Raw genomic sequence first — 56,495 nt, forward strand, 5'->3', positions numbered from 1 at the left:
GTTCTACGCCTACGGCGACCCCGCCCCGCAAGGCAGCCTCAAGCACGTCGGCGGCGGGCGCCTGGTCGACTCGTCGCGCCGACTCCGGCCGTGGCGCCAGCTCGTCACCGCCGCCGCCCGCGAGGCGCTGCGGGTGTCCGGGCAGACCGAGCCCCACCTCGGGCCGGTGCAAGTCCTGGCCGTGCTCACGGTGCCCAAGCCCAAGAGCGCCCCCAAGCGCATCCAGACATGGCCGAGCAAGCGCCCCGACGTCGACAAGCTCGCCCGCGCCATCCTCGACGCCCTCACCGACGCCGGGGTGTGGCACGACGACGCCCAGGTCGTCGAGTTGACGGCCGTGAAGGTCTACCCCGACGAGCACCCGCTCGCGCTGCCGACGACCGGCGCCTACATCCAGATTTGGAGCGTGACCGAGTGAAGACCCTCCCCGCCGTACTGTGCTGCTCGCCGCGCTGCGCCCGCACCGAGGACAAGGCGGCGCTTGACCCGCGCCCGGCCGCCCCGGGCTACGTGCTGTGCTGGACGTGCCGCGACCGCGCCGAGGAATACCTCACCAGCCTCGCCCGGCTGTACCTGGACTGTGAGGCCGCGATGATCCGGGCGACGGGGCTGCACGACAAGGTGTCGGGCACGTCGTCGCCGGGGCTGCCGCTCAACCTGGTCGCCGCCGAGGCCCGGTCGCGGATCGTCGCGGTGCTCGCGGAGTGGGCCGGCATGGTGGTCGACGAGCGGGGGGTCGACGCACCGAAGCGGGAAGCGGGCGCCCTGGTCGACTTCCTGCTCGGTCAACTCCGGTGGCTGGGCGCGCACCCGGCCGCCGGGGACCTGTGCGACGAGCTGGCCGACCTGGTGCACGCCGCCGACCGCGCGGCCTATCCCAGCCCGCCCCGGCGGACCCAGCTCGGGCGGCGATGCCTGTTCACCGAGTGCGGCGGCGTGCTGGTCGGGGTGGTGCACGTCGACCGCCCGGAACGGTCCCGCATCGAGTGCGACCTCGACCCGGCCGCGCACCGCTGGGCACGTGATCAGTGGATGGCGGTACGCCGCGCCGCGAAGGTCACCCCCGTCGCCCGCCCGGTCGGGATGGCGGCGTGAGCCGGGTCGCGGCGCTGACCGCCGCCGACGTCTCCGCGTTGTCCGGCCGCCCGCTGGGCACGATCTACCGCCTCGCGTCCGAGCAGCGCTGGCGGCGTCACCGCGAGGCGGGCAAGGTGTTCTACCTGCTAGAAGACGTCGAACACCTGCTCGTAACGACCCCCACAGCCAAGATCCATTGACCAGCTGACCTGGACCGAAGAGGATAGGTACCAGGTTGGTGCACTGCACCCCAGAGAGCCCCGGAGCCCAGCAGGGCCCGGGGCTTTCGCATGCCGTCGCCCCGCCCGGCCGCACCGGGCAACACACAGCGCTTACCGCCTAGGCCGTCAGAGACGGCGGGAGGCGGGGCGACATGGCGAACGTTCGCAGCACCAGCCGCACACCTGACGGACAGCCCGCGCACCCGGTCACCGTGGTCGCCGAGCTGGTCACCGCCTCCCCGAACCTCGCCGGGTACCTCCCCGACGGGGCGATCGTGCACCGCGCCCAGGTCGACGCCGACCCGGCGGGCCGCTGGTCGCTCGACCTCACCCCGAACAGCCTGATCACCCCGGCGGGCACCCACTACGCGCTCACGGAGTACACCACCACCGGCACCTACCGGCACACGATCGTGGTGCCGACCGGCGGACCTCACGAGCTGCGCGACGTGCTCGCCGTGCCCCCGCCCCCGCCAGCGCCCCTCGTGCCCATCGGCGGGGGCGGGGCAGTGACCAGCGTGGACGACCGAACCGGGGCGGTCAGCCTGGCCGACCGGTACGCGCCCCTCGCGCACACCCACACCGGGTACGCTGCGACCGGACACGTTCACGACGAGCGGTACGCCCAGCTCGGGCACGCGCACCCCGGCTACGCCGACGCCGCGCACACCCACGACAGTCGGTACGCGGCCCTCGCCCACGATCACCCCGGCTACGCCCCGACGTCCCACCTGCACGACGAGCGGTACGCGCCCCTCGCGCACGACCACGACACCCGCTACGACGCGCGGTACGCCGCACTCGGGCACGCTCACGCCGGGTACGCCGTCGCCGGGCACCTGCACGACGACCGGTACCCGCTGCTCGACCACACCCACCCCGGCTACGCGCTCGCCGCCCACGACCACGACACCCGGTACGACGCGCGATACGCCCAGCTCGGGCACACCCACGCCGGGTACGCCGCCGCCGCGCACACCCACGACGCCGCCGCCCTGGTGTCCGGGGTACTCGACCCGGCCCGGTTGCCGCTGGTCAGCCTCGCACAGCGCCCGATCCCGGGCCGCTGGTCGATCGTCCCGCCCGTCGGGCCGGTCACCGCGTCGATGACGCTGACGCTCGGCGAGCTGTTCCTCGTGCCGTTCCTGGTGCACCCTGGCAGCATCGCCGATCAGTTCTCGGTGGACGTGTCGCCCAGCGCGGTTGGCGCGTCGATCCGTTTCCTGATCTACGGCGCGACCGCCGCAGGGCAGCCCGCCGCCCAGCTCGCCGACCTCGGGCTCGCCGACGCGAGCAGCACCGGGGCGAAACTGTGGGCGCCGTCCGGCGGTACGTACACGTTCACCGCTCCGGCCTACTGGTTCGGGCTGCTCGCCCAGGGCGCCGCCCCGGGTGTCCGGGCCGCCTCGACCTGGCACCCGCTGGTGGCCAGCGACGTAGCCCCGTCGGGCACCGGCACCGCCAGCGCCTACGGGCAAGCCGGAGTCGGCACCACGCCACCCCCGAACTTCACCGGCACCGCCCCGCGGTCCGCCCCGCGCGTCGCCGTGCGGTGGGCCCCGTGACCGGGCGTTGGGCAGGCTCTACCCGGGCCCAGCAGCTACCGCCGGACTGGCCGCGCCGCCGCGCCCGCGTGCTCGTCCGCGACGGGTACCGCTGCACCACGATCACCGAGTACGACGAGCGCTGTACCGAACCGGCCGACGAGGTTGACCACATCAGGCGCGGGTCGGACCACAGCCTTTCAAACCTCGCCTCAATCTGCTCGTGGCACCACGCCAAGAAGAGCGCGCGCGAGGGCGCGACCGCCGCGCGGTTCGCTCGACCATCCCGCTACCGCCCCGCCGAGCCACACCCCGGAGAGACCAGACCATGAGCGACACCGTCACCGTGAAGATCCTGCGCCGGGTCGGGCAGCACCAGCGCGGCGCGATCGTCGAGTATGACCGTGCGTCGGCCGAGTTCCTGATCGCCCGCGAGGTCGCCGAGCAGCTCGACGAGCAGCCCGCCCGAGCCAAGCGCCAGCCCGCCCGGACGCGCACCGCCACCGAGCCGACCGTCACAGAGGGTGGGGAGTGACCCCCTCGACCTCGAAAAGGTCCATCGGACAGTCATAGCTTCCCAGCGGCTGTACGGGTTTCCAGGCGTGACGCTAGACGCGCCGTGACCGGCGCTTCCCTACGCGCGATAGTCCGGTCGTGAGAGCCCTCGGCACCGTACCTTCATCAAGCACCGGCTTCGAGGTCACCTCGGCGCTGGTGTGCCGCAGGAAGGCCCGCAAGGCTGGTAGCCCGTGCTGGTCGCACAGGTACTGCGCAGTGCGCAGGTAAGCGCGGTGCCGCAGGTAGCTGAAGAGACCTACGATCGCGGAGGTCGAGAGGCCAGCCAGCAGGAGGAAGCCAACACTTGGCATGGAAGAACAACCCTTCGGGGTCGTTCCCGGTAGCCAGATCCGGGCGCTGCGGCGGGCAAACCAATCTCTTGCTGGTCGCACACTCACCTTGATGCAGACGGGCTCCAATATTCAGCCTCGAACGCTACCAGCTAGCCTCACCGCTTCGCGCGCCAGGTCTCAGCTGGTGGGTGGAAGGTTTGCCTTGCGACGCTATACCGCGTGGTAGGCGATTCGTCAGCGAATGCGGCTTTCAGGTCCTCAAGGTCTTCCGGTGGACAGTTCACCAGATTGACGGCCCATCTCATCCACATAAGATCCAATTTGGCTTGACCGTGCGGACAACCAGTCGCAACCCAGTGCATCGGCGGCCCGTCTGGATTCATCGACAAGGGCCAGTTGAGGAACCCGTATGAAGTACTTCGTCTCGTGTAGGCCAGAAAGATAAATCGAGAGCCGCCATCGTGGTCATCCCGGAGTGGAAGCCGGTACACCCCTGCCAGCTCGCACCCTCGTACTGGGCACCGGATGGCTACCTCCCACATCTTGTTTGAGACGGGTAGCGGGGCGTCATGCAGCCACTGCGCTGCCGCATAGGCGCGTTCCCAGTAGTGCTCGCGTTCGGCGTCGGTGTCGCCCCAGATCGAATGGTCGCGCTCGCCCACCTCATGCATGGTTCTCAGAATGCCCGATCCGCGTGTGCACTTGCGAATGTCGCTGAACCTTGCCCGCACATGACCGTTGGGGGTGAGCGATGCCCGCCACCCGTGGCCCAGTGCCCAAGCGTTCCGACCAGCGCCGCCGTCGTAACGCTGGCGAGCCGGTCACCAGCATCACCCCGGCGGCCGAGCCGGTTGACGCCCCGCCGCTGGGTTTCCCGGCGCACGAGCTGGCCGCCGACTGGTACTCGTCCCTCGCCGAGTCCGGCCAGTCGCAGTACTTCGAGCCGTCCGACTGGCAGGCGGCCCGGCTGCTCGCCTACGACCTGACCCGCCATCTCAACTCGGGGCGGGTGTCCGCGCAGATGCTCGCCGCGGTCTGGTCGGCGATGGGTGACCTCCTGACCACCGAGGCCGCCCGGCGGCGTGTGCGCATGGAGATCGAGCGCGACCAGGGCGACGAGGACCTCGCGGGGGTGACGGCGCTTGATGAGTACCGCCGTGCACTCGGCGCCGGCTGACCCGCCGCGCGTCGAGCCTGTCAGGATCGGCCCCGTTGGGCTGCCGCGCTGGTCGCTGGGCTGGGACATGCTCGCCTGGTCGGCCCGCTACCTGCTCCAGCCGGACGGGCCCGACGCCGGTCGCCCGTGGCGCTTCACCCCGGAACAGGCCCGTTTCCTGGTCTGGTTCTACGCGATCGACGAGCGCGGCAAGTTCACGAACCGGTACGCCGTGTATCGCCGCCTCAAGGGCGCCGGGAAAGATCCCCTCGCCTCGGCAGTGTCCAGCCTGGAATTCGTCGGCCCGTGCCGGTTCGGCGGGTGGCGCGCGGACGGCACTCCGATCGTGGTCCCGCACCCCGCGCCGTGGGTGCAGATCGCCGCCGTGTCCCGGGATCAGACCCGTAACACCATGACCCTGTTCGGGCCGATGCTGTCGCGTAAGGCGATCGAAGAGTTCGGCATCGACCTCGGCAAAGAGATCATCCACAGCCGCCGGGGCGGGCGTATCGAGGCCGTGACCAGCTCGCCCCGCGCGCTGGAAGGTGGCCGCGCGACCCTGGTCATCAAGAACGAAAACCACCACTGGATCGGGTCGAACTCTGGGCACGAGATGTCCGAGGTCATCGCCCGAAACGCCGCTAAGTCCAGGGACGGGGCGTCCAGGGCGCTCGCCATCACCAACGCGCATGAGCCCGGCGAGGACAGCGACGCCGAGCGCGACTACGACGCGTGGTTGTCGATCCAGGCTGGTCGCAGCATCGCCGATGGGCTGTTGTACGACTCGATCGAGGCGCCGCCCGACACCGACCTCGCCGACCCTGCCTCGCTGCGGGCCGGGCTGATCGCGGCCCGGGGCGACTCGATCTGGTTGGACGTCGACCGCCTGGTCGCCGAGATCCAGGACCCGCGCACGCCGCCGAGCATGTCGCGCCGCTTCTACCTCAACCAGGTCGTTTCGGCCCCCGATGGGTGGTTGACCGCGCCGGAGTGGGACGCGTGCGCCGACCCGGGCCGCGTGGTCGAGGACGGCGAGACGGTCGTCATGTTCTTCGACGGCTCCAAGTCCAACGACGCGAGCGGCCTGGTCGGCTGCTGCGTGTCGGACGGGCATACGTTCGTCATCGACGCGTGGGAGAAGCCCGCCGGCCCCGCTGGCGAGGGCTGGGAAGTCAACCGCGACGCCGTGAATCTGGCCGTGCGTAAGGCTTTCGGCCGCTGGGACGTCGTCGCCTTCTACTGCGACGTGCGCGAGTTCGAGCAGCACGTCGACCTCTGGCGCGACGAGTACGGCGACCGGCTGCTCATCCAGGCCACCACCGGCCAGCGGGCGCACGCGACCGCCTGGGACATGCGCACCCGAGTGCGGGAGTTCACCGCCGCCGCCGAGCGCACCCTCGTCGACCTGGCCGACCGGGCCCTGTCCCACGACGGCGACCCCCGGCTACGCCGGCACGCCCTCAACGCCCGCCGCCGGCCGAACCGGTACGGGGTGGGGCTGGGCAAGGAATCCCGAAATTCCGACCGCAAGGTCGATCTCATCGTCTGCGCCGTCGGCGCCCGCCAGGCCCGCCGCGACCTGATCGCTTCCGGGGCGCTGCTCAAGCGCCGCAGCAACCGAACCGGCCGTGTCTGGTCGTTCTGACCCGAGGGGGTGACTGTGCCCCTGGTCCCCGCCCTCGACCCGGCCGCAGTAGTCGAGCTGGCCGCCGAGCTGCTGCCGCGGTTTCGCACCGAGCGCCAGCGCCTCGACCGGATCGACAAGTACATGCGCGGCCAGCACGCCGGCCCGTACACGCCCAAGTCTGCGTCGAAGGAGTACAAGCTACTCGCCGAGCGCGCCCGGACGAACCTGCTCCCGCTGGTCGTGTCGGGCGTGGCTCAGGCGTTGTACGTGTCGAACTTCCAGCGCAGCGACGGCACCCCGGGCCGGGGCTGGGCGCACTGGCAGGCCAACCGCATGGACGCGCGACAGACCGCGATCCACCGGGCGGCGCTGACCTACGGCACGGCCTACGTCCTGGTGCTGCCGGGCGTCGACCCGCTGACCAAGGTGTCGATGCCCGTCATCCGGGGCGTGTCCCCGCGCCGCATGATCGCCGCGTGGGACGACCCGGCCGACGACGACTGGCCGCGCTACGTGCTGCGCGTCGACCCCGCCCCGGGCGGCGGGTGGGCGCTGCGCCTGTACGACGCCACCCACGTCTACTACCTCAGCGCCGACCGGGGCGACGGCATCACGTTCGTGCGGGCCGAGTGGCACGGCGCGGGCGTGTGCCCCGTGATCGCGTTCCGGGCGCTGCCGGACCTTGAGGGCAGGGTGCTCGGCGAGGTCGAGCCGCTGATCGACTCTCAGGACCGGCTGAATCAAACCATCTTCGACCTGTTGGTTAGCCAGTCGTTCGGGTCGTTCGCCATCCGTTACGTGACCGGCATGGCCCCCGAGGTCGACGCGGACGGCAAGCCCCGGCCCCTGGCCGTGGACGCCCGCCGCCTGCTGATGGCAGCCGACCCCGACACCCGGTTCGGGCAGCTCGACGGCGCGAACCTCTCGCCCCTGCTGGAGTCGGCGGACGCGTCGATGCGGCACATGGCCGTCATCTCCCAGACCCCCGCCTCAGACCTGCTCGGCCAGCTCGCCAACCTCAGCGCCGAGGCGCTCGCCGCAGCGCGCGACGGCCAGACGCGTAAGCGCACCGAGTACGAGACCGGGTTCGGCGAGAACTGGGAACAGGTGCTACAGCTCGCCTCCGCCGTCGCGGGCGACGAGGAGGGCGCGCGCGAAACGGCGGCCGAGGTCCGTTGGCGCGATATGGAGGCCCGTTCCCTGTCGCAGATTGTCGACGCGCTCGGCAAGGCCGCGACGATGCTCGGCATTCCGCCGGAGGCTCTCTGGTCGCGGATTCCGGGCGTGACTCAGACCGAGGTCAACGAGTGGAAGGCGCTGCGCCGCGACTCCGACCCCCTCGCTGCCCTGGCCGACACCCTCGACCGGCAGGCCCGGCCGACCGGAACGGCGGGGGCACACGATGGCGGCGAGGCTGGCTGACCGTACCGCGCTCACCGAGCAGCACCGCCGCGCCCAGCTCGGCGTGCGTGCTCGGTTCGCCGCCGAGTTCCTCGACCTGTGGCCGGTGCTCGACCCGTTCCGGATCGCCGCGACCGCGCCGCGCTGGCTGCGCCTCGCGGTTCCGCTCGTGCACACCCACCGCGCCCGCTCGGCCGAGCTGTCGACGCGCTACGTCGGCGAGTACCGGCGCCTCGCACTACCCCGGGCGCTCGGTCCCGCCCCAGTTCCGGCCCCGGTTCCGGTGAGTTCCGACGCTGTTCGGACCTCGCTTCTCGTCACCGGCCCGGCCACGATCCGCCGCCGGACCCGTGACGGGCTGACGGTGGCCGAGGCCGCGCGGGTCGCCTCCGTTCGCGCGGTCGGCGCGGCGTCGCGGCACGTGCTCGACGGCGGGCGCGACCTGGTGCGCGAGACGGTCAAGGCCGACCGGCTGGCGCTGGGCTGGGCGCGTGTCTCTGACGGCTCACCCTGCGCGTTCTGCGCGATGCTGCTGAGTCGCGGCCCGGTGTACAAGTCGGCGCACGGGGCCACCGTTGCCGAGGACGGCGAGGCGTACCACGACGGGTGCGCCTGCCAGGTGGTGCCGGTCTACTCCCTCGACGACCCCTGGCCCGGCAACGGGCGGGAGTACGAGAAGCTCTGGCAGGACGTCGCCGCAGGCTCGCGCGACCCGCTGAACGCGTTCCGCCAGGCCCTCAAGGACCGCAACACCGCCGGGCCCGCGCCGGAACCGGGCGAGCAGCTGGTCGACGCAACCGCGCCGGAACCCGACCGGGAACCCGCCGACACCGAGCCGGACGCGCCCGCAACCGGTCAGCTCGACGACGCCGCCCTCACGGAACTCGACGACGACGCGCTCGCCGACGAGTTCGCCCGGTGGAGCTCGACGGCGGAACCCGACGAGGCGTACCTCGAACGCGTCCTCACCGAGATGGACCGCCGCGAGGCCGACCCGGAACCCGACCCGGACCCGCTCGACGGCGTGCCCCTCGACGAGCTGCTCGACTCCGAACTCGTCGACCTGTACGACGAACACGCGGGCAACCCGGCCGTGGTCGCCCGGATCGAGGCCGAACTCGCCCACCGCGACGCCGACCGCGAGGCCGGCGACCCGTGGCTCGACTACGACCACCACGACCCCGAGCAGCACCTCGACGCGCTGCTCGCCAAGGGCTGGGACTACAAGGACGCCTACGCCGAGGCGTACAACCTCGACCCGGCCGACCTCGACCGCCAGGAACGCGCCGCCGCCGTCGACGCCCAGCGCATCACGGGCGAGACCCGCGAGCAGACCGTACGGCGGCTGTACGACGAGTGGGTCGCGCTCCAGTACATCGAGGCCGAGAACCACACCCGGGGGCACCTGCTGTCCCGCGCGGGCGAGGCCGCCGGCATCGACCCCCTGTCGCTGTTCTCGGGCACCACCGCCAGGGCCCGGAAGTACGCTTCCGAGGACCTGCAACGCTTCTGGGCCGAGCAGGCGCCCCGGCAGACGCTCACGGAGTTTCGGGCCGCGCTGCTCAACCGTGACGCCGATGTCGTCGCCGCCGCCCGGACCCGGATGCAGGGCAACGGAAGGGACTTCCTGTGACCAGCCCCGAACCGGCCCCGTCCGGCCCGACGCGCGTCGAGCTGCTCGCCGCCCTGCGCGCCGGCCGTTTCGCGGGGCGTCGGGGGCTGGGCCTGAACAAGTGCCCGTACAACCCGGCTGGCGACGGGCGCGACCGCATCGTCGCCCGCCGCTGGGTCGGCGCCTACCTCGCCGAGCATCCCCACGACCCGGGCGTCGTCGACTACGACGCCTGACCCCAGCGCCACCAGCCCCCGGAGCCCCAGCGGCCCGGGGGTTTCTTTATGCCCACACACAGCCCCAGGAGGGCAACACCGTGTCTGATGACCCGACCGGCCAGGAGCCGACCAGCACCCCCACCGACCCGGCGCCGACCGGCACCGCGCCGCCGTGGGAGCGCGACGGTACCCCGTTCGACGCCGACCGCGCCTGGTCGCTGATCGAGGGACTCCGCACCGACCTCGCCAAGGCCAAGGCCACCCCGCCACCGGCCGCGCAGCCCGCCCCGGCCGCCGCGCCGGACCCCTCCGGAGAGGTCGCCGAGCTGCGCGCCGAGCTGCTCCGCGAGCGCCTCGCCCGCCGGCACGGACTCGACGACGACCTCGCCGCGCTGCTCGGTTCGGGCACCGAGGCCGAGATCTCCGCCCGCGCGGAGCTGCTCGCTGCGCGCCTCGCCGGGGCGACCCCCACCGCGCCACCGGTCGCCCGCCGCCCGGTCGCCGCCCTGCACGCCGGGGCCGACCCGACCGCGCCGCCGGAGGAGACCGACCCGGCCAAGCTCGCCGGCCAGGTCCGCCGGTCGCGTTTCTAACCCCCGCTTTCCCGTTCGGCCCCACCGCCACGGCGGCCGACCGGCCACCCCTCGACCCTCTGGAGGTACCCCGCCGTGGCTCACACCTTCCTCAAGCCCTCCGTCATCGCCAAGACTGCGTTGGGCCTGCTTCAGCGTGAGATCGTGCTGCCCGCGCTCGTGTGGCGTGACGCCGCGCCCGACTTCACGGGCGCGTTCAACGACACGGTGTCGCTGCGCGTTCCGGCGCGTGCCAAGGCCCGCCGGCTGGCGCTGCGCGACCGGACCAACCCGATCGTCACTGACGACCTGACCGAGACCAAGGTCGACGTCAGCCTCGACACGCACGTCTACCACGCCGCGAGCGTCACCGATGAAGAGCTGTCCCTCGACATCAGCTCGTTCGGCGAGCAGATCCTCGCCCCCCAGGTGCGCGCCATCGCCGAGGACATCGAGGATCAGGTCGCCGCCGAGATGACCGGCGCCACCTACGCGACGTCCCTGGTGCTCGACGCGAACAAGCCCGAGAACACGCTCGTGGACGCCCGCGCCGCGCTGAACAAGCAGAACGTGCCCATGTCCGAGCGGTTCGTCGTGGTCGGCACCGACATGGAGTCGCTGTTCCTCAAGGCCGACGCCCTCAAGCGCGTCAACGAGTCTGGCTCTGACTCGGTGCTCACCGAGGCCAAGCTCGGACGCCTGCGAGGCTTCGACATCTACGTGTCCAACGCGCTCCCGGCGGGCGTCGGGTTCGCCTTCCACCGCTCCGCCTACGTGCTGTCGATGCGCGCCCCGGCCGTCCCCGACGGTGCCACCTTCGGACAGTCGGAGTCCTACGCGTCGATGGCGATGCGCTGGCTCCGCGACTACGACGCCGCGTACCTGCGCGACCGCTCCGTCGTGTCCGTGTTCACCGGTACCAACGTGGTCGCCGACGGGCCGGACGGCCCCGACGCCGGCACGGCGCCCGACTTCGTGCGCGCGGTCAAGCTCACGCTTGTGTAGGGGGCGCCCTGATGCTGCCCCCGCTCGCCGAGCTGCCCGCCGTCGAGGCCCGCCTCGCCCGCACCCTGACCGGCCCGCAGCGCGCCCGCGCCCTGGCGCTGCTCGACGACGTGTCCGCCGAGATCCGCCACACCACCGGCCGCGCGTGGGTCGGCCCCGGCGGGGGACTCGACCCGGCGCGGCCCGACGTGCTGGGGGTGGTCGCCGCCGCCGCGACCGTCCGCGCGCTGACCAACCCCCAGGGGCTCAGCGCCGAGACGGTCGGGGAGTACTCCCGCCGGTTCGCCCGCGACGAGCCGGGCGGCGGGGTGTATCTCACCGAACCTGAGCGGCGCATGCTGCTCGCCGCCGTCAACGTCACGGGTTCGCTCGTGTCCGTGCCGACCGTCCGCGACGTGGACGTGTCCGACTCGACCCTGTGGAAGGGCGACGGGTACGGCGGCGACCTGCTGGCGTGGGAGAGCTGGGCCGACTGGTGATCCTCCCGCACACCCTCACCGTCCATTACTCCGAGGCGTCGCTCGACCCGGACGGCAACCCGGTCCGCCGGCCCGGCCCGGTCGGGGTCGACGTGGCCGCGTTCGTGCAGCCGCACCGCACCCGCGAGGCCGGCGACGGGCCAGGCAGCGACGAGCAGCTCGTCGCCTACCTCGACGGCGACGCCGCCCAGCTCGACGCGTGGTCGGCCGCGGTTTCTGATGGCGTCCGGTTCGAGCTGCTCGGCCCGGCCCAACGCCACGGCTCACCTGACCAGACCGTCGCCTACTGGCGGGTGATCCTGCGCCGAGCGAGGTGACCTGATGCCCCAGCCCCGCAAGGGCATCGAGCGCCGCCTCGCCCGCCTCCCGGTCGTCAAGGCCGAGGTTCGTGCCGTCGCCGAGCAGGTGCTCGCCGCCGCGAAAGCCCGCGCCGCCGAGCACTCCGACGACGGGACGTTCGCCGAGTCCCTCTACATCGGCAAAGGCAAGACCGACCTACGCGTCGAGTCCGACGACCCCGCCGCGCAATCCAAAGAGTTCGGGCACCTACAGAAGAAGTCCCGCCGCCCGGTGCCGGGCATGCACGCCCTCGGCGGCGCTGCCGCAGACGTCGCCGGGGGTGCCTGATGCTCCCCGACGCCGAGCGCCTCGCCCTCGCGTACCTGCGCGCCCGCCCCGCCCTGGCGGGGATTCGCTTCGGTACCGAGCGCCCCGTCGACCTCGCCGAGCGCGTGCCCCTGGTCGTCATCGAGCGCATCGGCGGCGTCTCCAGCGCGCCGAGCTGGCGCGGCGGGGCCCTGTCCGACCGGCCCGCGATCCACCTACAGGCATGGCACGGCCCGCACCGCGCCCACGCCCGGACCCTGCTGCTCGCCGTGCTGCACGAGCTGGCCCTCGCCCGGGGCGTCGTGCTCCCCGAGGGCGTCATCGTCCGCGCCGCCGTGCTCGCCGGCCCCACCGCCGTGCCCGACCCCGGCGCTCCCGAGCACCTGCACCGGCACACCGCGACCGTGCAGCTCACCACCCGATAAGCCCCTCACCGCCGCGCCGCCTGGCGCTTCCCTCGAAGGAGGTCGCGCCGATGGCGCTTTCTGACGACGCCCTGATCATCCCCGGAATCGGCTACGTGTACGACGCACCCGCCGGCACCGCCAAGCCCGCCAGCCTCACCAACCCCGCCGCTCCGTGGGCCGACACCGGCCACACGTCCGAGGACGGGCTCAAGATCTCCTTTGAGATCAGCAAGACCAAGCGCAAGACGTGGCGCGCGCGGGCCGGCGTGCGGGTGTCGGTCGACGAGATCTCGCTCAAGCTCGGGTGGACCGCGCTTCAGCTCGACAACGCCTCGCTGTCGATGTACTTCGGCGGCGGCGACATCAGCGCGCCCGGCGCGTTCGGTGTGCTCAAGTCCCCGGTCCCGGTAGAGCGGGCCCTGTTCATCCGGCTCGTGGACGGTTCGAAGGAAGCCGACATCTACGTCGCCAAGGTTGCCATCTCCGCCGCCGGAGAGGTCACCGCCAGCCCCGGGGACTTCGCCGGGTTCGAGCTGGAGGCCGAGGTACTCGACCACGCCGCCGCCGCGCACCTGATGCAGTGGCTCGCCCCGAACCTCGGCACCCCCGCCGGGGGCTAGCCACCCAGTCACCCCGGGGCGGACGCCGCCGCAGACCCGCCCGCCCCGGGGCACCCCTTTCGGTCTGCGCACAACTTCATAGGGAAGGTCTGCGATGAACGTTGACGCTCTGGCAGCCGAGGCGACCCGCGCCCCGGGCGACCCGCTGCTCGTGCGCACCATGCACGGGCGGGTGTGGCGGTTCGGACAGCTCGACATCCGCCCGGCGGCGCTGCGCCGGTATGCGACCCTGGCCGACCGCCTCGCCGGCCGCGCCGACCACCAGATCGCCGCCACCGAGGCGATCGAGGTCTCAGCGGTCGCCGAAGACATGCTCCGCTCGGCGCTGCCCACGGCCGACCGCGAGGCGTTCGACACCGCCCCGTTCTCCGGCACCGAGATCGGCGCCATGATCGCCGACTACTTCGGGGCGCTGGGCGTGGGCCCGGGGGAATCTGTGGCCTCGCGCGCCTCCTCGTCGAGCACGCGGGGCCGGTCGAGGCGGACCTCGCGCCGGTCGCGGCGCTAGGCGACCTGTGGACCGGGCGCCTGACGCTGCGCCGCCTGGCGGTGCTCGTATCGGCGCTAGGGCCGACGTCGCGCCTGGCGGTCGCGCTCCGCGGTTCCGAACATGACGGCTGGGGGCTGGCCGAGCACCTGCTCGCCTCCCTGGTCGACGCCACCCAGGCCACCACGCACGCCGTGATCCAGGTCAACTCCCGCAAGCGCGTCCGCCCGCCGGCCCCGTTGCCGCGCCCTGGTGCTCGCCCCACCCGCCGCGTTGTTCGGGTGGCTGATCTGCCCGGGGCCCGCCCCGTGTTCACCTGATCGGGCCGCCGGCCCCCGGACCGTTCGGGGGTGGCATAGGTGGCTCAGGGCCCCGGTGGTGTCGAGGCAAGCCGCGTGTTCGTGCGCGTGCTGCCCAACGTGGCGGACTTCGCCAAGTCCCTTGACCGCTACCTCAAGCGGGTCGAGGCCCGCACGGTGCTGCGGATTCGCACCGAGATCGACGGCGAGCAGCTCGTCGCCCAGGTCCGCGACGCCGCCCGCCGCGCCCAGGCCGTCACGATCGACGTGCCGACCAGCGTGCACACGGCCGGCATGGTCGGGGAGGTCCGCCGCGCCGCCGCCGTCGCCGAACGCTCGACGTCGATCGACGTGCCGGTCACCGCCGACACCCGCCGCCTGTCCGCCGCCCTCGCCGGGCTGGGGGCGCTGGCCGGCAAGGGCCGGGGCGCGCTCGGGTTCCTCGCCCAGGGGTCGAAGCTGGCCGTGGGCGCTGCCGCGCTGGCCGGGATGGTCACCCAGGCTGTGCACCTGGTCGCGGCCCTCGCCCCGGCCGCCGGGGCGCTCGGCGCGATTCCCGCCCTCGCCGTTACGGGCGCCGCCGCGCTGGTCACGCTCAAGCTCGCTTTCTCCGGCGTCGGCGACGCCCTGGCCGGTGACCCCGAGGCGCTCGCCAAGCTGGCGCCCAGCGCGCGGGCGTTCGTCGGCGAGCTGCTGCGCGCCCGCCCGGCGCTTGACGCCCTCAAGGCCGGAGTGCAGCAAGCCGTATTCGGGCCGCTGTCGGTTGAGGTCCAAGGGCTGGTGCGGACCTGGTTGCCGCTGCTGTCGCGGCACCTGGCCAGCATCGGCGGCGAGTTCGGGCTCGTCTTCGGCCAGTTCGCCAAGGGTGCGCAGACGCCCGAGTTCATCCGGGGCATCGTCGCCGCCCTGGACGCCGCGACCGTCGGCGTTCACGGCTGGGGCGCCGCCGCCATCCCGATCATGCAGGCCGTCGGCAACATCGTCGGCGCGTTTGCTCCCGCGATCGGCCGGGTCGGGTCCGGGCTCGCCGACGCCGCCCGCCAGGCCGCCGAGTTCGTCAATGCCGCCGCCGAGTCGGGCAAGCTCGCCGAGTTCGTCGGCCAGGTCGGCGCCACGCTGCGCCAGATCGGCGGGATTCTCCTTCAGGTCGGCGGCATCCTCGGCGCCGTGTTCTCCGCCGCGCAGGCATCCGGCGGCGGGCTGCTGAACAACCTTGAGCAGATCCTCACCGCCGTCAATCAGTTCTTGTCGGCCGGCGCCGGTCAAACCGCACTGATCGACTTCTTTGCCTCGGCGTCGGGGATCATCCGGACCCTGCTGCCGATCGTCACCACGCTCGCCGCCGGGTTCGGGTCGGTGCTCGCCCCGGCCCTGCTCAAGGTCGCCGGGCTGCTCGGCCCCGGGCTCCAGGCCGCCGCGTCGGCCATCGTCGGCATCGTCAAGTCCCTAGTGGACTCCGGCGCGCTCGACGCCCTGGCGTCCGGGCTGTCCGACGGGCTGGCCGCCCTCGGCCCCGCCTTGATCCCCCTTGCTGGCGCGCTGGGGTCGATCGTGCGGGCCGCCGCCCCCCTGCTCCCGCTGGTCGGCAAGATCGCCGCCGTGCTGGCCGGGGTGCTGGGCAGCGCCCTTCAGAGCCTAGAACCTCTGGTCACGGCCGTAGTCGACGCCCTGTCGGAATCCGGTTTGGCCGACGTCCTGGCCGAGATCGGCGCCGAGCTGGGCCCCCTGATTGCCGCCCTGGTCGCCGACCTGATGCCGACCGTGCGGGCGCTGCTCCCGCTGCTGGGTCCCCTGCTGATGGCCGCCGGCAAGATCATCGTCATGGTGCTTGCGGCGGCGACGTCGCTGCTGACGCTGCTTCGGCCCCTGCACGAGTTCATGGCCGCGAAAGTCCTGGTGCCGGTCGTCGAGGCGCTGGCCAAGGGGCTTGTGTGGCTGGCCGGCGCCGCCGACAAGGGCGCTCAGGGCTGGCGCCTGCTGACAGCGTGGCTCCAGGATCTTGACTGGTCGCTCGTCTGGGACGCCATCGTCACGGGCGGCAAGGCCGCGCTGTCGTGGCTGCTCGCGCTACCGGGGCGGGCACTCGCCGCCCTGGCCGGGCTGCCCTCGCAGTTGGCTGGGTGGGCGCTGGGGCTGTTCGTCGACTTCTCGTTGTGGGTCGCCGACGGCATCGCCTCGGTGCTGGTGTGGTGGTCGTCGCTGCCGGGCCGGGCCCTCGCCGCGGTTTCCTCGCTGCGCGACCGCGCGGCGGCGTTCCTGGCCGAGGTGTGGGTACGGGCGAACGCCGCCGTGTCCGCCGGAGTCGACCAGGCCGTCGCGTTCGTCCGGTCGCTGCCGGGCCGCGCCGCCGACGCCCTGTCGTCGCTGGGCTCGCGGGTGCTCGGTGTGTTCTCCGGCGCCGGTTCGTGGCTGGTCAACGCCGGACGCGACATCATCGCCGGCCTGATCAACGGCATCAATTCCATGGTGGAGCGGCTCAAGTCCAGGCTTCGCGCCATCACTGACCTGCTGCCCGACTGGAAGGGCCCGGCCGCCGTAGACCGGCGCATCCTGGCCCCGTCCGGGCGGCTGATCATGGCCGGTCTCATCGACGGCATCACCGGGCAGGTCCCGGCACTGCGGTCGGAACTGGCCGGCATCACCGCAGACATCGGCCGCGACTTCACCCTCGGGGTCAACGCCGCCGGCCCCTCGCTGGCGCTGCCCGAGCTGCCGGCGCCCCGCCCCGCCTACGGGCTGGGCACCGCCGGACCGGTCACGCCGATCGAGCCCACGGTCAACGTCGTCGCCGAGGTCCGCATCGGCGACGGGCCGGTCATCGACGCCGTAGAGACCGCCGTCCGCCGGGCGCCGGAACGGTTCGCCTCCCACGTCCGCGCTGGCGAGCGTGGCCTACAGCGGCGGGGGTAGCTCGTGACGGTATACCTGGGCAACGTCGGCGCGCTCGTCGCGCTGCCGGACCCCGACCCCGGCGTCGGTGCCACCCTCGCCCGCCCCCGCCAGGAACACGCCACCCTCGGCGGGGGCCGCACCGTCGACTACGCGGGGCCGGGCCGGCGCACGTACACGATGGCGTGGGAACGGCTCACGCCCGCCGAGTACGCCGTCTTGGAAGCGTTCCACACAGGCGGGTGGGGGCCCGGCCCGTTCCTGCTGCTGCCCACCGCCGCCGGCTGGAACTACCTCACCCCGCAGCAAGCCAGCGCGACCGACGTACTCGCCACCACCGACGGGTTCGGCGGACCGGCCGTCATGGCGTCGAGCACCGCCTACGCCGCAACGGGCCGGCGGTCACTGGCCTGGTCACTGCCCGCCAACCCGACCGCTGATCACGTGCTCGCACTGACCGTGCAGCACAACCTACCCGGGCTGCCCGTCATCCCCGGCGTGCCGCTCACCTGGACCGCGCAGGTCCGCGCCGCCGCCCCGATCACGGTGACCCTGATCGCGGAATTCGGCGACGCCGACGACCACACCTTGCCGGGCACCGCGACCAGCACCCCCGTCACCGCCGGCCCGGGGTGGCAGACGCTCACCCTGACCGCCACCCCGCCGACCGGCGCGGCGCTGACCTACCCCGGCGTGAACGTCGCGCCCGGATCGGTGACCGCGCCCACGGTGCTGTACGTCGATGCGCTGCGCGTCGACCTCGGCCCCACCGCCCCCGGATGGCTTCCGGGGCGCGGGGTGCCGCTGGTGTCGCTGGTCGAGCTGACCTGTTCCTACCCGTGGGCTGACGAGCTGTCAGCCGCCGCGACGTTCCTGGAGGTCGGTGCAGGATGATCCCCACAACGCCCGACCTGGCCGACGCTATCGACTCGCCGGAGCGGCAGCCCTACGTCACGGTGTCCGCCGACTGGACCGTACCGGGCACCAGCGACGACCTCACCGGGCACATCGGCGCCGTCACCATCGAGCGCACCCTCGCCGGGGAGCTACCCGACGAGGTGAGCCTCGTGGAGGGCAGCGCGGCGGCGTCCCTGTCGGTGGAGCTGGTGACCGGCGACCCGTTCGACGCCACCCGACACGCCGCCTGGTGGTTCTCGCCCACCGCCCCACACGCACCCCTTGCCGGCATGACCCGCCTCGCGCGCAACGTCACCGCCGACGTCGGGATGCTCACGGACGCCGGGCCGCAAGCGGTGCGCCGGTTCACCGGCACCACCCGGGCCCTGACCGTGGACTCCGCAGCGCGTACCGCCCGCCTCGACGCGCTGGACTACCGGGAGTACTTCCGCCAGGCGACTACCCCGCTCGCCGTTGACGAGAACTCCGGACTTAACGCGACGTGGCTGGTCGGGCGCACCTGCTGGCAGGCGTCGCGGATGGCGTACCGCTCCGGGCAAAGAGTGGCCCGGTTCGACGCCGCCCCGACCAACTACTCAGACGCCTACGTACCGATGTGGGGCAGCGCTACGGCGTTCTTCGTCAACTCCCCGTTTGCGATCGCAGAGGCGTCCGGGCTGCGCGCCGACCCCACCGTCGGGCAGGTGGCCCAACCGCCGACGTTCGTGCCGGGGCCGTTCGTCCTGGCCGCTGACGCCCGCCCCGGCACCGACTGGCGTGCCGTGAACGTGTTCATGCCGTTCATCGAGTACGGCACCGACCCGGCGGGCACCAACAAGCAGGACTACATGACCGTCACGGTGAGGGTCCGGCGCGTGGCGGGGGTCGCGGTTTCCGGGTACAACATGCGGGCCGGGCTCACGATGCAGATCGACGGCGTGCCCAACGCTCCCCGGGGTGACATCGCCCTCGGGGTCGCCGACGATCACCGCCTCGCCGTGCGCTACCGCTACAACCCGTCCGGCCCGATCGGCGGGGCCGGCACGGTCTACGTCGACACGTTCGGGCCGACGGTGCCCGATGACGGCGCCTGGCACTACGTCGGGGTGAGCGTGCACCTGATCGCCGGCCGCGCCGGGTTCAACCTCGACGGGGCCACCAGCACCGGCACGTTTACCCCGCCGGGCCGCCGGATGAACCTGTCCGCACAGTTTCGCTCCTACATGCCGTGCGCCGAGCTGATGGTGTGGAACAGCGAACAGACCGGTTGGCCAAGCTGGCAACCGACATTCATCCCTACCGCCTACCTGGGCGCGTCGGCGCTGGATCTCGTCGGCATCCCCGACGGCACCCCGCGCGAGGCGTGGGCGCTGCTCAAGGAGATCGCCGCCGCCGAACAAGCGACCGTGCTGCTCGACGAGGGCGGCGTGTTCCGCTACCGCACCCGTACCGCCGCCGTGCCGGTCGAGGCGCGGACCCTGACCGCCGAGCAGTCCCTCTTGTCGCTGACGACCCGCGAGGACATCGACCGGGTGCGCAACGTCGTCAACGTCCGCCACCGGCCCGCCGCCCGCTCGACGGTGCGTCAATCGCTGTACGAGTCTCGGGAACCGGTGAAGCTCGACCCGCTGGCCACCGTCACCCTGTGGGTGCCGCTGGCAGCCCCCGCCTACTCCGTTGACCAGCAGTCCTACGGCGTATCGGGCACCACGATCGCAACCCGGCTCACGGTCAGCACCGCCGCCGACGGGTCGTCGTGGTCGGTGTCCTCCGACGTGTACCTCACCGTCGACTGGGAGCCGACCCGCGCCCGACTGACGATCCGCAACACCACGGGCGGCACGCGGTACGTGGCCAACAACGGCAACGTTCCCACCATCATGATCGCTGGGCGGGCGCTGGCTCTGGGCCCCGAGATCTCGGCAACCGCCACCGCCGATGCGTCCCGGTACGTCTACGGCGACCAGCCGCTCACCGTGCCCGCCTCGCCGTGGGTGCAGAGCACCGCCGTCGCCCAGCGCCTGGCCGACCTGCTCGTCGCCGACCTCGCCGAACCGCGTGCCCACATCACCGGACTCGACATCATCGGCGACCCCCGGCTACAGCTCGGCGACCGGGTGCGCATCCGCGACCGCGACGGCCTGGACCTCGACGGCTGGTACCTCATCACCGCCATCACCGACCGGATCGGCACATCCGGCTACACGCAGACCATCAGCGCCCGTCACGACGCCTCGGCGCTGGCCTGGGACGTCGGCGCCTGGGACACCTACGCATGGGGGGACTGATGCCCACTTTCGAAACTCAGCAACCGGGCGGGCGCGCACGCGCCTCGTTCATCAACTCCATCACCGACGAGGTAACGGCACTTCGAGCCCTCCACAATCCCGGCTGGTCGACCTTCACGCCGGCCCTGACCGCCGCGACCACCGCCCCGAACCTCGGCAGCACCGGCAGCGCGGTCGGGCGCTGGTGGTGGCACGGAGCGTTCGTGTTCACCGAGATCGCGCTCACCTTTGGCGGCACGGGCGTCGCCGCCGGCAGCGGCGCCTACCGGCTGTCCCTGCCGACCCCGCCGAACCCGGCCGACCGCGCGATCGGCTCCCTCTACCTCGCACACCCGGGGACCTCCGCCGTTCAGGCCGGCGTGTGCCGCGTTAACGGCGGCGTGCTGGAACTGATCGGCCCGACCGCGCTGGTGACGCACGCCGCGCCGTGGACGTGGGCGGCGGGTGACTCGATCACCGCCTCGATCGCCTACAACCCGGCCTGATCGCCCGCCCTGCACAAAAAGGGCCCGGCACCCACGGGGGAAGGTGCCGGACCGACATCGACGGTACCCCCGGCCGCGACGCCGTGTCGCGTGCGTTTCCTCACTCACAACTGAATATGGAGCACCAACGTTGGCCACGATCGCCACCACCACCATGCAGAAGTTCGCCCGTGACTGGGAGAGCGCCATCGAGTCGGCCGAGTTCTCCGGCATCGTCGGCGACCGCGCCCACGCCCGCAGCGGCGGCTACCACATCAGCCGGGAGGATCAGCCCGGCTCGAACTACAGCGTTCAGCTTCCCGAGGACAAGCTCGGCGATTCCCGCTGGGCGAGCGCCGTAGACATGTCCATGAACGCCGCCGACATGGCGCTCGTGACGGGCCGGCTGCTCGCCAGCGCGAAGGACCCGAACGACTCCCGACTCGACTTCACGCGGGAGTTCTACGGCACGACCAACGGCCACGACGTGACCGGCTGGGACACCTACTACAACCGGCCGTCGAGTTCGGACTCGTCGCACCTGTGGCACGTACACGTGTCGTTCCTGCGCAAGCACGCCGACAACCCCGCCGCCATGTCCGCCGTGCTGTCGGTCATCACCGGCCAGCCCGCCCCGGGCGGCAGCACCCCGACCCCCCAGCCGGGCTACCCGGCGTGGCCGGGCCGAGAGTTCGTCTACACCCCGGGACGGCCGCAGATGAACGGCGGCGACGTGCGTACCTGGCAGCAGCGCATGAGCGCCCGGGGCTGGAGCATCGGGGTCGACGGCTGGTACGGGCCGCAGTCCGCGAACGTCGCCCGACAGTTCCAGCAGGAAAAGGGACTGGTCACCGACGGCATCGTCGGCCCGCAGACCTGGGCGGCGGCGTGGACCGCCCCGATCACGTGACCGAACCCGGCACGCGTCGGCGGCGCCGGGCGCGCGGGCCGCTGGCCGCGACGCTCGCCGGGCTGCTCGGGGTGGTGGTGCTCGGCGCGGCGACGTTCGCCGCCCGGGTGCCGCCTCCCCCGCCGGCCGCCTCCCTGATCCTGTACCCGCCGACGGCGGCCCCCTCGACCAGCCCGCCGCCGTGCACGACCGAGGGCGGCTGGCCGTGCGAGTGGGCGCCGCGGTTTCACGCCGCCGCCGAGCTGGTCGCCCGCAGTCCCGGAACCCTGGGCCTGATGCTCGTCGACCGGGCAACCGGGGCCCGGTTCACCGCCGGGGCGACCGGCGAGCGGATCTGGACCGGCTCGACCATCAAGCTCGCCCTGACCGTCTACGCGCTCGACGCCGCCCGCACCGGAAGCCAGCCCCTCACCCCGGACGGGCGCGGCGACCTGGCCGCCATGCTCCACACGAGCGACGACGCCGCAGCCTCGCGCACCTGGCAGCGCTACGGCGCGACCGCGATGCTCGCCACGTTCCGCGACACGTACGGCATGGCCGGGCTCACGATGTCCGGCGCTAATGGCGACTGGGGCGCGCTCACCGCCACCCCGGGCGACCTCGCCGCGCTCATGTCCTACGCCCTCGACCACACCCACCCCGACGATCGCGCCTGGATCGTCGCCGCCATGCGCGACGTCGGCGACGTCCAGCACTGGGGCATGTGGTCCGCAGGGCCGGGCTCGGGCGTCAAAAACGGATGGCTGGAAAACCCCTACGGCGGCGCGTCGCACTGGTGCGTGTCCACCGTCGGGTTCACCGGGGACGGCGAGCGCTACGTCATCGCGGCCATGTACCAGATGTCCGAGGGCCGCGACTCCCTCGACCTGGGCGCGCGCACCCTCAGCGACCTCGCCGCCGTGCTGTTCGCCCACCCGACGCCCGCCCCGGTCGCCCCTCGACCCACCTAGGAGGAATCCCGCCCGTGCGCGCCGCCGACCTCGTGCTCGCCCTACTCGGCACGGGCGTCGTGTCCAGCATCGTCGGCGCGCTACTCGGCCGCCGCGCCCGCGACGCCGAGGTCGCCAAGCTCTACGCGGAGCGCGACGTACTGCGCGCTCAAGCGGCGCACGCCATCACCGAGGCCGCCGCCGCTGTCGCCGACGAGCTACGAACCGAGCTGGCCCGCCTGTCCGACGAGCTGGCCGACGCCCGTACCGAGATCGCGCGACTCCGCGCGGTTATCGACACCCTCACCAGCAAGGAGAACCCGACACCGTGAACCCGACCCTGACCCCGACCGCGCTCGGCGCGGCAATCTCCGTGACCGTCAAGGCCGTACTACTGGCCCTGGTGGCGCTGCGCGTGCTGCCCCTCGACGACGCGCAGGTCGCCGCGCTCGTCCTGGCCGTCGCCGCGCTCGCCGATCTCGGCGTGTACCTCGGCGTAGTCCGGCCGCGCGTCACTCCGATCGCCAACCCCAAGGATGCCGACGGCACGCCGCTCGTCCGCGCCGAGTAGCCCACACCGCAGCGCCCTCGCCTTCCGCCACGTGCGGGGGGCGGGGGCGCTTTTTTGCGTTCCGGGCTAGTCCGCAGCAATCCCGTTCGCGCGGAGAATCCGGCGCACCTGCTCGCGGGCGTAGCCGGAGTCGGCAGCGAGTTCGCCGACCTTGGCCCCGTCGAGTTTCGCCTCGACGATCGCCTTATGTAGCGCGGGTTTCGCGGCCTTCATCACCTCGGCAGCCTCGCGCACGGCGCGCCGCTTCGGGGTGTCTGTCTGCTCGATCATGACCCCATCGTGTCACACATCTGGAGGCCACACCATGTGGCGACACGGCTTGACTCGACGCCACATGATGTGGCCTACTTGTGTTGCCACACGATGTGGCATCAAGTCAGGGATGGGGGAACGGCAATGGAGATCGAGAACGCCACCGTCAAGGGACACGACATGACCGCCGGCATGGTGTGCACTTACTTCGGGCGCGGTAAGCAGCCCGCCGAGACCGGCGTCGTGGTCCGGGTCGTCAAGCCCGGCACTCGGTACCTGGTGATCGACGGCAATGACAACGTGCTCGACGAGTTCGGCCCGGCGGTCAAGTTCTGGGCCTACGGTGACGACTTCATGCCGCGCGCCGCGTACCGACGCGTCCAGGACAGCAAGCGTGTCGAGTTCGTTTCGCTCGCCGCCGAGCTGCCTACCTCCGCTGACGAGTCGGTCGAGTTCAGCCACTGCGCGCACTGCTCGGCGCTCATCTCCCGCCGCGCCGACCGGCCCGGCCGCCGCTGGGGACACGCCGCCTCTGACGGTTGGTGGTTCCCGTGCGGCGACGGCTCCAGTCGCAAGGCCACCCCCCACGACACCCGGCCCGCGCCCCTCCTGCACGCCTCGCCGCACACCCCGACCACTAGCGACGCCGACGAGCAGCCGCTCACCGTGACGGCCGGCGACCTCACCGCCGGGGACTGGGCGAACCTCGGGCACGACAACGCGCCGCTCTGGGTGTTCATCACCGACCCGCCGACCCTCGACCTTCACGACGTGCAGGTCATCGGCCTCGCGCGGGGACACCGGCCGCTGTCGATGATCCTCGCCCCCTCCTGCCCGGTCGAGATCCGCCGCCCCATCCGGTAACCCGCCGCCGGGGCGCGCGACCAGCCGCCCCGGCACCTTCCTCGCCCCGCCGATCGATCCGACTGGAGACCCCGCGATGACTGCCTCGACCGCCGCCGCCTCGACCCGCTCGCTCTCTGTCCTGCGCTGGGTCTCCCTGATCGCCGCCGCTGCGCTGGGTCTGTGGGGCGAGTACACCCTCGCCGTCGCGGTCGGCTGGCACCCCGTCGCCGCCGTCGCCTACCCGATCGCCCTCGACGCGTACCTCTGGGCCGCGCTCGCCGCCGGCCGCCGCCGCGATCTCGGGTGGGCGCTCGGGCTGGCCATCGTGTCGCAGCAGGCCGCACACGTCGCCCCGATGCTGCCGCACGGCGCACAGATCGCCGTAGCCGCCCTGGTCGCCGCCGTGCCACCGATCATCGTTTGGCGCGTGCACGTGATGTTCACCCCCGAGCCGCAGCCCGAACCGGAGCCCGAGCCCGTCGCGCCGCCGACGCCCGCCGAGATCCTGCGCGCCCTGGTCGCCGAGCTGCCCCCGAAAGGCAAGCGCACCGCCGAACAGACCGCCGCCGTACTGACGCGCATCCGCGCCGAGCTGCCCAGCCTGAGCGAAACCCGCATCGCCGACGCCCTCGGCGTGTCCGACAGCTATGTACGCCGCATCGCCCGAGCCGCCTTGTAGCGCGCGCCCTAGCCGGTCTTCAGCGTGTGCCCCATGTACGGCTGGGTCGCACGCTGAAAGCAGGCGCCGGAAACCCGGCTGGCGATCGTGCGAACGTGTTGGAAGCCCTTGCCCATGTAGTACGCGTGAAGCCGTGGGTTTGTTGTCCAAGCATCCAGCCGTAGCCAGGTAAGCCCAGCGTCGTAAGCCTGGCCGCTGGCCCACGCGAGCATTTCGGTCCCGAGGCCTGTGCCAGCTCGTCGGCGGGGAACCATCATTTTCGCCACGTACAGCGCGTCTGCCGGGTCATCCTCTGGGTACCAGAGTGCCTCGGGGTCGCGGTCGGGTTTCCAGAGGTCATCGAGATCGACGTATCCGGTGAGCGTCAGGGTTGCTGCCGCATCGTCACCGTCCCAGACCATCCATGTCTGACCGGATTGGACGGTTGCGGCAATCGCCGAGCGGGGCAGGGGGATGGACCACTGGTCCTCGCCTCTGGCCTTGAGCCAGGCGACGCGCTCGCGGCGCCACGACATGATGATGTCGACATCCGCAAGGGTGGCCCTGGTGACGATCACTCGGCACTCTCGCGGTTCATGAACACGGTTGGGTCACCGAGCGTGTAGACCACGCGGTTTGCGTCTCCCCGGAACACGATCCGGGTGACCCGAATCGGCCTACCGTCGGGGAGGTAGCCGGTTCGGTGGTACTCCATGATCGGCGTGCCTGCTGGCAGTTCGAGCCGGCGTACCTCGTCGGGTGTAGGCATCCGGGTCAGCAACTCGTCACGGTAGGCCGGTTGCGGGTAACCCTTCTCGGCGAGCAAGCGAGTTGTGCCCTGCGGGATGTCGCTGGGGCTCATCAGCTCGGGTACCTCGTCGGCAAGCCACTTCGGATAGTAGGTGTCCTGCGTCGATGTGGGCTCGCCGTTGACGAAGCGGAGACAGCAGCGGACGACGGCCGAGCTGGCGTCTGCCACGTCAAGGCGCTCGGCGAGTTCAGCGGGCAGCGCCTCAATCGTCAGGTGGAACGTCTGGGTTGGTTCCCGCCCCTGTTGCTGGACCTCTGTCATGTACGCGTCAGTCTCCGCGACCAGCCCGTCAACCTGTTCGACGCGGGAAGCGTGGTAGGTCAGGGTCACCCGATCGCGCACCACCATCCCACCGTTGCGGCCGGGAACGATCACGATCAACCCCTCGTTGACCAACAGCGCCACCGCCAGTCGGACCGTGTTCCGCGACACCGAGTAACTGTCGACGAGCTGTGGCTCGGTGGGCAGCTTGTCGCCCGGTCGAAGCGCACCCCGTGAGATTTGGTCGCGCAGCTCGGCCGCGATCTTGCGATACAGAGAGGTCACGGGCACATCCTTCGACATAGGTACCAACCAAATCTAGCCCAGTCCTTGACTATGATCGGCACCACATTAATGATTGGTACCTATCCAACGTCACGTTTGGTCGGCTTGCGGAAACGATCAGCTACGGAGGGCAAGGCATGGTCATCGGCGACATGGGGGAGGCCGCGCGGGCGATGGAAAAGGTCAACCGCGCACTAGCTATGGCAAAAGTCCTGGCCGCATCGGTCGATAGGGCGCAAGCAGTCCTGCACCTTAGCTCCGAAGTGTCCAACTCGGGGCTGTCGACCCTGCTTGACCACGCGATCGAGGACGCGGGGGACATCACGCGGTTTCTTCGCGCCGAGCCGTACGCAAGCGTTCCCGGCGCCTAGCACCCAACCGAAGCGGGCGACAGGTTGGCTGCCGCGCGCCCGCTCCGGCCAAACGAGCGACAGGAAAGGACCCATGATGGATCACGCAATGCGTCACTCACGCTCTGTGTACCACGAACCACCTTCTACCGCTACCGGGCTCGGGGTTGCCGACGCCCGCGACATCCTGGGCGAGCACGTGCTCGACCCGCGTTCGCGAGCATGCCGCGCGTGTGGAACGCCGGGACCGTGTCCGGCCGCCGACGCCGCTATCGCCGTGCTCGCGCGTCTCGGCGTCCGCCTTCCTGGCATGGGCAAGCTGGCACCGGTTGACGGGCCGACGGTGGTGCTGCCCACGGTGCCGCCGCCCCGGTGCTTGGTCGCGCCCGAGCGGCCCAAGGGGCTGCCCAGCCACCACGCTGCCCCCGCACCGTCCCCGGCGCCGCCGGGTGTCGACCCGCTTGATTGGGCGCTCGCGTCGCGTCTCCTGTGGGACCACCGCGCCGACGAGTCAGGGGTGTGTCGTGCGTGCGGCACGTCGTACTGGTGCAGTGCTCGCCGGCTGGTCGAGCGGGTCATCAACGGACGCCGCCCGTCCCCGCAGCCCCGCCCCGAGCCGGCCGACAGGTTGCGACTGTCGGCACCGGGGTCGAGGCCGCGCCGCGTGCCTGGCGAGGCTGGCCGTGCCTACTTCGCGCCGCCGCCGTACTGGGGCGCGCGCGGTTGGTTCGGGGAGGCTGCGGCATGACGGTCAACGGGCGCACGCTGCCGCTGGCCGTGCCGCAGGGGACAGCGTTAGGGACGCTCGCCACCCGGTACGACGACAGCGCGAGAAAGAGCATGATCCCGGGCGGGTACCGCATCGAGTGCGACGGGCACCACTGGCTGTGGCTGATGCCGGGAGTCGGCTACAAGATCAGCCACGACGGGCACGCGTGGATGGTCGAGGGCGGCGAGTGGGGGCTCGTGCGCCTCACCTGTGACGGCGGACCCGTTACCGTGCTTCCCACCTCGTACCGCGAGCAGCCCCTCGATCCTCGCGAAACCTACGTCGTGGTGCCCGACTTCGAGATGTGGGCGACCTGGGAACTGTTCAGGTGGCGCGGATGACCAGCGCCCGCGACCAGCCACCCCCGCCCGATCCGATCCGGCCGCCGCGCCCGTTCGCGCTGCGCCGCTGGTCTGACCCCACCGGAGTCAGCGGCACGGGCGTCGTCGCGCACGGCGTGGTGTGGTTCGACGGCCGGGTCGAGCTGCGCTGGATCGGCACCACAACCGGGGTCACGAGTAGCTGCTCGTACGACTCGATTGACGACGTGCTGCGCGTGCACGGGCACGGCGGACGCACCGAGGTCGCATGGCTGCCCGAGCCGTCGCCGAAACGCTGGTGTGGCAACCCGTGCCCCACCCACCCGAGCGACGACGCCAGCGTGAGCGCTGCACGTTTGACTCTGACCTGATCCACTCAACTCGCGGCGGCTCCTGGGATCGGGCCGCCGCCGCGCCCCGACCGCTGGCGGTGCCACTCACACGCCGCCGGCCGTGCGGGGCAACGCCGGGGCCCGCTCGTTTCCCAACAAGCGGCGGGCCCCGGCACCTCGACCCGACACAACCGGGAGGCACGACGTGACGCTCGATGTGACACCACGCGGGAGGGGCCCGCCGACCTGCGCGCGGTTGAACCGGCACCAGCAGATCCATAGCGAGCGCACCTAGTCGAAAGTCGTCGATTTACGACACAGTGAATACGCGCCGCACCTGTGGCGCACCTCGTGAAGGAGGCCCGTTCATGTACCCCCCAATGTTCGGCCCGGCGCAGCCGGACCCCCTGATGCCGGCATCCCGCCTGTTCCCCCGGGCGCTGCCAATCGTGCCCGGCAACGACGAGCAGCCCACTGACGCCCGTCCCTTCGTGCTGCGGGGCACGGTGCCCGGCATCGTCACGGCAAAGCACCGCACACCGGCCACGCTGAAGAAGCACAGCAACCCGACCAGCCTCGACGGCCCCAAGGCTGGCACCAAGAACGACGAGTACACGACCCCCGACGACTGATGACCATCCTTATCATCAGCGCGCGCGGCGACTGGTCGGCTGAAGTTGTGGCCGATCAGCTCGCCGCGCGCGGCGTCGACTGCATCCGCATCGATCCGGGGGAGTTCCCCCGCGATGCGCGCCTCGCCGCCCGCCTGGGCGCGGGGTGGTCGGGGACGTTCACCGGGAACGGCGGCCCCCGGCTCGCGCTGGAGGACGTCACGGCCGTGTACTACCGCCGCCCGAGTGACTTCACCATGCCCGACGGCATGTCCGGCCCCGAGCTGGGATTCGCCCGCTCACAGGCCCGGGTCGGCGTCGGTGGTGTCCTGGCCTCGCTGCCGGTCAAGTGGATCAACCACCCCGGGGCACTGGCTGATGTCGAGTACAAGCCGCGCCAACTCGCCGCCGCCGCCGACGTCGGGTTCATCGTCCCTCCGACGCTGATCACCAACGACGCCGCCGCTGTCCGCGAGTTCGCCGAGGCGACGGGCGATCTGGTGGTCAAGCCGCTCGCCGACCCCATCGTCGCCGAGGCCGGCGACTACACCCCCGTATGGACCCGGCGCGTCACCGCCGCCGACCTGGTCGACCTCGCCGGGGTGGAGACCACCGCCCACCTGTTCCAAGCATGGGTGCCCAAAGCCTTCGAGGTCCGCCTCACCGTCGTCGGCCGCCGGCTGTTCCCCGCCGCCATCCACGCCGGTTCCGACGCCGCTCGGGTGGACTGGCGGGCCGACTACGACTCGCTGACGTACGAGACGATCGCCTGCCCCGCGCCCGTCGTAGCCTCGGTGGCGAGGTTTCAACAGCGGTTCGGCCTGATCTACGGCGCGTATGACTTCGTCGTCACGCCTGATGCCCGCTGGGTGTTTCTGGAGTGCAACGGCGGCGGCCAGTTTGGCTGGCTCACCGAGGAACTTGACCTACCCATACCGGCGGCCATCGCCGACGAACTCACGGAGGCACCATGACCGACTGGCACGCCCAAGCCCGCGCCCTCGCCGCCCGGCTGACGGCTGACGGCGCGCTCACTGACCCGGCCTGGCGGGCAGCGATCGAGGCGACCCCACGCCACCGGTTCGTGCCCGAGGTCCCCGTCGAGGACGCATACACCGACGACGCCCTCGTCACCCAGACCCGGCCCGGCGACCTCGGCGGCGGCGCGTTCATCGAGATCCCGACATCCTCGGCCAGCGCACCCGAGGCCGTCGCGGTGATGCTCGAAAACCTCAACATCACCGACGGGGCCCGGGTGCTGGAGATCGGGACCGGCACCGGATACAACGCCGCCCTACTGTGTCACCGCCTCGGCCCCGACCGGGTGTACTCCGTCGACCTGGACCCGGCGCTAGTGGACCGCGCGCGCGATGTGCTGGCCGACCTCGACTATCACCCGACGCTGAAGGCCGCCGACGGATACGCCGGGCTCCCCAGCGCGGCACCGTTCGACGCCATCCTCGCCACCTGCTCAGTAACCCAGATCCCCCCGGCCTGGATCACTCAACTCGCCCCCGGCGGGCGCATCGTCGCGCCCCTACACGGCGGAACCGACGCCGCGCTCATGGTCCTCACCAAAACCGCCCCCGACGAAGTAGTCGGGCACTTCGACCCACACCGCATGTCGTTCATGCCCCTACGCCCCCGCCTCGACGACCCGCTCGCCGGGCCTCGCGCCAGCACCCACGGCCGGATGCCCCACTACGGCACCACCACCCTCGACCCGGAACGCCTGACCAACCCCGACGACGAACTCGCCTTGTTCCTCCACCTGCACATCCCGGGACTGTCCATCGGCACCACAGAGGGCGGACCCACCGGCAAGGCAGTCACCATCTCCGACGCCGCATCACTCGCCGAGGTCCCGCTCATCCCCGCCGGCCCCGGCCGCTGGACCGCGCTACAACGGGGCCCCGCCCGACTCTGGGACACCGTCGAGCACGCCGCCGCCCTCTGGGACACCCTCGGCCGCCCCGGACGCGACCGCCTCGGCATCACCGCCCTCGACGACCCCGACCGCCAATACATCTGGCTCGACGACCCCGACGGGCCCTACTCCTGGCCCATGCCGCTGTAGCTGGATGTCGCGGCCCCTGAAGGCACAAGCCCGAGGGGGTCGCGCTGGTCATCCGTGCTGTTCACTTTGAATCTCCCATGATACGGTTCAAACTGAACAGAAGTTATCCACAGGCTGTTCACAACGTCAGCCAATCCCGCGCTCTGGTCTCTGTTTCCCCAGCTCAACCGGAAGTGTTGGTTATCCACAGGGCCGGGTTCCGGCCGGTGGATTCTTGGCACGCTTCCCTCACATCCATCGAGAGGGAAATCTGATGTTCGACACGTATGTCACCATCGTCGGCAATGTTCTCAGCGCGCCGGAGAGCCGGCGGACCGTCCGGACCGGCACGGCGGTCACCAACTTCAAGGTCGCGTCCACCGCCCGGCGCTTCGACCGCGCGACCGAGACCTGGGTCGACGGGGACTCGCTGCGGGTCAAGGTCGCCTGCTGGCGACGGCTCGGCGAGCACGTGGCCACCTCGGTCGTCCAGGGCGATCCTGTGATCGTGACCGGCCGGCTGTCGACTCGGGAGTATGAGACGGAGGGCGGCGAGAAGCGGATCTCCTACGAGCTCGAGGCCGTGGCCGTGGGGCACGACCTGGCCAGGGGGACCGGGCGGTTCGCGCGGTGGCGGCCGGCGGTGACGGAGATGGTGGAGGACGGCTCGGAGGACGAGTTCGTGGGCGGGGAGGCCACGGAGGCGCTGGAGGAGGAGTTGGGGGAGCTGGTGGGGGTCTGAGCCGAGGGGCCGACCGGTCGCCACAGGCTGGTTGGTCCGCACGACCTGGTTCGGGCGCCCTGGTCCGCCACCCGGTCCGGCCGCGACAGGCCGGGCCGGTGGCGACTCGGGCCACGGCTGCCCGCCAGGCTTGTCATCCACCGGGTCACGGGCGCGGGGCCGGGCTCGGCGGGTCGTTAGGCTCGGGGCATGCGCCTCTCCCTCGCCGCCGCCAACGCCACCGGCCTCGTCGCCGGCGTCCTCCTCGACCGGCTGCTCGGCGACCCGCGCCGCCTGCACCCGGTCGCGGGCTTCGGCCAGGCGGCCGCGGCGTTGGAGCGCCGCACCTACGCGCCGAGCCGCGCCGCCGGTGCCCGGCACGTCGCGATCGCCCTCGGGGTGCCGGTCGCCGCCGCCGCGGTCGCGCAGTTCGCGACGCGAAAGCATCCGGTCGCCCGGGCCGCGCTCACGGCCGTGACGACCTGGGCGGTGCTGGGGGGTACGAGCCTGCGCCGCGAGGCCGTCACCCTGGCCGACGCGTTGGCGGTGGGCGACGTGCCGGCCGCGCGCGCGACGTTGCCGAGCCTGTGCGGCCGGGACCCGTCCGGGCTGGGGCCGGCCGAGTTGGCCAGGGCCACGGTCGAGTCGGTCGCCGAGAACACCTCGGACGCCGTCGTGGCCCCCCTGTGCTGGGGGGCTGTTGCCGGGCTCCCGGGGCTGGTGGGGTACCGCGCGGCCAACACCCTCGACGCGATGATCGGCCACCGGTCCGCCCGGTACGAGCGGTTCGGCTGGGCCGCCGCGCGGCTCGACGACGTGGCCAACCTGGTCCCCGCGCGCCTCGCCGCCGGGCTCACGGTGCTGGTGGCCGGCCGGGGGCACCGGGGGCCGGCGCTGCGTGCCTGGCTGCGGGACGGGGGCAAGCATCCCAGCCCGAACGCCGGCCAGGTGGAGGCCGCCGCGGCCGGAGCGCTCGGGTTGCGGCTCGGCGGACGCAACGACTACGCCGGTCGGGTGGAGGTCCGCCCGACCCTCGGGGACGGTGCGCCGCCCGCCGGCCGGGACATCTACCGGGCCGCCCGGCTGTCGGCGGCGATCGGCACCGCCGCCCTCGTCGCCACGGCCGGGCACGCCCTGGCGGCCCCGGCCCGCCGCGCGGCGCTGTCCTGGCTTCGCACCCGCCGCCGGACCGCGTCATGACCGGCGCCTGCCGGGCTGACCGGGCTCTGGGCGGGGTGGCGGCGTGAAGGGGGCGTTGCTGGTCGCGGGGACGACCTCCGATGCCGGGAAGAGCATCCTGACCGCCGGCATCTGTCGTTGGCTGGCCAGGCAGGGCGTGTCGGTCGCGCCGTTCAAGGCGCAGAACATGTCCAACAACTCCGCGGTCACCCCGGACGGCGGGGAGATCGGTCGGGCCCAGGCGTTGCAGGCCGCGGCGTGCGGGCTGGAGGCGAGCGTTCGGTTCAACCCCGTGCTGCTCAAGCCGGGCAGCGACCACAGTAGCCAGGTCGTGGTGCTCGGCCAGCCGTACGGGCACGTGGACGCCTCGAACTACCGGCAGCTCAAGGGGCAACTGTCCGGCATGGTGTTCGACACCCTCGCGGAACTGCGCGCCGACCACGACGTCGTGATCTGCGAGGGGGCCGGCAGCCCGGCGGAGATCAACCTGCGGGCCGGGGACTTCGTGAACATGGGCCTCGCCCGGGCCGCCGACCTGCCGACCATCGTGGTGGGCGACATCGACCGGGGCGGGGTGTTCGCCGCGCTGTACGGCACCCTGGCTCTCCTCGACGCCGCCGACCAGGCCCTGATCCGGGGCTTCGTGATCAACAAGTTCCGGGGCGCGCGGTCGTTGCTGGAACCGGGGCTGGAGATGCTGCGGGAGCGTACCGACCGGCCGGTGCTCGGGGTGCTGCCGTTCAGCCCGGACCTGTGGCTCGACGGCGAGGACTCGCTGTCCTACCGCGATGGTGCGGTCCTGGGCCGGCCGCGTCCGCCGGCGGGGGCCGAGGGCCTGACCGTGGCGGTGGTGCGCCTGCCCCGGATCTCGAACGCGACCGACGCGGAGGCGCTGGCCGCCGAGCCCGGGGTGACGGTCCGGCTGACGTCCAACCCGGCGGAGGTGGCCGCCGCTGACCTGGCGGTACTGCCCGGCAGCAAGGCGACCGTGGCCGACCTGGCGTGGCTGCGCGAGTTCGGGCTGGACCGGGTGCTCGTGGAGCGGGTCCGGGCGGGGCGGCCGGTGTTCGGGATCTGCGGCGGGTACCAGATGATGTCCCGCACCATCCACGACGACGTCGAGAGCCGGGCCGGAGACGTGCCCGGGCTCGGGTTGCTGCCGGTCGACGTCACGTTCGCGGCGGCCAAGACGCTGAGCCGGCCGGTCGGGGAGGCCCTGGGGAGTCCGGTGACCGGGTACGAGATCCACCACGGCCAGGCTGTGGTCGACGGGTCGGCGGCTCCGCTGATCACGATCCCGGGCGGCGGGGAGGGCGTACTCGCCTGGCCGGTCGCGGGGACGCACTGGCACGGATTGTTGGAGAACGACGCGTTTCGGCGGGCGTTCCTCGTGGAGGTCGCTGGGCAGGCCGGGCGGGATTTCACGCCGGCGCCGGACACCGACTTCGCCGGGTTGCGGTCGCGGCAGCTCGATCTGTTGGGTGATCTGGTCGCTGAGTATCTGGATGGCGATCTGCTTTCGGCGATCATTGAGGGTCGTTGATCGTTCGTTGTGGTTGCCGGGGTGGGGGTCCGTGGCGGGTTCGGTTGAAGAGAGAAGGGCCTTTGACTCTCTTCAACCGAACCCGCCACGGACAGCGGTCGCTTTTCGGTTCACCGTTGTGCCGGGGTAACGCGGAGTACTGGCGGGTGGGGGTTTGGGCGTGGATGAGTTCGAGTTGGGGGAGTTTGCTGGGCGGGTGCTCGTGGCCGAGCCTCGGTTGGGGACGGTGCGGGTGGTGGCCGTGGACGGGCCGTCGGGGGCCGGGAAGACGACGTTCGCGGAGCGGCTCGCGGGGGCAGTGCGGGCGCGGGGCGGGCGGGTTGTCGTAGTGCACCTCGATGATTTGCTCGATGGGTGGGATGATTTGTCCACCATGTGGCCGCGGGTTGAGGCCTGGCTGCTCGGGCCGTTGCGGGCCGGGAGTGTGGCGCGGTTTCGGGCGTATGACTGGCGTGTCGGGGGTTTCAGCGGGGTGTGGCGTGAGGCCCGTCCTGAGGAGGTCCTGGTGCTCGAAGGGGTGTCGTCCGCGCGTGCGGTCGTTCGGCCCGAGTTGGTGGCCAGCGTTTTCCTCGATGCGCCGGCCGAGGTGCGGTTGGCCAGGGTGCTCGACCGCGACGGCGAGGAGTTGCGGGAACCGCTCCTGCGGTGGGCGGAGGCTGAGCGGGCGCACTTCGCGGCGGACGGGACCCGGGACGCGGCGAGCGTGCGCCTCGAGTCGGCGACCTGACCCCTCCGGGCCGCCGGTCGGAGGTCGCCGTAACAAATGATGGTCTTGATCTGCGGGTCGGGAGGGCGGCGAATAGGATTCGGGCATGACCGACGCCCTCCGCGCCGCAGTGCAGCGGCACCTTCCCCAGGCCCGGGTCGACCTCGAGGCCCTCGCGCGCATCCCCAGCATCGCGTTCCCCGGATTCGACCACAGCCACGTCCAGGCCTCCGCAGAGAAGGTCGTGGAGCTGTGCCGCTCCGTGGGCATCACCGATGTCCGGATCGTGAGCGCGGGGGAGGGGCAGCCGGCCGTCATCGCCAAGATCCCGGCCCCCGAGGGCGCGCCGACGGTCCTGCTCTACGCGCACCACGACGTCCAGCCGGAGGGTGACATCGAGGCCTGGCACACGCCGCCGTTCGAGCCGACCGAGGTCGACGGCCGGCTGTACGGGCGGGGCTGCGCCGACGACAAGGCCGGCATCGTCGCGCACCTGACGGCGATCCGCGCGTTCGACGGCCGGCCTCCGGTCGGGGTGACCCTGTTCATCGAGGGCGAGGAGGAGTTCGGGTCGGCGTCGCTGCCGGATCTGCTCGCGGAGTACAAGGAGGATCTGCGCAGCGATGTGATCGTGATCGCCGACTCCACGAGCTGGGAGATCGGCACCCCGGCGCTGACGACGTCCCTGCGCGGCCTGGTGGACTGCTACATCGAGGTGAGCACCCTCGACCACGCCGTGCACAGCGGCATGTGGGGCGGCGTGGTCCCGGACGCGCTGACGGCGCTGAGCAAGCTGCTCGCGACCCTGCACGACGCCGATGGCAGCGTCGCGGTGAAGGGCCTGCACGACGCCGGCCCGACCCCGGTGGACTACCCGCACGACCGGTTCCGGACCGAGTCCGGCGTCCTGGACGGCGTGCAGCTCATCGGGCGGGGTTCCATCACCGAGCGGCTGTGGCACCAGCCGGCGATCGCCGTCACCGGCATCGACTGCCCGAGCGTGCGCAACGCGTCGAACACGCTGGTGCCGAGCGTGCGGGCGAAGGTCAGCATGCGGCTCGCCCCCGGCCAGGACGTCGACGCGGCGATGGATCTCCTCGTCGCGCACCTGGAGTCGCACGCGCCGTGGGGCGCGCACGTCGCCGTCACCCGGGGCGAGAAGGGCGAGCCGTGCGTGGTCGGCACGGACGGTCCGGCGTACGAGGCCGCCCGGGCGGCGCACAGCGAGGCCTGGGACGGCGCGGAGTGCGTGAACCTGGGCGTGGGCGGGTCGATTCCGTTCATCGCGGAGTTCCAGGAGGCGTTCCCGGCCGCCGAGGTGCTGGTGACCGGCGTGGAGGACCCCGACGCGCGGGCGCACGGGCCCAACGAGAGCCTGCACCTGGGGGAGTTCGCCAAGGTGTGCCTCGCGGAGACGCTGCTGCTGGCGCGGCTCGGGGAACAGGCCTGAGGCAGATCAACCCCATTTTTTGGATTACGGTGGGGACCGACCCGGGTTCCGGCGGTCCCCCCGCTGGAAAGCACTCCTCGCCCCCCGAACCGGAGTAGCCGTCATGCCTTCCGCCCGCCCGCTCGCCCGGTCGCTGCTGTGTGCCGTGACGGCGACCCTGGCCCTCGCCGGCTGCTCCTCGGCGCCCGCCGCCGCCCCGCCCCCGACCCGGGCCGCGTCCCCGGCCGGCACCCCGACGCCGCCCCCGGCCCCCGCCCCGACCACCCCGGCCTGTGAGCCGCACGGCTGGGACTGCTCCTGGGCGCCGAAGTTCGCCGCCGTCGAGGCCAGGGTCAAGGCCAGCCCCGGCCAGCTCGGGGTCGAGGTCCGCGACCGGCAGTCCGGGGCGGTGTGGAAGGCCGGCGCGACGGACAAGACCACCTGGACCGGTTCGACGATCAAGCTGGCGATGGTGACCAGCGTGTTCGAGCGGGCCAGGGCCGGCAAGGTGACCCTGGCGGCCGCCGACCGCAAGGACATCGCCGACATGCTCGCGTGGTCGTCCGACGACGCCGCCGACCGGATCTGGAAGAAGTTCGGCCGGGACTCGATGGTGCCGGGGTTCCGGGACACGTACGGGATGAAGGGGCTGACCTTCGTCGCCGGCTTCGACCGGTACTGGGGCTTCATGAAGTGCGGCCCCGATGACCTGGCCAACCTGATGGCGTACGTGCTGGGCACGCTGAACGGCGAGGACCGCGCCTACATCGTGGACGCCATGCGGCACGTGCAGGACATCCAGCACTGGGGCGTGTGGGCGGTGGGCGCGACCCAGGGGGCGGGCACCAAGAACGGCTGGTCGCAGGAGAAGGACGGCGGGGTGGAGCACTGGGTGACCAGCACGGTGGGCTTCGCCGGCCCGGCCGAGCGCTACGTCGTCACGGTGATGTACTCGATGCCCGCCGGCCAGGACTCCCTCGCCCTCGGCGTGCACACGGTCAGCGACATCCCGGCAGCCCTGTTCGGCCTGAACACGCCGGCTCCCGTTGTGGTCCGCCCGTCCTGAGCGCTCCGGCGCGGGGGCGCTCCGCACCCCCGCGTCTCGCCTACCCCGCGGCGGCCGTCCCCAGTGGTCCGCGCAGATCCGCGGCCACCAGCGACCACACCTCCAGGTCGACCCGGCCTCCGTGCACATACCCGGCGTTGCGCAGCAGGCCCTCGTAGGTGAATCCGGCCTTCTCCGCGACCCGGCGGGAGGCCAGGTTGCCGGGGGCGATCCGCAGCTCGACCCGGTGGAAGCCGTGTTCGAGCACGAGCGACACGGACACCGCGTCGAGGGCCTCGCAGGCGATGCCCTGGCCCCGGACCTCCGGGGACATCGCGTAGGTCACCTGGGTGACCTGTGCGGCCCAGTCGGTGCGCTTGGCCCACAGGCAGCCGACGAGCCGGTCGTCGTCGCGCCGGACGACGGCGTAGTGGTCGCCGTCGCCGCTGTCGCGCCGGTCGGCGGCCAGGTAGGTGCACCACTGCTGGGCGTCGTTCTCGGTGAACGGTTCGGGGAAGGGCAGCCACCGCCGGGTCTGCCGGTCGTTGAACACGGTGGTGACCGCCGGGACGTCGGCGACGGTCAGGGTGCGGACCAGGAGCCGAGGGGTCTGGACGGTCATCGGTGGGAAGCGCCGTACGGGCGTACTGATCCCTGTTCTCACCGCGGCACCGTATCGCACGGCGCGCTCCGAGAGCCAGGTCACAAGTTCGGGACAGGTACGGTGACCGTCGTGTATCGCTTCCTCGGCACCCCGCGCTGGTTGGGGCTGGCCGCGCTGAGCCTGGCGCTGTGCGCCGGCATGGTCGGGCTGGGCTACTGGCAGCTGCAGCGCTACCACCAGCGGGCCGCGATCAACGATCGGGTGGACGCCGCGGTCGTCGCGCCCCCGGTGCCCGTCACGGATCTGAGCCGGCCGAACACCACGCCGGCCGACGAGCTGGAATACCGGCAGGTCACGGTGTCCGGGGTGTTCGACCCGTCTGTCGTGGTCCTGGCCAGGGGCCGGACCCTGGACAACAAGGTCGGCTTCGAGGTGCTGGTGCCGCTGCGGCTGGCCGACGGCTCGGCGGTGCTGGTGGACCGGGGCTGGGTCCCGCCGGCGGCGTCGGGGCTCAACGCCCGGCCGGCGGTGCCGTCGACGCCGTCCGGGCCGGTGGCGGTGACCGGCCGGCTGCGGCTGCCGGAGAGCAGCCCGGGGCCGGTGGATCGGGGCGACGGGGCGCTGGAGGTGCGCCGGATCGATCCGTCGAGGATCGCGAGGGACCTGACCTATCCGGTACTGGGCGGCTGGATCTCCGCCGAGCACGCCGATCCGGGGTTCACGGCCGTCCCGGCCGAGCCGGAACGGCAGCCGACCTGGATGAACGTCGCCTACGTGATCCAGTGGTGGTTGTTCGCTGGAATGGCACTTTTCGGGTACTTCTGGCTGGCCCGCAAGGAAGCGGTCACCGGGGACGCGGAGCGTGGCGGCGGGGCACTACCCTCATCCGGGTGACCGACCCCTACCTCCCGGTTCCGTACTCGGGCGCCCCCGTGTACCAGCCAGAGCCCGTGCTCGCGCAGTTCGGCGAGATCCAGGTGACCCCGCGCGTGGCGCGCACCCCGGCGGGGGAGATCCCGCTGCGGGGCAGCGTCTGGTCGATCACCGACCAGTTCATGGCCACCCAGCACACGCCCACCTGGGCGATCGTGTGCGCCATCCTGGGCTTCTTCTGCCTGACGATCTTCAGCCTGCTGTTCCTGCTGGCCAAGGAGACCCGGTTCTCGGGTTACGTGAACGTCATGGTCGGCAACGGCCGGCAGATGTACACGACCCGGATCCCGGTGATGAGCCAGGCCCAGGTCGCCCACATCTACAACCAGGTCAACTACGTGCGCTCGGTGTCGCTGACCGCGTAGCCCTCACCGGGACGCGGGCTTGGCCGGCGGGGCCGGCGCGCCGACGATCGAGTCCGGCGGCGGGGTGAAGTACCGGATCGGCTTGTCCTCCAGCGCGTCGTGCAGCAGGACGGCCACGGTGTTGACCGGCTTCTGCGAGTTCGCGTCGCCGACCGAGTGGAACGGGTTGTCCGGATCCGCCATGAACGACGCCCCGCACAGCTCCGGCGTGAATCCGATGAACCACGCCGCCCGGTTGCTGTCCGTGGTACCGGTCTTGCCGGCCACCGGCCGCTTCACCTGCGGGTACACGCCCGGGGCCGTGCTCCAGTCCCCGCAGCTGCCCTTGGCGGCCTTGTAACCGGTGACGCACCGCGCGGCGTCGGCGGCGGCCTGGGCCACCTCGGGCCGGACCGCCTGGTTGCAGGCCGGCGAGAGGTTGACCTGCTTGCCGGTCGCGTCCCACAGGGCGTTCACGGCCATCGGGGCGCAGTACACGCCGTCGGCGGCGACGGTCGCGTAGGCGGCGGCCATCTCCAGCGGGGTGGTGTCGGCGACGCCCAGCGTGAAGGCTCCCCAGCCCCAGGAGCGCTCGGGGGTGGCCATCTCGCGGTCGACGTCGTTGTGCCACTTCAGGCCGATCCGCTCGGCCATCGCGACGGCGTTCTCGGAGCCGACCCGCTGGACGAGCTGGGCGAAGTACGTGTTCACGGACTTGCCGAAGCCCGACCACATGGTCTGGTCACCGGTCATGGCGCCCGAGGCGTTGGAGGGGCACCACCGGTCCCCGCACGAGGCCGGCCCGCCGGGCTCGACGACGTACTTGGTGGTGACCTTCGGCGGCGCGTAGATGTGCGTGTTCAGCGGCATGCCGGCGTCGAGTGCGGCGAGCATGGTGAACATCTTGAACGTGGACCCGGCCTGGTAACCGGACATGTCGCCCCCGCCGAGCAGCGGCACCACGGTGTTCGGGTAGCTGCCGGGGATGCCTGCGGACCGCTTGGCGCTGTTGGAGTTGGGGCCGTTGCCGCTCTGGTCGAGGGCGTACACCCGGTTCACTGCCATCGCCGAGACCTTGCCGGTGCCCGGTTCGAGCAGGACGACGCCGTGCGCGTAGGAGCTGTTCTCGCTCTCGCGCATGGTGACCTGCTCGTGCGCGGTGCCCTGGATGTTCGGGTCGAGGGTGCTGTGGATGACGTACCCGCCCCGGCGCAGCGCGTTCTCCCGCTCCGCCCGGGTCGCCCCGAACTGGGGCTGCTGGAGCCACCAGGCGTGCAGGAAGTCGCAGAAGAAGCCCCAGTCGTTGTACGTGACCGAGACGCAGTCGTTCGGGATCGACCCGATGTGCAGCTCGATCGGGTTGGCCTTCACCTTCGCCGCGGCCTCGGGCGACAGGTAGCCCACGGTCACCATCCGGTCGACGACCCAGTCGCGCCGCTCGGTGGCGGTCTTCTTGTCGGTACTCGCCGGGTCGTACTCCGACGGGGCCTGCACCAGGCCCGCGAGCATCGCGCTCTCTGCGACCGTGAGGTCCTTGGGGAGCTTGGAGAAGTAGATCTGCGCCGCGGCGTAGATGCCGTAGGCGCGGTGTCCGAAGTAGGCGACGTTCAGGTATCCCTCGAGGATCTGGGCCTTGGTCCACTTGCGCTCGAGCTCGACGGCCATCCGCATCTCGCGGATCTTGCGGCTGCTCGTCTGCTCGGTGGCCTCCTTGGCTGCCTCGGGCGTGTCAGCGTTGGTGATCAGGATGTTGCGGACATATTGCATCGTCAACGTCGACGCGCCCTGGTGCACCTCGCCACTGACCTGGTTCTTCACGAACGCCCGGACGACGCCCTTGGCGTCGACCCCGTTGTGCTCGAAGAACCGCTGGTCCTCGGCGGAGACCATCGCCTCCTGGGCGGCGGCCGACACGTCACTGAGGGGGACGACCTTGCGCGCCTCGTCGTAGAACGTCGTCAGCAGGGTCTTGCCGTCGTTGGCGTACACGTACGACGCCTGGGGCGGCTGACCGGCCGGTAGGTCGGTGCCGGTGCGCTCGATGGCCTCGGCGCCGTTCTTGGCGCCGAAACCAGCGGTCGCCACGATCGGCATCGCGATGGCGGCCACCAGGACCCCGCCCGCCAGACCGCAGCGCACGAGTGGACCGAGCCGACCGAGGGCATGGAATGCGGCTGGAATCCTCACAAACTCACGTTATGCTAAGCAGCCCTGCCTCACTGGTCATTTCAACGCAACTCGCGGCCGGTGTCGGGTACGGCATGATCACCGCATGGATCCACTCCGGCACCACGGCGACACCGAGCTCCGTCCGGGGCTGGTCGATCTCGCCGTCAACGTGCGCACCGCGCCGCACCCGGAATGGCTGTCCGGCCCGCTTCTGTCCTCGATGTCCGAGCTCGCGGCGTACCCGGACCAGACCAGGGCCCGGGCCGCGATCGCCGCCCGGCACGGTCGGGACCCTCGTGAGGTCCTGTTGACGGCGGGGGCCGCGCAGGCGTTCACGTTGTTGGCACAGGTTCTGAGGCCCCGGCGGGCCGTGGTGGTGCATCCGCAGTTCACGGAGCCGGAGGCGGCGCTGGCCGCACACGGGCACGTGGTCGAGCGGGTGGTGCTCCGGCCGCCGTTCATCCTGGACCCGGCGCTGGTGCCCGGGGACGCGGACCTGGTCATCATCGGAAATCCAACAAATCCGACTTCGGTCCTGCATCCGCGCGGGGTGCTGCGGGCGCTCGCCCGACCGGGGCGGGTGCTCGTGGTGGACGAGGCGTTCGCCGACACGGTGCCGGGGGAACCGGAGTCCCTGGCCGGGGACCGGAATCCGGCGGCGGACCCGCACGGGCCGGACCCGGCCGCCGGCCGAATCCCCGGCCTCGTCGTCATCCGCAGCCTCACCAAGACCTGGGGCCTGGCCGGCCTCCGGATCGGCTACCTCCTCGCCGACCCCGCCCTGGTCCGGGCGATGACCGAGGTCCAGCCCCTCTGGCCGGTCTCCACCCCGGCCCTGGTCGCGGCCGAGGTCTGCGCGGAAGCCGCCGCCGCGGAGGAGCGGATCGCCCACGAGATCGCCGCCGACCGCGCCTACCTGGTCGCCCGCCTGGCCGAGCTGCCCGGCATCGAGGTGGTCGGCACTCCGACCAGCTCGTTCGTGCTGGTCCGCACCCCGGGAGCCCTGGAACTCCGCGAGCGGCTGATCGCCCGAGGTTTCGTGGTCCGAAGGGGTGACACGTTCCCGGGCCTGGGCCCAGACTGGCTGCGGATCAGCGTGCGGGACACTGCTGTCACCGACGCGTTCGTCGACGTACTCAAGAACGAGGTGCACTGATGGAGCTGCTCTCCGCCGCGCTGGACCGGATCGGTCCCCCCGACGCCGAGGCCGTCGCCGCCGCCGACGCCCTGCAGCTCCGGCTCACCAAGCCGCCGGGCGCGCTCGGTGCGCTGGAGCCGCTGGCGTCGAAGCTGGCCGGCCTGGCCGGGGTCTGCCCGCCGCCGCTGCCGGAGCCGGCGGCCGTGGCCATCTTCGCCGGGGACCACGGTGTGCACGCCCAGGGCGTCACCCCGTGGCCGCAGGAGGTGACCGGCCAGATGGTCGGCAACTTCCTGGCCGGCGGGGCGGTCGTCAACGCGTTCGCCCGGCAGGCCGGGGTGTCCGTCACGGTCATCGACGTGGGCGTGGCGACCGGCGACAGCGACTACAAGGTCCGGACCGGTACCCGGGACTTCGCCGTCGAGCCGGCCCTGACCCGCGCGGAGGTCGTCGCGGCGCTGGAGGTCGGCATCGCCGTCGCCCGCAACCTGGTGGAGGACGGTGCGAAGGCGCTGCTCACCGGCGACATGGGCATCGCGAACACCACCCCGGCGGCGGCGCTGATCGCGGCGTTCACGGGCGTACCGGCCGAGGAGGTCACCGGGCGGGGCACCGGGATCGACGACCGGACCCTGGCGCACAAGACCTGGGTGATCGAGGGCGCGCTGGCGATGCACCGGCCGGACAGTGCCGACGGGATCGACGTCCTCGCCAAGGTCGGCGGCCTGGAGCACGCGGCCATCGCCGGGTTCATCCTGGGCGGCGCGGCGGCCCGGGTACCCGTCATCCTCGACGGCGTCATCGCGGCCTCGGCGGCCCTGGCGGCGGTCGCGATCGCCCCGGACAGCATCCACGCCATGGTCGCCGGCCACCGCTCGGCCGAGCCGGGCGCGACGATCGCCCTGAAGCACCTGGGCCTGTCCCCCCTCGTCGACCTGGGTCTGCGCCTGGGCGAGGGCACCGGCGCGGTTCTCGCGCACGGCCTCGTGGCCAGCGCGGTCCGCGTGCTGCACGAGGTGGCGACCTTCGACTCCGCCGGGGTGAGCGAGAAGTGACGGTGTACCCCCTGGGCCTGATCCTGACCGGCAGGAACGTCCTGGTGGTGGGCGGCGGACATGTCGCCCAACGGCGGGTGCCGGCCCTGCTGGAGGCCGGCGCGGTGGTCACGGTGGTCTCGCCGTCGCTGACCCCGGCCCTGGAGGCGCTGCCGGTCACCTGGGTGAAGCGCGGTTTCGAGCCGTCCGACCTGGACGGACAGTGGTTCGTGCACGTGGCCACCCAGCGTCCCGAGGTGAACGCCGCCGTGTCGGCCGCCGCCGAGGAGCGCCGGGTGTTCTGCGTCCGCGCCGACGACCGCACCCAGGCCACGGCGTGGACCCCGGCCGTCACCCGGCACGGCCCGGTCACCGTCGCGGTACTCAGCGGCGGCGACCCCCGACGCTCCATGGCCCTGCGGGACGCGATCCACGCCGGCCTGGAGTCCGACACCCTCGAACCGGCGGCGCACGGCGACAAGCCGCGCGGCGTCGCGCTCGTCGGTGCCGGCCCCGGCGACCCGGAGCTGATCACGGTCAAGGGCCGCCGCCTGCTCGCCCAGGCCGACGTCGTCGTCGCCGACCGGCTCGCGTCCGGCCTGTTCCTGGAGGGTCTGCGCCCCGAGGTCGAGCTGATCGACGCCGCCAAGGTGCCCTACGGCCGCCAGCTCAAGCAGGAGGCCATCAACGAGATTCTGGTCGACCGGGCGCTCGAGGGGAAGTTCGTGGTCCGGCTCAAGGGCGGGGACCCGTACATCTTCGGCCGGGGCGGCGAGGAGCTGATCGCGTGCGCCGAGGCGGGCGTGCCCGTGACCGTGGTGCCGGGCGTGACCAGCGCGATCTCGGTCCCGGCCCTGGCGGGCATCCCGGTCACCCACCGGGGCGTCACGCACGAGTTCACCGTGGTGTCCGGGCACATCCCGCCCGCGCACCCCGACTCGCTGATCGACTGGGCGGCGCTCGGCCGGATGCGCGGCACCCTGGTGCTGCTGATGGCCGTGGAGAACCTGGCGGCCATCGCCGCCGAGTTGATCAGCCACGGCCGCGACCCGCAGACCCCGACGGCCGTGATCCAGGAGGGCACGACGGTCCGCGAGCAGGTCTTCCGGGGCACCCTGGCCACGGCGGCCACCCTGGGCGCGCAGCCCCCGGCGATCGTCGTGATCGGCGAGGTCGTCAACATCCTCAACCAAGATCATTAGACGGTTACGGCAGCGCCCGACCCGGCAGCGTCGGTCGTCCCCGTGCTCTTCATGCACCCCGGTAGCCCCGGTCGCCCGGGTGCATGAAGATCACCAGGGGCTAGGCGTGGATGTCGACCGCGATTCGGGACGGGTTCGACTGCGGGGACGTCGTGAACGCGTGGTGGCCCCGGATGCCCACCCCCACCCGGAGGTCGCCCTCGAAGTCGCAGGTGATCGCATACCCCGTCACGTACGGCAGGTTCAGCACCTTCTGCCAGTCGCCCGGGAACGTGTCGTGACCGTTCGCGTCGTGCGCACTGGCCCCGAGATTCACCTCGATGAACTCCGTCCCGGGCAGGTCCACGGGCTTCCCCGACCCGCAGTTCGTCAGCTCGGACACCCGGGTCACCCCGAACGCCGGCACCGGCCCACCGAAGTCGAGCTGCACCCGGTCGTAGCCGGGATGTGAGCCCCACTCGATGTTCGTGAGCTGGGAGTCGGCTGCCGCCGGGGCGGCGTGCGCGGCGGGGGCGAGCGCGGCGAAGGCGAACAGTGCTGTGCCGAGTACGGCGGCGGAGCGGGTGGCGATGGAGCGTGCGGACATGGTTTCCTCCCAGGACATGATGTGTTGTCGCTTGCCACCATTAATGACGCTAATTGATGGACAAAAGGTTGCATGCACATTTGCAGCTGGGGCGTCGGTGAAGGAGCGGTCCGTCCACGGCGGACAATGCGGTCATGGTCAGCGATGGGCGTAGCACGCCGTATCCGCTCCGTAGCCGGCTCGCCCGCCACCTACGGCAGCTCCGCGACGACTCGCGACTGACGATCGGCGCGGTCGGCCGCCGCCTGGGCTGGTCGGGCTCGAAGCTGAGCCGCATCGAAACGAGCCTGACGGGCATCACCCCGGAGGACACGGCCCGCCTGCTGGACGTCTATCGAGTCTCCGGGCCTCGTAGGGAAGCATTGCTCGCCCTGGCTGTGGCCAACCACGAGACGGCGGGCAGATATCGCCATTTGGAAGCCAAGGCCGCGACAGTGCTCAGCCATGAACTGACGCTGATCCCAGGCATCGTCCAGACACCGGAATACGTCCGGGCGATGACCCGCTCAAACGAGCCGGACGCGTTACCGGAGATGGTTGAGGCGCTGGTCGCCAGCAGGTTGGCACGGCAGTCGCTGCTCACCATGGAGGACGGGCCGACGTTTCACCTGGTGATGGACGAGACGGTCCTGCACCGCCCGATCGCTGAGGAGCGCGTGATGCGCGGCCAGATGCGCCATCTCATCACTTCGGCGGATCTGCCGGGAATCACGCTCCAGGTGCTGCCGTTCGAGGTGACTGCGCGGCCGCTGCCCTCGGGCGCGTTCAGTGTGCTGAGGTTCAAGGACGGTCTCGACGCGGGCATCGTGGCGGTCGAAAACCACCTCAACATGTTCTACTTCGATGAGGCGGACGAGGTGGAGCGCTATGTCTCCACCTTCGACTGCCTGAGTAATCGGGCGCTCGATCCAGATGACACGATTAGACTCGTCGAGCGGCTGGCCACTGGCCGCTGAGACGAGGAGGCTCACGATGGACTTCGGCCGCGCTCGCTTCGTCAAGCCTCGACGCAGCAGTTCAGGGACCGACAACAATTGTGTCGAGTGCACCTTCGACCTGGTACCCGTCGGAGTGGTTGGGGTCAGGGACAGCAAGGACCCGGTCGGGCCCATCCTGGCCGTGTCCACCGCCGACTGGCGGGTCTTCCTCACCGCCCTGCGAACGGCCCACTCCTAGGCAGCTTGTCCGGGGTCTCCGTCGGGTCCTGCCACTCCGCCTGGATCTGGATCTCGATCCGCGACTCGGCGGCGGTCGGCCGGTAGATCTCGTCGAACACGCCCAGCGCCGGGCTGCTGATCCCGCGCCGGCGGACCCTGAGCGCGAGCCACGCCAGCCCGGCGACCACCCCGACATAGACGGCGACCATCATCGCCGCCGGCACCCACTCACCCATGCCGGCAACAGTACGTCGGACTCCACCCGTCCCCACGGCCCAGGGGCGACAGGCCCTCTTGGCCTCCACCTGGTCGCTGACCTGCAGTAGAATTTCCGGGGCACCGACAACCACCGGGCGGGGGGCACCATGACTGCAGAGGCGATCGCGCCGTCGTGGATGCATGAGCAGATCACCGCCGAGGAGTATGACTCCTGGTCGGAGGAGCAGTGCGCCGGAATCGAGATCGTGGACGGGATGGTCGTCGTGAGTCCGAGCGCGTCCAAGCGGCACAACCGGATCGCGAAGATCATCGCTGTGGCGCTGGAGGCCGCTGCGGGCGACGGCTGGTATGCGGACACGGACTTCGACCTGAGACTGCAGGACATCCCGCTGCTCAACCGGCGTCCCGACGTCATCGTGTACAGGGCGGACACCCTCGACGTGTCGCCGACCCGGCCGGAGCACGTGCTGATGGTCGCCGAGGTCGTGTCCCCGGGCTCGGAGACGACCGATCGCAAGGTCAAGTTCGACCAGTACGCGAAGGCGGGCATCCAGTTCTACTGGCGGGTCGAGCAGGCGATGACCGGCGTGCCCATCGTGTACACCTATGTCCTGGATATGGCCAGCGAGACCTACCGGGACGCCGGCGTCTTCACCGGGCTTGTCGCGGTGGTCGCCCCGTTCCCGGTGTCGATCGACCTCACCTCGATCTGACCGGAAGGGGCTGAGTCGACGTCCGACTCAGCCCCACCTCCGCCTAGCCCTGGTCCAGCAGTTGCGCGCAGCGGATCAGGCCCAGGTGCGAGTAGGCCTGCGGGTGGTTGCCCAGGGTGCGCTCGTTCACCGGGTCGTACTGTTCCGGCAGCAGCCCCGTCGGCCCCGCGCAGTCCAGCACCTGCTGGAACAGCTCCTCGGCATCGTGCCGCCGCCCGGTGAGCAGATACGCCTCCACCAGCCACGTCGCGCAGATGATGAAGCCGCCCTCCACGCCCGGCAGCCCGTCGTCGGAGTTGTACCGGTAGACCGCCGGCCCGCTGCGCAGCTCCGCCTCGATGGCCAGCACCGTGGACAGGAACCGAGGGTCGTCGGCCGGGAGCAGCCCCGACAGGCCGATCCACAGCGAGGCGGCGTCGAGGTCGGTGGAGCCGTACGCGGCCGGGTACGCCTTCATGTCCTCGCTCCAGCCGAGCTTGAGGACGTTGTCGGCGATCTGGTCGCGCAGCTCGTGCCAGCCCTCGCCGGACGGCATGGAGTGCCGCTCGGCCGCCTTGATGGCCCGGTCGACGGTCTGCCAGCACATCACCTTGGAGTACACATGGTGACGAGGGGGGAGGCGCGCCTCCCACAGGCCGTGGTCGGGCTCGTGCCAGCGGCGCTCCACGGCGGAGACCATGGCCTCGATGACGCCCCACTCGTACTCCGTGATCTTGCCGCGCTGCTCGGCCACCGCCGCGACGAGGTCGGCGATCGGGCCGAACACGTCGAGCTGGACCTGGCGGTTGGCGGCGTTGCCGACCCGGACCGGGCGCGAGCCGGCGTAGCCGGGCAGATTCTCGATCACGGCCTCGGCCCCGAGGTCCAGGCCGTCCAGGGTGTACAGCGGGTGCAGCCGCTCCGGGTGCCCGCCGGTGCGCTCGACGCAGCCGGCCACCCAGGTCAGGTAGGCCTCCGCCTCGTGCACCGAGCCCAGGTCGACCAGGGCCCGGGCGGTCATGGCGGCGTCGCGCAGCCAGCAGTACCGGTAGTCCCAGTTGCGGATGCCGCCGATGGTCTCCGGCAGGGACGTGGTCGCCGCCGCCAGGATCGCACCGGTCGGCGCGTCGCACAGCGCCCGCAGCGTGAGCGCCGAGCGGAGCACCTCCTCGCGGGCCAGCTTCGGCGGGTGCAGCCGCGACAGCCACTCCCTGTTCTCCGCGTCGATCGCGTCGCGCCGGGTCAGCGCCGGCTGGGTGGGCGCCGACAGGTCCGAGGTGCCACAGCGCAACTCAATGGTGTACTCGCCGCCCATCGCCGCGAGGTCCACCACCGCGCGCGCCGTGTCGTGCCCGGCGTCGTCCTGGATGTCCCACTCCAGCCCCGGCGCGTACAGCGCGATCGGCTCGTTGGAGCCCAGCACGTGCAGCCCGCCGTCGCCCATCGGCTGCAGGCGCACCGGCACCTGCCCGAACTCGGGGCGCGGCGCGAACGTGATCTGCGCCCGCTCCTCGCCGGCGAGGTGCCGGACGAGCACGGTCTTCTCGCCGTCCTCGTGCGAGGCGTCCAGCCAGTCGGTGACGGTCAGCCCCGACCAGCGCGTCTCCACCACCATCGACGCCTGCCGGTACCGCTGGCCGAGCAGCGGGCGGCCGGGCCGGGCCGGGGAGATCGTGCAGTGCCCGGCGGACTCGCCACCGAGCAGGTCGGCGAACAGCGCGGCGGAGTCCGAGCGCGGGTGGCACATCCACGTGACCCGGGCGTCGGGGGTGAGTAGGGCGACATTGCGGCCGTTGCCGAGCATCGTGTGCCGCTCGATCGGCACGGAACGCTCGCCGAGCAGCCAGTTCCGCCGGATCTCGAAAAGGGTGGCCAACAGCAGTGCGACGCTGGCCGGGTCGTCGACCCGCATCTTGGCCCGCGACTCGCCGGGGCCGACCTTGACCCCCAGGTCGGGGCCCTGGAGGTGCGCGAACGCGTTCTCGTCCGTGACGTCGTCGCCGACGAACAGCACCGCGCCGACGCCGAGCTGGGCGCGGAGCCGGTCGAGCGCGGTGCCCTTGTTGGTGGGGATCACGGCCAGCTCGATGACCTCCTTGCCCTCGCCGGCGTGCACGCCCTCCCACAGCGCGCAGCCGCTCCGGACGGCCTCGAGCACGGTCGCGGCCGTGGCCCGGTCGGCCTCGCGGGTGTGCACCGCGATGCTGGCCGGTTTGACCTCCAGCCGGATGCCGGGTTGGCCCCGGGTGAGTTCGACGAGCTTGGCGTGCAGTCGGCCGTGCAGTTCGAGGGCCTCGGCCGGTAGGCCGTGCACGAAGCCCACGTCGAACTCCGAGCCGTGGCTGCCGACGAGGTGGATCTCGCTGGGCAGCCTCGACAGCGCGGCGAGGTCGCGTAGCGCCCGGCCCGAGATCACCGCTGCCTGGGTGTCCGGGAGGCTGGCCAGCGCGCGCAGTGCGGCGACCCCCTCCTGGAGCGGCACGGCCGCGGACGGGTCGGTCACGATCGGTGCGAGGGTGCCGTCGTAGTCGCAGGCGACAAGGAGTTTCGGCACCCGGGCCAGGTGGATGAGGGCGGCGCGTAGCCCCGCGTCCAGCGACGCGGCGACATTGTGCATTGTCATGCTATGTGCTCCCGCGGCAGCGCCTCGTCGGCGCTGTCGTTGTCGTCGAAACGTGCATCGATCCCCAGGGCGGCGAGGAATGACCGGGCCCAGTACTGGACGTCGTGGCTGCGGACCTGTCGGCGCAGCGCGCGCATCCGGCGGCTCAGCTCGGCCGGGGAGGCGTGCGCGGCGGTGAGCACGGCCTCCTTGAGCCCGTCGAGATCATGGGGATTGACCAGGTAGGCCTGCCGGAGGTCTGCGGCGGCACCGGCGAACTCGCTGAGCACGAGGGCTCCGCCGAGGTCGACGCGCGCGGCCACGTACTCCTTCGCCACCAGGTTCATCCCGTCTCTCAGAGGTGTAACCATCATCACATCTGCGGCCAGATAGAGCGCAGCCAGCTCCCGCAATGAGTAGGACTGGTGCAAATAGTGCACAGCGGGCAAACCTACCCGACCGAAGTCGCCGTTGATCCGGCCCACCTCGCGTTCCACCTTCACCCGCAGCTGGTGGTAGTGCTCCACACGCTCCCGGCTCGGCGTGGCGACCTGCACCATCACCGTGCCCGGCACGCCGAGCTTTCCGTCGGACAACAGCTCCCGGTACGCCTTCAGCCGGTGCTCGATGCCCTTCGTGTAGTCCAGCCGGTCCACGCCGAGGATCACGGTCTCCGGGTCGCCCAGCTCCTGGCGGATCTCCTTGGCCCGGGCCCGCACCTCCGGGTCGGCGGCCACCGACTCGATCGCGTGCGTGTCGATCGAGATCGGGAACGCTCCGGCCTGCACCAGCCGGCCCTCGGCCTCCACGACCGCGCCCCGGGGACGAAGGCCGAGCAGGTGCCGGGCGAGCCGGAGGAAGTTCTGCGCCGCGAGCGGACGCTGGAAGCCCACCAGGTCGGCCCCGAGCAGGCCGCGCAGCAGCTCGACCCGGCGGGGGAGCTGCATGAACAGCTCGACCGGCGGGAACGGGATGTGCAGGAAGAAGCCGATCCGCACGTCCGGCCGCAGCTCGCGGAGCATCGCCGGCACGAGCTGGAGCTGGTAGTCCTGCACCCAGACCACCGCGCCCGGGGCCGCCAGCTCCGCGGCCTGGCGGGCGAACCGCTCGTTCACCCGCAGATAGCTGTCCCACCAGCTGCGGCGGAACACAGGGGGCTCGACCGCGTCGTGGTACAGCGGCCACAGCGTGCTGTTCGCGAAGCCCTCGTAGTACCGCTCCACCTCCTCGGCCGACAGCGGCACCGGGTGCAGCCGCATGCCCTCCAGCTCGAACGGTTCCGGGGCGGGGCCGGCACTGCCGGACCAGCCGATCCAGCCGCCCTTGGCCGCCTTGAGCACCGGATGTAGTGCTGTGACCAGCCCGCCGGGGCTGCGTCGCCATTCCTTGCGCCCGTCCGGCAGGGTCACCTCGTCGACCGGCAGCCTGTTGGCCACCACCACGAACGAACTCGTCGTCGTCACGATGTCGTAGTCCTCCTCACGATGTCGGACTAGGGCGTACCCCCCATGAGCCTACTGAATCCAGGCAGACACGGTGAGTACTGACCGAACGCGTGCGAAGCCGGTGAGTCGCGCTCGGCTAACCTCTCTGAACTGTGGAGACGAACCAGGAAGCAACCGTGCGCGGCAGGCTCCGCCGTGGAGATTTAGCCGCTTTCGGGTGTTTTATCGCCGCTGCGATCTACGTCACTGGTCAACTCTGGATCCACCCGACCGAGCAGTTGCACGCCACGAACGGGACGGACCAGTCGTTCTTCCAGTGGATGCTGGCGCACGCCGCGTACGCCGTCACCCACGGCGTGAACCCCATGCACGACGCGATGATGAACGTGCCCGACGGGGTCAACCTGATGGCCAACACCTCGGTGCTCGCCATCGCCGTCCCACTCATCCCGGTCACACTGCTGTTCGGGCCGGCCGTGTCGTACCTGGTCATGCTCACCCTGGCCTTCGCCCTCACCGGCTGCGCCTGGTACTGGCTGCTGTCCCGGCACGTCGTGACCAGCCCGCTCGCCGCCTTCCTCGGCGCGGCGCTCTGCGGCTTCGGCCCCGGCATGATGGCCCAGGGCAACGGGCACCCGAACCTGGTCGCCCAGTTCCTCATCCCCGTCATCCTCTGGGCCGCGCTGCGCCTGCGCCACGGCCGAGCTGTGCGCAACGGGATCGTCCTCGGCCTGCTCGTCGTCTGGCAGGCGTTCATCAACGAGGAGGTCCTGTTCCTGTCCACCATCGGACTGGGACTGTTCGTCGTCGCGTACGCCGTCCAGGACCGGGCGGGCGCGCGGGCGGCGTTGCGTCCGATGGCCGCCGGGCTCGGGGTCGCGGCGCTGGTCGCCGGGGCGCTGCTGGCGTACCCGTTGTGGTACCAGTTCTTCGGGTGGCAGAGCTACCGAGGCCTCCCGCAGGGCGTCGAGCACTACGGCGCGGACCTGGCGTCCTTCCCGGCCTTCGCCCGGATGTCGCTCCTCGGCGACCCGGTCGAGGCCGGCCGGCTCGCGCCCAACCCGTCGGAGGAGAACACCTTCTTCGGCTGGCCGCTGCTCGTCGGCGTCGTCGTCGCGGTCGCCTGGCTCTGGCGCGAGCACCGGGTCCGGGCACTGGCCTTCGTCGGCCTCGTCCTGTCGCTGTGCGCGCTCGGCCCGAAGGTCACCTCCCACGCCCTGAACACCGGCATCCCCGGGCCGTGGATGTTCATCGCCCGGCTGCCGCTGTTCGACACCGTCGTACCGGTCCGGATCGGTCTGTTCGTGCTGCCCGTCGTGGGGATCCTGACCGCGGTGGCCGTGCAGCGGCTGATCGAGGCGACCGCCGACCGTCCCAACGTGCGCCGGGTCGCCTACGTCGCACTGGTCCTCGTGCTCGTCCCGCTGCTGCCCGCGCCCCTGCCGGCCGTCAACGCCCCGGTGCCGAGGTTCATCGCCCACGGCGAGTACGAGCGCTACGTCACCGGCGGCCGTTCGATGGTCACCCTGCCGCCCCCGCACGCCGGCGACGCCACGGTCATGCGCTGGTCGGCCTCGCGGAACCTCGACTTCCCGGTCGCGGCGGGTTACTTCCTCGGTCCGGGCGGTGACTTCGGCACCTCGCTGTTCGGGCCGCCCAAGCGCGCCTCCGACCACCTGTTCACCAAGGTGATGCGGACCGGCACGCCCTACCCGGTCACCGACGCCGACCGGTCCCGGGCCCGCGACGACCTGCGGTTCTGGCGGGCCGGCGCGATCGTGATGGTGCCGAAGGCCGACCCGACGCTGACCGAGGCGATGCTGCGCACCGCGACAGACCTCTATGGACCGCCGAAGTGGACGGGCGAACTGTGGGTGTGGGACGCCCAGGTCGTTCTCGAGACGCCCTTCACAGCCAGTTAACGCGCGGTCTTCTATGCTCGCCTCGGCTCGGAGTGCCGAGGCGAGCATCCACGGAGGTAGACGGGGCATGGCGGCAAAGGTTGGCGGGACACGGAAGTCCGGGGTGGTCGTGACCCTGGCCGTGACGGTGGGCCTGCTCGCCGCGGTGGCGCTGACGGTGTTCGGGCTGGGCATAGCCGACAAGGCCGTCGCCGTCTTCGACTCCAGTTCCTGGGTGTGGAGCGCCAAGTCCGGCGAGCTGGGCCGGATCAACGGCCGGACCGCCGCCGTCGACACCCGGCACAAGATCAAGGACTCCCAGGGCCACGAGGTCGCGATCACCCAGAACGACCGGTACCTGATCGTGCGCGACCTCACCACCGGCAAGGTCAGCTCCCTGGACCTCACGACGCTGCAGGTGTCCGCCGTCACCGACACCGCCCCCGGCACCGGGGTGAGCATCGAGCTGAACAAGGACGTCGCCTTCGTGGTCGACGGCGCGCAGGGCGCGGTCCGCCAGATCGACCCGCTCACCCTCACCCCGGTCGGGCAGCCGCTCCGGTTCCCGCCGGGCCTGCGCAGCGGAGGGTTCGACGACGAGGGCCGGCTGTGGCTGGCCGTGCCGAGCGAGGGCACCGTCGTCGCCGTGCGCTCCGGCGTCAAGGGCGCCGACGCGACCGTCGCGAAGACGGTCCCGGCCGCCGAGCCCCGGCACGACATCTTCCTGTCGGTGCTGGAGAAGGGCGTCGCGGTCCTCGACCAGACCGCCGCGGCGCTGGTCACCATCTCCGGCGACGTCGTCCGGCGGATCCCGCTGCCCCTGGACAAGCCGGCGGCCATGCCGGAGCACACCACCGGGGCGGAGGTCCCCGTCACGGTCTCCGACGACCGGCACGTCTACGTCGTCCACCAGGACAAGGTCCGCGACTTCGCCGTCCCCGACCAGGGCACGGCCCTCCAGCCGGCGGTGGCCTGGGCCGGCTGGTTCTACGTCGCCGACACCCTCGGCCAGCGGGTCTACGTGATCGACGGTTCCGGCGCCCTCGTCGACCGGATCAAGCTCGACACCGGCGGCGGCCCCGTCGACCTCGACGTGCGCGAGGGCCGGCTGTTCATCAACGCGCCGGGCGGCTCCGGGGCGCAGGTCGTCGACGACAAGCACAAGGCGACCGCGGTGAACAAGTACCCGGGACAGGTCACCGGGGGCGATCCGCCGCCGCCGGTGAAGAAGCCCGAGGAGAAGCCGCCGACGCCGCCGACCGGCCCGCCGAGCGCCCCGGGCGCCGTCACCGCCGTCGCCGGGAACACCATGGCCACGGTCAACTGGACCCCGGCGGCGGAGAACGGGCTCGCCATCACGAAGTACGTGGTGACGGGCGGCCCCGACCCCAAGCCGATCGAGGTCGGCGGCAGCCAGCGCACGGTCACCGTGTCCGGCCTGACCAACGGCACGCCCTACACCTTCCAGGTCAACGCCGTGAACGCCAAGGGCCCCGGCCCCAAGCGCGCTGCGCCCCCGGTCGTCCCGACCCGCGACGTGCCCGACCCGCCGGCCTCCGTCGCGGCCGCCGCGAACCCGGACGGCACGGTCAAGGTGACCTGGCCGGCGGCGAACGGCCAGGGCCACAAGATCGTGAAGTACTCGGTGACGGCCGTCAGCGCCAAGGGCGACGTCGCGGCCGGCGACTCGGCGAACCCGGAGCTGGTGATCGCCGACAAGAAGCTCGCCTACGGCACGCAGTACGCGTTCACGGTCGTCGCCGTCAACGACCTCGGGGCCGGCAGCAAGCCCTCGCCGGTGAGCCCGTCGGTCACGCCGTTCGCCAGGCCGGAGGCCCCGAAGAACCTCGCGGCGGCGACCGTGCCCGGCCAGGCCGGCGCGGTCACCGTCACCTGGGGCCGGCCGGCGGAGAACGGCCGGGCGCTGGAGAAGTACGTGGTGACGGCCAACGGCAAGGCCCAGGACGTGCCGGCCGCCGACACCTCCGTGACCCTGACCGGCTTCGGCAACGGGGCGAGGGTGGACGTCAAGGCCACAGCGGTGAACGCCGCGGGGCCGGGTCCCGTCGCCACCGCCACCGCCACGACGGTCTCCGCGCCGACGATGACGGTCACCGGCCATTCGGCCACGGTCACCGAGGTCAGCGTCGACGTCAACGTCGGTGCGGGCGGCGGCTCGCCGACCTGCACGCTGACGGTCGCCGGCAAGACCGCCTCGGCGGCGTGCTCCGGCGCGGCCAAGCTCACGGTCGGCGGGCTGTCCCCGTCCACCGACTACCCGTTCACCGTGGTCGCCACCAATGTGGCCGGGTCCAGCAACCAGGGCACCGGCAACCAGAAGACGAACACGGTCCAGGGCGTGGCGGTGTGCAAGAACAACATGTCCAGCTCGGACCCCGCCCAGCACACCTGGTGCGACAACCCGGCCAACGCCATGGCCGTCCGCAGTGGCACTTCGCTGAGCAGCGGAAAGGTCGGCTCGGGCCGGGCCTCCAACGGGTCCACCTACGATGCGATCTGCATCACAAACGGCCAGAGCATCGAGCCGTACGTCTACAACCAGCCAAAGAACGCGAGCACGGTCTGGGTCCGGATCAACTTCGAAGGTTCGCAGGGGTATACGCCTTTTGCGTGGTTCAACCTGAATGGATATGACATCAACTCCACGGGGCCCCTACCTGGCTGTTAGTTCACGATCACCCTGTGTCGCCAAGTCCTCTCTGGTCTCGACCGGCCGCGATGGAATGCCTGATGAAAGGCGTCACATCGCAGCCGGTCGATTGCCTTGACGGAGGACTTATGATGACGACGGTTCGGGGCCGGAGATTGTGACGGAGGGCCGCGGGGGCATGACGCGCACAGTGGGCAAGAGATCGGGAGTGGTCGTCACCTTGTCGGTGACGGTCGCGATGCTGGCCGCCGTCGCTCTGACCGTGTTCGGTCTCGGCATCGCCGACAAGGCCGTCGCGGTCTACGACTCGAGCGCCTGGGTGTGGAGCTCCAAGAAGGGCGAGCTCGGCCGGATCAACGGCGTCAAGGGCACTGTCGACACCCGGACGAAGATCAAGGACTCCGAGGGTCACAACGTCGAGATCACCCAGAACGACCGGTATCTCATCATCCGTGACCTGGAGACCGGTCGGATCAGCTCGCTGGACCTGACCA

General features: G+C 71.6%; 60 protein-coding genes and 1 pseudogene (2 of these 61 cut by a window edge). 52 read left to right on the forward strand and 9 right to left on the reverse strand.

Annotated features, from left to right (window positions below):
- From IW245_RS33945 to IW245_RS34075, 27 genes are all read left to right on the forward strand, one after another.
- Positions 1-418: the 3' portion of a RusA family crossover junction endodeoxyribonuclease gene (locus tag IW245_RS33945; RefSeq protein ID WP_197007193.1), read on the forward strand. Its footprint begins 20 nt before the window's first position; 418 of the gene's 438 nt are visible here — the last part of the coding sequence; its start codon lies beyond the left edge, outside the window; it ends in the stop codon at positions 416-418.
- Complete coding sequence (locus IW245_RS33950) at positions 415-1,095, forward strand: hypothetical protein (RefSeq protein WP_197007194.1); 681 nt, start codon at positions 415-417, stop codon at positions 1,093-1,095. The genes IW245_RS33945 and IW245_RS33950 overlap by 4 nt, the downstream gene beginning before the upstream one ends.
- Positions 1,092-1,277, forward strand: coding sequence for a hypothetical protein (locus IW245_RS33955; RefSeq protein WP_197007195.1), 186 nt, complete (start codon positions 1,092-1,094; stop codon positions 1,275-1,277). Before IW245_RS33950 ends, IW245_RS33955 begins: the two co-directional genes overlap by 4 nt.
- Positions 1,278-1,450: 173 nt before the next feature.
- Entirely contained in the window at positions 1,451-2,863 is a 1,413-nt protein-coding gene (locus IW245_RS33960) for a hypothetical protein (protein ID WP_197007196.1), read from the forward strand.
- A 307-nt stretch (positions 2,864-3,170) separates the two neighbouring features.
- Entirely contained in the window at positions 3,171-3,377 is a 207-nt protein-coding gene (locus IW245_RS33965; protein WP_197007197.1) for a hypothetical protein, read from the forward strand.
- A 1,067-nt stretch (positions 3,378-4,444) separates the two neighbouring features.
- Complete coding sequence (locus tag IW245_RS33970) at positions 4,445-4,870, forward strand: phage terminase small subunit (protein ID WP_197007198.1); 426 nt, start codon at positions 4,445-4,447, stop codon at positions 4,868-4,870.
- Positions 4,839-6,494 carry a terminase large subunit domain-containing protein gene (locus tag IW245_RS33975; RefSeq protein ID WP_197007199.1) on the forward strand — a complete coding sequence of 552 codons (1,656 nt, stop codon included), beginning with the start codon at positions 4,839-4,841 and terminating at the stop codon, positions 6,492-6,494. The genes IW245_RS33970 and IW245_RS33975 overlap by 32 nt, the downstream gene beginning before the upstream one ends.
- A 15-nt stretch (positions 6,495-6,509) precedes the next feature.
- Positions 6,510-7,898 (forward strand): phage portal protein, encoded by a 1,389-nt coding sequence (locus IW245_RS33980; RefSeq protein ID WP_233473219.1) that lies wholly within the window; start codon positions 6,510-6,512, stop codon positions 7,896-7,898.
- On the forward strand, positions 7,879-9,510 hold the full coding sequence (locus IW245_RS33985; protein ID WP_197007200.1) for a VG15 protein: 1,632 nt from the start codon (positions 7,879-7,881) through the stop codon (positions 9,508-9,510). Before IW245_RS33980 ends, IW245_RS33985 begins: the two co-directional genes overlap by 20 nt.
- Positions 9,507-9,725 carry a hypothetical protein gene (locus IW245_RS33990; protein ID WP_197007201.1) on the forward strand — a complete coding sequence of 73 codons (219 nt, stop codon included), beginning with the start codon at positions 9,507-9,509 and terminating at the stop codon, positions 9,723-9,725. The genes IW245_RS33985 and IW245_RS33990 overlap by 4 nt, the downstream gene beginning before the upstream one ends.
- 80 nt (positions 9,726-9,805) lie before the next feature.
- Positions 9,806-10,300: a hypothetical protein gene (locus tag IW245_RS33995; protein WP_197007202.1), complete on the forward strand. Its 495-nt coding sequence runs from the start codon at positions 9,806-9,808 to the stop codon at positions 10,298-10,300.
- Positions 10,301-10,375: 75 nt separating this feature from the next.
- On the forward strand, positions 10,376-11,284 hold the full coding sequence (locus IW245_RS34000; protein WP_197007203.1) for a phage major capsid protein: 909 nt from the start codon (positions 10,376-10,378) through the stop codon (positions 11,282-11,284).
- An 11-nt stretch (positions 11,285-11,295) separates the two neighbouring features.
- Positions 11,296-11,763 carry a Gp19/Gp15/Gp42 family protein gene (locus IW245_RS34005; RefSeq protein WP_197007204.1) on the forward strand — a complete coding sequence of 156 codons (468 nt, stop codon included), beginning with the start codon at positions 11,296-11,298 and terminating at the stop codon, positions 11,761-11,763.
- The gene (locus IW245_RS34010) at positions 11,760-12,080 is read left to right on the forward strand and encodes a hypothetical protein (protein WP_197007205.1); all 321 of its coding nucleotides are present in this window, start codon (positions 11,760-11,762) and stop codon (positions 12,078-12,080) included. The genes IW245_RS34005 and IW245_RS34010 overlap by 4 nt, the downstream gene beginning before the upstream one ends.
- Before the next feature lie 4 nt (positions 12,081-12,084).
- Positions 12,085-12,390 (forward strand): DUF5403 family protein, encoded by a 306-nt coding sequence (locus IW245_RS34015; protein ID WP_197007206.1) that lies wholly within the window; start codon positions 12,085-12,087, stop codon positions 12,388-12,390.
- Entirely contained in the window at positions 12,390-12,794 is a 405-nt protein-coding gene (locus IW245_RS34020; protein WP_197007207.1) for a phage tail termination protein, read from the forward strand. Before IW245_RS34015 ends, IW245_RS34020 begins: the two co-directional genes overlap by 1 nt.
- Before the next feature lie 50 nt (positions 12,795-12,844).
- Complete coding sequence (locus tag IW245_RS34025) at positions 12,845-13,396, forward strand: phage tail tube protein (protein ID WP_197007208.1); 552 nt, start codon at positions 12,845-12,847, stop codon at positions 13,394-13,396.
- A 94-nt stretch (positions 13,397-13,490) separates the two neighbouring features.
- On the forward strand, positions 13,491-13,904 hold the full coding sequence (locus IW245_RS34030) for a hypothetical protein (protein WP_197007209.1): 414 nt from the start codon (positions 13,491-13,493) through the stop codon (positions 13,902-13,904).
- Positions 13,905-13,945: 41 nt separating this feature from the next.
- Positions 13,946-14,203, forward strand: a complete 258-nt coding sequence (locus tag IW245_RS34035) for a hypothetical protein (RefSeq protein WP_197007210.1) — start codon at positions 13,946-13,948, stop codon at positions 14,201-14,203.
- Positions 14,204-14,278: 75 nt separating this feature from the next.
- The gene (locus tag IW245_RS34040) at positions 14,279-17,092 is read left to right on the forward strand and encodes a hypothetical protein (protein WP_197007211.1); all 2,814 of its coding nucleotides are present in this window, start codon (positions 14,279-14,281) and stop codon (positions 17,090-17,092) included.
- Positions 17,093-17,095: 3 nt separating this feature from the next.
- The gene (locus tag IW245_RS34045) at positions 17,096-17,965 is read left to right on the forward strand and encodes a hypothetical protein (RefSeq protein ID WP_197007212.1); all 870 of its coding nucleotides are present in this window, start codon (positions 17,096-17,098) and stop codon (positions 17,963-17,965) included.
- A complete protein-coding gene (locus IW245_RS34050; RefSeq protein ID WP_197007213.1) occupies positions 17,962-20,256 on the forward strand; it encodes a hypothetical protein in 2,295 nt (764 codons plus the stop codon). Before IW245_RS34045 ends, IW245_RS34050 begins: the two co-directional genes overlap by 4 nt.
- Complete coding sequence (locus IW245_RS34055; RefSeq protein WP_197007214.1) at positions 20,256-20,741, forward strand: hypothetical protein; 486 nt, start codon at positions 20,256-20,258, stop codon at positions 20,739-20,741. Before IW245_RS34050 ends, IW245_RS34055 begins: the two co-directional genes overlap by 1 nt.
- Positions 20,742-20,871: 130 nt before the next feature.
- Positions 20,872-21,630 carry a peptidoglycan-binding domain-containing protein gene (locus tag IW245_RS34060; RefSeq protein WP_197007215.1) on the forward strand — a complete coding sequence of 253 codons (759 nt, stop codon included), beginning with the start codon at positions 20,872-20,874 and terminating at the stop codon, positions 21,628-21,630.
- Entirely contained in the window at positions 21,609-22,580 is a 972-nt protein-coding gene (locus IW245_RS34065) for a serine hydrolase (RefSeq protein ID WP_307788939.1), read from the forward strand. The genes IW245_RS34060 and IW245_RS34065 overlap by 22 nt, the downstream gene beginning before the upstream one ends.
- Before the next feature lie 14 nt (positions 22,581-22,594).
- Positions 22,595-22,891, forward strand: coding sequence for a hypothetical protein (locus tag IW245_RS34070; RefSeq protein WP_197007216.1), 297 nt, complete (start codon positions 22,595-22,597; stop codon positions 22,889-22,891).
- Positions 22,888-23,130, forward strand: a complete 243-nt coding sequence (locus IW245_RS34075; RefSeq protein ID WP_197007217.1) for a hypothetical protein — start codon at positions 22,888-22,890, stop codon at positions 23,128-23,130. Before IW245_RS34070 ends, IW245_RS34075 begins: the two co-directional genes overlap by 4 nt.
- Positions 23,131-23,196: 66 nt before the next feature.
- On the opposite strand, the gene IW245_RS34080 is transcribed toward IW245_RS34075, so the two are convergent.
- The gene (locus tag IW245_RS34080) at positions 23,197-23,400 is read right to left on the reverse strand and encodes a hypothetical protein (RefSeq protein ID WP_197007218.1); all 204 of its coding nucleotides are present in this window, start codon (positions 23,398-23,400) and stop codon (positions 23,197-23,199) included.
- A gap of 126 nt (positions 23,401-23,526) precedes the next feature.
- On the opposite strand from IW245_RS34080, the gene IW245_RS34085 reads away from it, so the two are divergent.
- On the forward strand, positions 23,527-24,246 hold the full coding sequence (locus IW245_RS34085) for a hypothetical protein (RefSeq protein WP_197007219.1): 720 nt from the start codon (positions 23,527-23,529) through the stop codon (positions 24,244-24,246).
- Positions 24,247-24,322: 76 nt separating this feature from the next.
- Positions 24,323-24,907, forward strand: coding sequence for a hypothetical protein (locus IW245_RS34090; RefSeq protein ID WP_197007220.1), 585 nt, complete (start codon positions 24,323-24,325; stop codon positions 24,905-24,907).
- A gap of 8 nt (positions 24,908-24,915) precedes the next feature.
- Here the strand turns inward: IW245_RS34090 and IW245_RS34095 are convergent, their stop codons facing one another.
- On the reverse strand, positions 24,916-25,464 hold the full coding sequence (locus IW245_RS34095; protein WP_197007221.1) for a GNAT family N-acetyltransferase: 549 nt from the start codon (positions 25,462-25,464) through the stop codon (positions 24,916-24,918).
- Positions 25,461-26,243 (reverse strand): GntR family transcriptional regulator, encoded by a 783-nt coding sequence (locus IW245_RS34100; RefSeq protein ID WP_307788940.1) that lies wholly within the window; start codon positions 26,241-26,243, stop codon positions 25,461-25,463. Before IW245_RS34100 ends, IW245_RS34095 begins: the two co-directional genes overlap by 4 nt.
- 137 nt (positions 26,244-26,380) lie before the next feature.
- Here IW245_RS34100 and IW245_RS34105 point away from each other — a divergent pair, with 137 nt between their 5' ends.
- From IW245_RS34105 to IW245_RS34160, 12 genes and pseudogenes are all read left to right on the forward strand, one after another.
- Positions 26,381-26,614, forward strand: coding sequence for a hypothetical protein (locus IW245_RS34105; protein WP_197007223.1), 234 nt, complete (start codon positions 26,381-26,383; stop codon positions 26,612-26,614).
- Positions 26,615-27,337: 723 nt separating this feature from the next.
- On the forward strand, positions 27,338-27,703 hold the full coding sequence (locus IW245_RS34110; RefSeq protein ID WP_197007224.1) for a hypothetical protein: 366 nt from the start codon (positions 27,338-27,340) through the stop codon (positions 27,701-27,703).
- A complete protein-coding gene (locus IW245_RS34115; RefSeq protein WP_197007225.1) occupies positions 27,700-28,053 on the forward strand; it encodes a hypothetical protein in 354 nt (117 codons plus the stop codon). The genes IW245_RS34110 and IW245_RS34115 overlap by 4 nt, the downstream gene beginning before the upstream one ends.
- A gap of 329 nt (positions 28,054-28,382) precedes the next feature.
- Positions 28,383-28,646: a hypothetical protein gene (locus tag IW245_RS34120; RefSeq protein WP_197007226.1), complete on the forward strand. Its 264-nt coding sequence runs from the start codon at positions 28,383-28,385 to the stop codon at positions 28,644-28,646.
- Positions 28,646-29,599, forward strand: coding sequence for an ATP-grasp ribosomal peptide maturase (gene tgmB / locus IW245_RS34125; protein WP_197007227.1), 954 nt, complete (start codon positions 28,646-28,648; stop codon positions 29,597-29,599). The genes IW245_RS34120 and tgmB overlap by 1 nt, the downstream gene beginning before the upstream one ends.
- Positions 29,596-30,702: a methyltransferase domain-containing protein gene (locus tag IW245_RS34130; protein ID WP_197007228.1), complete on the forward strand. Its 1,107-nt coding sequence runs from the start codon at positions 29,596-29,598 to the stop codon at positions 30,700-30,702. The genes tgmB and IW245_RS34130 overlap by 4 nt, the downstream gene beginning before the upstream one ends.
- Positions 30,703-30,955: 253 nt before the next feature.
- Positions 30,956-31,384: pseudogene (locus IW245_RS34135) on the forward strand (single-stranded DNA-binding protein); the annotation flags it as partial.
- Between the two features lie 228 nt (positions 31,385-31,612).
- Positions 31,613-32,602, forward strand: coding sequence for a cobalamin biosynthesis protein (locus IW245_RS34140; RefSeq protein ID WP_197007230.1), 990 nt, complete (start codon positions 31,613-31,615; stop codon positions 32,600-32,602).
- Positions 32,603-32,645: 43 nt separating this feature from the next.
- On the forward strand, positions 32,646-34,124 hold the full coding sequence (locus IW245_RS34145; protein ID WP_197007231.1) for a cobyric acid synthase: 1,479 nt from the start codon (positions 32,646-32,648) through the stop codon (positions 34,122-34,124).
- Between the two features lie 160 nt (positions 34,125-34,284).
- Positions 34,285-34,851 (forward strand): uridine kinase family protein, encoded by a 567-nt coding sequence (locus IW245_RS34150; protein ID WP_233473081.1) that lies wholly within the window; start codon positions 34,285-34,287, stop codon positions 34,849-34,851.
- Positions 34,852-34,936: 85 nt separating this feature from the next.
- Positions 34,937-36,280, forward strand: a complete 1,344-nt coding sequence (locus IW245_RS34155) for a dipeptidase (protein WP_197007232.1) — start codon at positions 34,937-34,939, stop codon at positions 36,278-36,280.
- A gap of 103 nt (positions 36,281-36,383) precedes the next feature.
- Positions 36,384-37,325: a serine hydrolase gene (locus IW245_RS34160; protein WP_197007233.1), complete on the forward strand. Its 942-nt coding sequence runs from the start codon at positions 36,384-36,386 to the stop codon at positions 37,323-37,325.
- Positions 37,326-37,365: 40 nt separating this feature from the next.
- Here IW245_RS34160 and IW245_RS34165 read toward each other — a convergent pair whose 3' ends face one another.
- Entirely contained in the window at positions 37,366-37,968 is a 603-nt protein-coding gene (locus tag IW245_RS34165) for a GNAT family N-acetyltransferase (RefSeq protein ID WP_233473080.1), read from the reverse strand.
- A gap of 69 nt (positions 37,969-38,037) precedes the next feature.
- Here IW245_RS34165 and IW245_RS34170 point away from each other — a divergent pair, with 69 nt between their 5' ends.
- Both IW245_RS34170 and IW245_RS34175 read left to right on the forward strand, forming a co-directional pair.
- Complete coding sequence (locus tag IW245_RS34170) at positions 38,038-38,802, forward strand: SURF1 family cytochrome oxidase biogenesis protein (protein ID WP_197007234.1); 765 nt, start codon at positions 38,038-38,040, stop codon at positions 38,800-38,802.
- Complete coding sequence (locus tag IW245_RS34175) at positions 38,799-39,206, forward strand: hypothetical protein (RefSeq protein ID WP_197007235.1); 408 nt, start codon at positions 38,799-38,801, stop codon at positions 39,204-39,206. Before IW245_RS34170 ends, IW245_RS34175 begins: the two co-directional genes overlap by 4 nt.
- A 3-nt stretch (positions 39,207-39,209) precedes the next feature.
- On the opposite strand, the gene IW245_RS34180 is transcribed toward IW245_RS34175, so the two are convergent.
- Positions 39,210-41,372: a transglycosylase domain-containing protein gene (locus IW245_RS34180; protein WP_233473079.1), complete on the reverse strand. Its 2,163-nt coding sequence runs from the start codon at positions 41,370-41,372 to the stop codon at positions 39,210-39,212.
- Positions 41,373-41,457: 85 nt separating this feature from the next.
- On the opposite strand from IW245_RS34180, the gene cobC reads away from it, so the two are divergent.
- The 3 genes from cobC to cobA are packed head-to-tail and all read left to right on the forward strand — an operon-like array spanning position 41,458 to position 44,728.
- Complete coding sequence (cobC, locus tag IW245_RS34185; RefSeq protein ID WP_197007236.1) at positions 41,458-42,510, forward strand: Rv2231c family histidinol phosphate aminotransferase CobC; 1,053 nt, start codon at positions 41,458-41,460, stop codon at positions 42,508-42,510.
- A complete protein-coding gene (cobT, locus tag IW245_RS34190; protein WP_197007237.1) occupies positions 42,510-43,547 on the forward strand; it encodes a nicotinate-nucleotide--dimethylbenzimidazole phosphoribosyltransferase in 1,038 nt (345 codons plus the stop codon). The genes cobC and cobT overlap by 1 nt, the downstream gene beginning before the upstream one ends.
- Entirely contained in the window at positions 43,544-44,728 is a 1,185-nt protein-coding gene (gene cobA / locus IW245_RS34195; protein ID WP_197007238.1) for a uroporphyrinogen-III C-methyltransferase, read from the forward strand. Before cobT ends, cobA begins: the two co-directional genes overlap by 4 nt.
- Positions 44,729-44,828: 100 nt before the next feature.
- Here the strand turns inward: cobA and IW245_RS34200 are convergent, their stop codons facing one another.
- Complete coding sequence (locus IW245_RS34200) at positions 44,829-45,314, reverse strand: AMIN-like domain-containing (lipo)protein (RefSeq protein WP_197007239.1); 486 nt, start codon at positions 45,312-45,314, stop codon at positions 44,829-44,831.
- A 134-nt stretch (positions 45,315-45,448) separates the two neighbouring features.
- On the opposite strand from IW245_RS34200, the gene IW245_RS34205 reads away from it, so the two are divergent.
- A complete protein-coding gene (locus IW245_RS34205) occupies positions 45,449-46,270 on the forward strand; it encodes a helix-turn-helix domain-containing protein (protein WP_197007240.1) in 822 nt (273 codons plus the stop codon).
- Between the two features lie 16 nt (positions 46,271-46,286).
- Positions 46,287-46,490, forward strand: a complete 204-nt coding sequence (locus tag IW245_RS34210) for a DUF397 domain-containing protein (RefSeq protein ID WP_197007241.1) — start codon at positions 46,287-46,289, stop codon at positions 46,488-46,490.
- On the opposite strand, the gene IW245_RS34215 is transcribed toward IW245_RS34210, so the two are convergent.
- Entirely contained in the window at positions 46,462-46,707 is a 246-nt protein-coding gene (locus IW245_RS34215; RefSeq protein ID WP_197007242.1) for a hypothetical protein, read from the reverse strand. The two genes, IW245_RS34210 and IW245_RS34215, sit on opposite strands and share 29 nt — an antisense overlap.
- Positions 46,708-46,836: 129 nt before the next feature.
- On the opposite strand from IW245_RS34215, the gene IW245_RS34220 reads away from it, so the two are divergent.
- Complete coding sequence (locus tag IW245_RS34220) at positions 46,837-47,403, forward strand: Uma2 family endonuclease (protein WP_197007243.1); 567 nt, start codon at positions 46,837-46,839, stop codon at positions 47,401-47,403.
- Between the two features lie 43 nt (positions 47,404-47,446).
- Here IW245_RS34220 and otsB read toward each other — a convergent pair whose 3' ends face one another.
- Both otsB and IW245_RS34230 read right to left on the reverse strand, forming a co-directional pair.
- Positions 47,447-50,005: a trehalose-phosphatase gene (gene otsB / locus IW245_RS34225; protein WP_197007244.1), complete on the reverse strand. Its 2,559-nt coding sequence runs from the start codon at positions 50,003-50,005 to the stop codon at positions 47,447-47,449.
- Positions 50,002-51,447, reverse strand: coding sequence for an alpha,alpha-trehalose-phosphate synthase (UDP-forming) (locus IW245_RS34230; RefSeq protein ID WP_197007245.1), 1,446 nt, complete (start codon positions 51,445-51,447; stop codon positions 50,002-50,004). Before IW245_RS34230 ends, otsB begins: the two co-directional genes overlap by 4 nt.
- Before the next feature lie 158 nt (positions 51,448-51,605).
- On the opposite strand from IW245_RS34230, the gene IW245_RS34235 reads away from it, so the two are divergent.
- From IW245_RS34235 to IW245_RS34245, 3 genes are all read left to right on the forward strand, one after another.
- Positions 51,606-53,351 carry a DUF6311 domain-containing protein gene (locus IW245_RS34235; RefSeq protein WP_197007246.1) on the forward strand — a complete coding sequence of 582 codons (1,746 nt, stop codon included), beginning with the start codon at positions 51,606-51,608 and terminating at the stop codon, positions 53,349-53,351.
- 67 nt (positions 53,352-53,418) lie between these two features.
- On the forward strand, positions 53,419-56,019 hold the full coding sequence (locus tag IW245_RS34240; protein WP_197007247.1) for a fibronectin type III domain-containing protein: 2,601 nt from the start codon (positions 53,419-53,421) through the stop codon (positions 56,017-56,019).
- Positions 56,020-56,179: 160 nt separating this feature from the next.
- Positions 56,180-56,495: the beginning of a fibronectin type III domain-containing protein gene (locus tag IW245_RS34245; RefSeq protein ID WP_197007248.1), read on the forward strand. The gene runs 2,291 nt beyond the window's last position; only the first 316 of its 2,607 coding nucleotides appear in the window; the start codon lies at positions 56,180-56,182; the stop codon falls past the right edge of the window.

Origin of the sequence: Longispora fulva (assembly GCF_015751905.1) — a bacterium.
Classification (GTDB): Bacteria; Actinomycetota; Actinomycetes; order Mycobacteriales; family Micromonosporaceae; genus Longispora; species Longispora fulva.

Excerpts from the sequence above, each read along its gene's own strand:
- IW245_RS33960 (WP_197007196.1), top strand. The coding sequence starts at position 1,451 with ATGGCGAACGTTCGCAGCACCAGCCGCACACCTGACGGACAGCCCGCG.
- IW245_RS33965 (WP_197007197.1), top strand. The coding sequence starts at position 3,171 with ATGAGCGACACCGTCACCGTGAAGATCCTGCGCCGGGTCGGGCAGCAC.
- IW245_RS33970 (WP_197007198.1), top strand. The coding sequence starts at position 4,445 with ATGCCCGCCACCCGTGGCCCAGTGCCCAAGCGTTCCGACCAGCGCCGC.
- IW245_RS33975 (WP_197007199.1), top strand. The coding sequence starts at position 4,839 with ATGAGTACCGCCGTGCACTCGGCGCCGGCTGACCCGCCGCGCGTCGAG.
- IW245_RS33985 (WP_197007200.1), top strand. The coding sequence starts at position 7,879 with ATGGCGGCGAGGCTGGCTGACCGTACCGCGCTCACCGAGCAGCACCGC.
- IW245_RS34005 (WP_197007204.1), top strand. The coding sequence starts at position 11,296 with ATGCTGCCCCCGCTCGCCGAGCTGCCCGCCGTCGAGGCCCGCCTCGCC.
- IW245_RS34015 (WP_197007206.1), top strand. The coding sequence starts at position 12,085 with ATGCCCCAGCCCCGCAAGGGCATCGAGCGCCGCCTCGCCCGCCTCCCG.
- IW245_RS34020 (WP_197007207.1), top strand. The coding sequence starts at position 12,390 with ATGCTCCCCGACGCCGAGCGCCTCGCCCTCGCGTACCTGCGCGCCCGC.
- IW245_RS34025 (WP_197007208.1), top strand. The coding sequence starts at position 12,845 with ATGGCGCTTTCTGACGACGCCCTGATCATCCCCGGAATCGGCTACGTG.
- IW245_RS34030 (WP_197007209.1), top strand. The coding sequence starts at position 13,491 with ATGAACGTTGACGCTCTGGCAGCCGAGGCGACCCGCGCCCCGGGCGAC.
- IW245_RS34050 (WP_197007213.1), top strand. The coding sequence starts at position 17,962 with ATGATCCCCACAACGCCCGACCTGGCCGACGCTATCGACTCGCCGGAG.
- IW245_RS34055 (WP_197007214.1), top strand. The coding sequence starts at position 20,256 with ATGCCCACTTTCGAAACTCAGCAACCGGGCGGGCGCGCACGCGCCTCG.
- IW245_RS34080 (WP_197007218.1), bottom strand. The coding sequence starts at position 23,400 with ATGATCGAGCAGACAGACACCCCGAAGCGGCGCGCCGTGCGCGAGGCT.
- IW245_RS34085 (WP_197007219.1), top strand. The coding sequence starts at position 23,527 with ATGGAGATCGAGAACGCCACCGTCAAGGGACACGACATGACCGCCGGC.
- IW245_RS34090 (WP_197007220.1), top strand. The coding sequence starts at position 24,323 with ATGACTGCCTCGACCGCCGCCGCCTCGACCCGCTCGCTCTCTGTCCTG.
- IW245_RS34105 (WP_197007223.1), top strand. The coding sequence starts at position 26,381 with ATGGTCATCGGCGACATGGGGGAGGCCGCGCGGGCGATGGAAAAGGTC.
- IW245_RS34110 (WP_197007224.1), top strand. The coding sequence starts at position 27,338 with ATGACGGTCAACGGGCGCACGCTGCCGCTGGCCGTGCCGCAGGGGACA.
- IW245_RS34115 (WP_197007225.1), top strand. The coding sequence starts at position 27,700 with ATGACCAGCGCCCGCGACCAGCCACCCCCGCCCGATCCGATCCGGCCG.
- IW245_RS34120 (WP_197007226.1), top strand. The coding sequence starts at position 28,383 with ATGTACCCCCCAATGTTCGGCCCGGCGCAGCCGGACCCCCTGATGCCG.
- tgmB (WP_197007227.1), top strand. The coding sequence starts at position 28,646 with ATGACCATCCTTATCATCAGCGCGCGCGGCGACTGGTCGGCTGAAGTT.
- IW245_RS34130 (WP_197007228.1), top strand. The coding sequence starts at position 29,596 with ATGACCGACTGGCACGCCCAAGCCCGCGCCCTCGCCGCCCGGCTGACG.
- IW245_RS34140 (WP_197007230.1), top strand. The coding sequence starts at position 31,613 with ATGCGCCTCTCCCTCGCCGCCGCCAACGCCACCGGCCTCGTCGCCGGC.
- IW245_RS34155 (WP_197007232.1), top strand. The coding sequence starts at position 34,937 with ATGACCGACGCCCTCCGCGCCGCAGTGCAGCGGCACCTTCCCCAGGCC.
- IW245_RS34160 (WP_197007233.1), top strand. The coding sequence starts at position 36,384 with ATGCCTTCCGCCCGCCCGCTCGCCCGGTCGCTGCTGTGTGCCGTGACG.
- cobC (WP_197007236.1), top strand. The coding sequence starts at position 41,458 with ATGGATCCACTCCGGCACCACGGCGACACCGAGCTCCGTCCGGGGCTG.
- cobT (WP_197007237.1), top strand. The coding sequence starts at position 42,510 with ATGGAGCTGCTCTCCGCCGCGCTGGACCGGATCGGTCCCCCCGACGCC.
- IW245_RS34200 (WP_197007239.1), bottom strand. The coding sequence starts at position 45,314 with ATGTCCGCACGCTCCATCGCCACCCGCTCCGCCGCCGTACTCGGCACA.
- IW245_RS34205 (WP_197007240.1), top strand. The coding sequence starts at position 45,449 with ATGGTCAGCGATGGGCGTAGCACGCCGTATCCGCTCCGTAGCCGGCTC.
- IW245_RS34210 (WP_197007241.1), top strand. The coding sequence starts at position 46,287 with ATGGACTTCGGCCGCGCTCGCTTCGTCAAGCCTCGACGCAGCAGTTCA.
- IW245_RS34215 (WP_197007242.1), bottom strand. The coding sequence starts at position 46,707 with ATGGGTGAGTGGGTGCCGGCGGCGATGATGGTCGCCGTCTATGTCGGG.
- IW245_RS34220 (WP_197007243.1), top strand. The coding sequence starts at position 46,837 with ATGACTGCAGAGGCGATCGCGCCGTCGTGGATGCATGAGCAGATCACC.
- otsB (WP_197007244.1), bottom strand. The coding sequence starts at position 50,005 with ATGACAATGCACAATGTCGCCGCGTCGCTGGACGCGGGGCTACGCGCC.
- IW245_RS34240 (WP_197007247.1), top strand. The coding sequence starts at position 53,419 with ATGGCGGCAAAGGTTGGCGGGACACGGAAGTCCGGGGTGGTCGTGACC.